The organism is Paenarthrobacter sp. YIM B13468 (assembly GCF_042788025.1).
Taxonomy (GTDB): Bacteria; Actinomycetota; Actinomycetes; order Actinomycetales; family Micrococcaceae; genus Arthrobacter; species Arthrobacter aromaticivorans.
The window spans coordinates 1-55,415 of record NZ_JBHZPI010000026.1 but is presented as its reverse complement, the minus strand read 5'-3'; the positions used below and the strand labels follow the sequence as shown (position 1 = coordinate 55,415).

General features: G+C 61.8%; 54 protein-coding genes (1 of these 54 running past the window's edge). 30 read left to right on the top strand and 24 right to left on the bottom strand.

The window, feature by feature from the left end; translation table 11 throughout:
* A protein-coding gene (locus tag ACFX4T_RS21355) for an alpha-N-arabinofuranosidase (protein ID WP_223947543.1) crosses the window boundary here: on the top strand, window positions 1–1,025 show its 3' portion. Its footprint begins 508 nt before the window's first position; only the last 1,025 of its 1,533 coding nucleotides appear in the window; its start codon lies off the left edge, out of view; it ends in the stop codon at window positions 1,023–1,025.
* Here the strand turns inward: ACFX4T_RS21355 and ACFX4T_RS21350 are convergent.
* From ACFX4T_RS21350 to ACFX4T_RS21330, 5 genes are all read right to left on the bottom strand, one after another.
* Complete coding sequence (locus ACFX4T_RS21350; RefSeq protein WP_223947544.1) at window positions 1,022–1,411, bottom strand: hypothetical protein; 390 nt, start codon at window positions 1,409–1,411, stop codon at window positions 1,022–1,024. The genes ACFX4T_RS21355 and ACFX4T_RS21350 overlap by 4 nt on opposite strands.
* 110 nt (window positions 1,412–1,521) lie before the next feature.
* The gene (locus ACFX4T_RS21345; protein ID WP_223947545.1) at window positions 1,522–1,857 is read right to left on the bottom strand and encodes a hypothetical protein; all 336 of its coding nucleotides are present in this window, start codon (window positions 1,855–1,857) and stop codon (window positions 1,522–1,524) included.
* An 11-nt stretch (window positions 1,858–1,868) separates the two neighbouring features.
* Window positions 1,869–2,591 (bottom strand): GAF domain-containing protein, encoded by a 723-nt coding sequence (locus tag ACFX4T_RS21340; RefSeq protein ID WP_377653974.1) that lies wholly within the window; start codon window positions 2,589–2,591, stop codon window positions 1,869–1,871.
* Window positions 2,592–2,719: 128 nt separating this feature from the next.
* Window positions 2,720–3,514 carry a GAF and ANTAR domain-containing protein gene (locus tag ACFX4T_RS21335; protein ID WP_223947547.1) on the bottom strand — a complete coding sequence of 265 codons (795 nt, stop codon included), beginning with the start codon at window positions 3,512–3,514 and terminating at the stop codon, window positions 2,720–2,722.
* Between the two features lie 25 nt (window positions 3,515–3,539).
* Window positions 3,540–4,292 (bottom strand): GAF and ANTAR domain-containing protein, encoded by a 753-nt coding sequence (locus ACFX4T_RS21330; protein WP_377653972.1) that lies wholly within the window; start codon window positions 4,290–4,292, stop codon window positions 3,540–3,542.
* 233 nt (window positions 4,293–4,525) lie between these two features.
* Between ACFX4T_RS21330 and ACFX4T_RS21325 the strand changes: the two genes are divergently transcribed.
* Both ACFX4T_RS21325 and ACFX4T_RS21320 read left to right on the top strand, forming a co-directional pair.
* Window positions 4,526–5,530 carry a LacI family DNA-binding transcriptional regulator gene (locus ACFX4T_RS21325; RefSeq protein ID WP_377653970.1) on the top strand — a complete coding sequence of 335 codons (1,005 nt, stop codon included), beginning with the start codon at window positions 4,526–4,528 and terminating at the stop codon, window positions 5,528–5,530.
* 18 nt (window positions 5,531–5,548) lie between these two features.
* A complete protein-coding gene (locus ACFX4T_RS21320; RefSeq protein ID WP_223947550.1) occupies window positions 5,549–6,652 on the top strand; it encodes a D-TA family PLP-dependent enzyme in 1,104 nt (367 codons plus the stop codon).
* A gap of 63 nt (window positions 6,653–6,715) precedes the next feature.
* Here the strand turns inward: ACFX4T_RS21320 and ACFX4T_RS21315 are convergent, their stop codons facing one another.
* Window positions 6,716–7,675 carry a 2-hydroxyacid dehydrogenase gene (locus ACFX4T_RS21315; protein WP_377653968.1) on the bottom strand — a complete coding sequence of 320 codons (960 nt, stop codon included), beginning with the start codon at window positions 7,673–7,675 and terminating at the stop codon, window positions 6,716–6,718.
* Window positions 7,672–8,871 carry a pyridoxal phosphate-dependent aminotransferase gene (locus tag ACFX4T_RS21310; RefSeq protein ID WP_223947552.1) on the bottom strand — a complete coding sequence of 400 codons (1,200 nt, stop codon included), beginning with the start codon at window positions 8,869–8,871 and terminating at the stop codon, window positions 7,672–7,674. Before ACFX4T_RS21310 ends, ACFX4T_RS21315 begins: the two co-directional genes overlap by 4 nt.
* Window positions 8,872–9,026: 155 nt before the next feature.
* On the opposite strand from ACFX4T_RS21310, the gene ACFX4T_RS21305 reads away from it, so the two are divergent.
* The 11 genes from ACFX4T_RS21305 to ACFX4T_RS21255 all read left to right on the top strand — a co-directional run bounded on the left by ACFX4T_RS21305 (window position 9,027) and on the right by ACFX4T_RS21255 (window position 17,775).
* Window positions 9,027–9,647 carry a DedA family protein gene (locus ACFX4T_RS21305; RefSeq protein ID WP_377653966.1) on the top strand — a complete coding sequence of 207 codons (621 nt, stop codon included), beginning with the start codon at window positions 9,027–9,029 and terminating at the stop codon, window positions 9,645–9,647.
* Between the two features lie 94 nt (window positions 9,648–9,741).
* Window positions 9,742–10,044 (top strand): urease subunit gamma, encoded by a 303-nt coding sequence (locus ACFX4T_RS21300; protein WP_377653964.1) that lies wholly within the window; start codon window positions 9,742–9,744, stop codon window positions 10,042–10,044.
* Between the two features lie 8 nt (window positions 10,045–10,052).
* The gene (locus ACFX4T_RS21295; protein ID WP_377653962.1) at window positions 10,053–10,421 is read left to right on the top strand and encodes an urease subunit beta; all 369 of its coding nucleotides are present in this window, start codon (window positions 10,053–10,055) and stop codon (window positions 10,419–10,421) included.
* A complete protein-coding gene (gene ureC, locus ACFX4T_RS21290) occupies window positions 10,418–12,148 on the top strand; it encodes an urease subunit alpha (RefSeq protein WP_377653960.1) in 1,731 nt (576 codons plus the stop codon). The genes ACFX4T_RS21295 and ureC overlap by 4 nt, the downstream gene beginning before the upstream one ends.
* 16 nt (window positions 12,149–12,164) lie before the next feature.
* Window positions 12,165–12,638: an urease accessory protein UreE gene (gene ureE / locus ACFX4T_RS21285; protein WP_377653958.1), complete on the top strand. Its 474-nt coding sequence runs from the start codon at window positions 12,165–12,167 to the stop codon at window positions 12,636–12,638.
* A 159-nt stretch (window positions 12,639–12,797) separates the two neighbouring features.
* Entirely contained in the window at window positions 12,798–13,469 is a 672-nt protein-coding gene (locus ACFX4T_RS21280; RefSeq protein WP_377653956.1) for an urease accessory protein UreF, read from the top strand.
* 11 nt (window positions 13,470–13,480) lie between these two features.
* Window positions 13,481–14,098 (top strand): urease accessory protein UreG, encoded by a 618-nt coding sequence (ureG, locus tag ACFX4T_RS21275; RefSeq protein WP_377653954.1) that lies wholly within the window; start codon window positions 13,481–13,483, stop codon window positions 14,096–14,098.
* Window positions 14,095–15,123, top strand: coding sequence for an urease accessory protein UreD (locus ACFX4T_RS21270; protein WP_377653952.1), 1,029 nt, complete (start codon window positions 14,095–14,097; stop codon window positions 15,121–15,123). The genes ureG and ACFX4T_RS21270 overlap by 4 nt, the downstream gene beginning before the upstream one ends.
* The gene (locus tag ACFX4T_RS21265) at window positions 15,123–16,163 is read left to right on the top strand and encodes a HoxN/HupN/NixA family nickel/cobalt transporter (RefSeq protein WP_377653950.1); all 1,041 of its coding nucleotides are present in this window, start codon (window positions 15,123–15,125) and stop codon (window positions 16,161–16,163) included. Before ACFX4T_RS21270 ends, ACFX4T_RS21265 begins: the two co-directional genes overlap by 1 nt.
* A gap of 69 nt (window positions 16,164–16,232) precedes the next feature.
* On the top strand, window positions 16,233–16,742 hold the full coding sequence (locus tag ACFX4T_RS21260; protein ID WP_377653948.1) for an RNA polymerase sigma factor: 510 nt from the start codon (window positions 16,233–16,235) through the stop codon (window positions 16,740–16,742).
* A 1-nt stretch (window position 16,743) separates the two neighbouring features.
* Complete coding sequence (locus ACFX4T_RS21255; RefSeq protein ID WP_377653946.1) at window positions 16,744–17,775, top strand: hypothetical protein; 1,032 nt, start codon at window positions 16,744–16,746, stop codon at window positions 17,773–17,775.
* 70 nt (window positions 17,776–17,845) lie between these two features.
* Here ACFX4T_RS21255 and ACFX4T_RS21250 read toward each other — a convergent pair whose 3' ends face one another.
* The gene (locus ACFX4T_RS21250) at window positions 17,846–20,611 is read right to left on the bottom strand and encodes an alpha-amylase family glycosyl hydrolase (protein ID WP_377653944.1); all 2,766 of its coding nucleotides are present in this window, start codon (window positions 20,609–20,611) and stop codon (window positions 17,846–17,848) included.
* 321 nt (window positions 20,612–20,932) lie between these two features.
* Between ACFX4T_RS21250 and ACFX4T_RS21245 the strand changes: the two genes are divergently transcribed.
* Complete coding sequence (locus tag ACFX4T_RS21245; protein WP_216922627.1) at window positions 20,933–21,130, top strand: hypothetical protein; 198 nt, start codon at window positions 20,933–20,935, stop codon at window positions 21,128–21,130.
* Window positions 21,127–21,357, top strand: a complete 231-nt coding sequence (locus ACFX4T_RS21240; protein ID WP_216922625.1) for a hypothetical protein — start codon at window positions 21,127–21,129, stop codon at window positions 21,355–21,357. Before ACFX4T_RS21245 ends, ACFX4T_RS21240 begins: the two co-directional genes overlap by 4 nt.
* On the opposite strand, the gene ACFX4T_RS21235 is transcribed toward ACFX4T_RS21240, so the two are convergent.
* The 5 genes from ACFX4T_RS21235 to ACFX4T_RS21215 all read right to left on the bottom strand — a co-directional run bounded on the left by ACFX4T_RS21235 (window position 21,354) and on the right by ACFX4T_RS21215 (window position 26,204).
* Window positions 21,354–22,403 carry a lactonase family protein gene (locus tag ACFX4T_RS21235; RefSeq protein WP_377653942.1) on the bottom strand — a complete coding sequence of 350 codons (1,050 nt, stop codon included), beginning with the start codon at window positions 22,401–22,403 and terminating at the stop codon, window positions 21,354–21,356. The two genes, ACFX4T_RS21240 and ACFX4T_RS21235, sit on opposite strands and share 4 nt — an antisense overlap.
* A 50-nt stretch (window positions 22,404–22,453) precedes the next feature.
* Window positions 22,454–23,284, bottom strand: a complete 831-nt coding sequence (locus ACFX4T_RS21230; protein WP_377654028.1) for an aldo/keto reductase — start codon at window positions 23,282–23,284, stop codon at window positions 22,454–22,456.
* Between the two features lie 83 nt (window positions 23,285–23,367).
* A complete protein-coding gene (locus ACFX4T_RS21225; RefSeq protein WP_377653940.1) occupies window positions 23,368–24,390 on the bottom strand; it encodes an NAD-dependent epimerase/dehydratase family protein in 1,023 nt (340 codons plus the stop codon).
* On the bottom strand, window positions 24,387–25,358 hold the full coding sequence (locus ACFX4T_RS21220) for an aldo/keto reductase (protein ID WP_377653938.1): 972 nt from the start codon (window positions 25,356–25,358) through the stop codon (window positions 24,387–24,389). The genes ACFX4T_RS21225 and ACFX4T_RS21220 overlap by 4 nt, the downstream gene beginning before the upstream one ends.
* A gap of 24 nt (window positions 25,359–25,382) precedes the next feature.
* Window positions 25,383–26,204 (bottom strand): aldo/keto reductase, encoded by an 822-nt coding sequence (locus tag ACFX4T_RS21215; RefSeq protein ID WP_377653936.1) that lies wholly within the window; start codon window positions 26,202–26,204, stop codon window positions 25,383–25,385.
* Window positions 26,205–26,437: 233 nt separating this feature from the next.
* Here ACFX4T_RS21215 and ACFX4T_RS21210 point away from each other — a divergent pair, with 233 nt between their 5' ends.
* A complete protein-coding gene (locus ACFX4T_RS21210; RefSeq protein ID WP_216922614.1) occupies window positions 26,438–27,319 on the top strand; it encodes a helix-turn-helix transcriptional regulator in 882 nt (293 codons plus the stop codon).
* A gap of 52 nt (window positions 27,320–27,371) precedes the next feature.
* Here ACFX4T_RS21210 and ACFX4T_RS21205 read toward each other — a convergent pair whose 3' ends face one another.
* Both ACFX4T_RS21205 and ACFX4T_RS21200 read right to left on the bottom strand, forming a co-directional pair.
* Window positions 27,372–27,581 carry a dodecin gene (locus ACFX4T_RS21205; protein ID WP_216922612.1) on the bottom strand — a complete coding sequence of 70 codons (210 nt, stop codon included), beginning with the start codon at window positions 27,579–27,581 and terminating at the stop codon, window positions 27,372–27,374.
* A 108-nt stretch (window positions 27,582–27,689) separates the two neighbouring features.
* Window positions 27,690–28,496, bottom strand: coding sequence for an SDR family oxidoreductase (locus tag ACFX4T_RS21200; protein WP_377653933.1), 807 nt, complete (start codon window positions 28,494–28,496; stop codon window positions 27,690–27,692).
* Window positions 28,497–28,670: 174 nt separating this feature from the next.
* Here ACFX4T_RS21200 and ACFX4T_RS21195 point away from each other — a divergent pair, with 174 nt between their 5' ends.
* Window positions 28,671–29,102 (top strand): universal stress protein, encoded by a 432-nt coding sequence (locus tag ACFX4T_RS21195; RefSeq protein ID WP_377653931.1) that lies wholly within the window; start codon window positions 28,671–28,673, stop codon window positions 29,100–29,102.
* A gap of 81 nt (window positions 29,103–29,183) precedes the next feature.
* Here the strand turns inward: ACFX4T_RS21195 and ACFX4T_RS21190 are convergent, their stop codons facing one another.
* The gene (locus ACFX4T_RS21190) at window positions 29,184–29,885 is read right to left on the bottom strand and encodes a FadR/GntR family transcriptional regulator (protein WP_377653929.1); all 702 of its coding nucleotides are present in this window, start codon (window positions 29,883–29,885) and stop codon (window positions 29,184–29,186) included.
* 78 nt (window positions 29,886–29,963) lie between these two features.
* Entirely contained in the window at window positions 29,964–30,767 is an 804-nt protein-coding gene (locus ACFX4T_RS21185; protein ID WP_377653927.1) for an alpha/beta fold hydrolase, read from the bottom strand.
* A 131-nt stretch (window positions 30,768–30,898) separates the two neighbouring features.
* On the opposite strand from ACFX4T_RS21185, the gene ACFX4T_RS21180 reads away from it, so the two are divergent.
* The 5 genes from ACFX4T_RS21180 to ACFX4T_RS21160 all read left to right on the top strand — a co-directional run bounded on the left by ACFX4T_RS21180 (window position 30,899) and on the right by ACFX4T_RS21160 (window position 36,225).
* Complete coding sequence (locus ACFX4T_RS21180; RefSeq protein WP_377653925.1) at window positions 30,899–32,398, top strand: four-carbon acid sugar kinase family protein; 1,500 nt, start codon at window positions 30,899–30,901, stop codon at window positions 32,396–32,398.
* 39 nt (window positions 32,399–32,437) lie between these two features.
* Window positions 32,438–33,340, top strand: coding sequence for an NAD(P)-dependent oxidoreductase (locus ACFX4T_RS21175; protein WP_216922600.1), 903 nt, complete (start codon window positions 32,438–32,440; stop codon window positions 33,338–33,340).
* 96 nt (window positions 33,341–33,436) lie between these two features.
* Window positions 33,437–34,906 carry a GntP family transporter gene (locus tag ACFX4T_RS21170; RefSeq protein WP_377653923.1) on the top strand — a complete coding sequence of 490 codons (1,470 nt, stop codon included), beginning with the start codon at window positions 33,437–33,439 and terminating at the stop codon, window positions 34,904–34,906.
* Window positions 34,906–35,781, top strand: coding sequence for a class II fructose-bisphosphate aldolase (locus tag ACFX4T_RS21165; protein WP_377653921.1), 876 nt, complete (start codon window positions 34,906–34,908; stop codon window positions 35,779–35,781). The genes ACFX4T_RS21170 and ACFX4T_RS21165 overlap by 1 nt, the downstream gene beginning before the upstream one ends.
* A 51-nt stretch (window positions 35,782–35,832) precedes the next feature.
* Complete coding sequence (locus tag ACFX4T_RS21160) at window positions 35,833–36,225, top strand: DUF1304 domain-containing protein (RefSeq protein WP_216922597.1); 393 nt, start codon at window positions 35,833–35,835, stop codon at window positions 36,223–36,225.
* A 167-nt stretch (window positions 36,226–36,392) separates the two neighbouring features.
* Here the strand turns inward: ACFX4T_RS21160 and ACFX4T_RS21155 are convergent, their stop codons facing one another.
* The gene (locus tag ACFX4T_RS21155) at window positions 36,393–37,412 is read right to left on the bottom strand and encodes an Lrp/AsnC family transcriptional regulator (protein ID WP_223947574.1); all 1,020 of its coding nucleotides are present in this window, start codon (window positions 37,410–37,412) and stop codon (window positions 36,393–36,395) included.
* Between the two features lie 123 nt (window positions 37,413–37,535).
* Between ACFX4T_RS21155 and ACFX4T_RS21150 the strand changes: the two genes are divergently transcribed.
* From ACFX4T_RS21150 to ACFX4T_RS21130, 5 genes are all read left to right on the top strand, one after another.
* Entirely contained in the window at window positions 37,536–38,954 is a 1,419-nt protein-coding gene (locus tag ACFX4T_RS21150; RefSeq protein WP_377653918.1) for an MFS transporter, read from the top strand.
* Window positions 38,951–40,162, top strand: coding sequence for a M20 family metallopeptidase (locus tag ACFX4T_RS21145; protein WP_377653916.1), 1,212 nt, complete (start codon window positions 38,951–38,953; stop codon window positions 40,160–40,162). Before ACFX4T_RS21150 ends, ACFX4T_RS21145 begins: the two co-directional genes overlap by 4 nt.
* 90 nt (window positions 40,163–40,252) lie before the next feature.
* Entirely contained in the window at window positions 40,253–41,668 is a 1,416-nt protein-coding gene (locus tag ACFX4T_RS21140) for an acyltransferase (protein ID WP_377653914.1), read from the top strand.
* Window positions 41,665–42,021, top strand: a complete 357-nt coding sequence (locus tag ACFX4T_RS21135; RefSeq protein WP_216922589.1) for a GNAT family N-acetyltransferase — start codon at window positions 41,665–41,667, stop codon at window positions 42,019–42,021. Before ACFX4T_RS21140 ends, ACFX4T_RS21135 begins: the two co-directional genes overlap by 4 nt.
* Window positions 42,022–42,140: 119 nt before the next feature.
* The gene (locus tag ACFX4T_RS21130; protein WP_377653912.1) at window positions 42,141–42,893 is read left to right on the top strand and encodes a hypothetical protein; all 753 of its coding nucleotides are present in this window, start codon (window positions 42,141–42,143) and stop codon (window positions 42,891–42,893) included.
* A 119-nt stretch (window positions 42,894–43,012) separates the two neighbouring features.
* On the opposite strand, the gene ACFX4T_RS21125 is transcribed toward ACFX4T_RS21130, so the two are convergent.
* From ACFX4T_RS21125 to ACFX4T_RS21110, 4 genes are read right to left on the bottom strand one after another with little or no spacing between them, the layout of a single operon-like run.
* Entirely contained in the window at window positions 43,013–44,854 is a 1,842-nt protein-coding gene (locus tag ACFX4T_RS21125) for an IucA/IucC family protein (RefSeq protein ID WP_377653910.1), read from the bottom strand.
* Window positions 44,851–45,441 carry a GNAT family N-acetyltransferase gene (locus ACFX4T_RS21120; protein WP_377653908.1) on the bottom strand — a complete coding sequence of 197 codons (591 nt, stop codon included), beginning with the start codon at window positions 45,439–45,441 and terminating at the stop codon, window positions 44,851–44,853. The genes ACFX4T_RS21125 and ACFX4T_RS21120 overlap by 4 nt, the downstream gene beginning before the upstream one ends.
* On the bottom strand, window positions 45,438–46,781 hold the full coding sequence (locus ACFX4T_RS21115) for a lysine N(6)-hydroxylase/L-ornithine N(5)-oxygenase family protein (protein WP_377653906.1): 1,344 nt from the start codon (window positions 46,779–46,781) through the stop codon (window positions 45,438–45,440). Before ACFX4T_RS21115 ends, ACFX4T_RS21120 begins: the two co-directional genes overlap by 4 nt.
* Window positions 46,778–48,340: a pyridoxal phosphate-dependent decarboxylase family protein gene (locus ACFX4T_RS21110; RefSeq protein WP_377653904.1), complete on the bottom strand. Its 1,563-nt coding sequence runs from the start codon at window positions 48,338–48,340 to the stop codon at window positions 46,778–46,780. The genes ACFX4T_RS21115 and ACFX4T_RS21110 overlap by 4 nt, the downstream gene beginning before the upstream one ends.
* A 232-nt stretch (window positions 48,341–48,572) precedes the next feature.
* On the opposite strand from ACFX4T_RS21110, the gene ACFX4T_RS21105 reads away from it, so the two are divergent.
* Window positions 48,573–48,929 (top strand): hypothetical protein, encoded by a 357-nt coding sequence (locus ACFX4T_RS21105; RefSeq protein WP_223947582.1) that lies wholly within the window; start codon window positions 48,573–48,575, stop codon window positions 48,927–48,929.
* Here ACFX4T_RS21105 and ACFX4T_RS21100 read toward each other — a convergent pair.
* Window positions 48,926–51,634, bottom strand: a complete 2,709-nt coding sequence (locus ACFX4T_RS21100) for a hypothetical protein (protein ID WP_377653902.1) — start codon at window positions 51,632–51,634, stop codon at window positions 48,926–48,928. The genes ACFX4T_RS21105 and ACFX4T_RS21100 overlap by 4 nt on opposite strands.
* A 221-nt stretch (window positions 51,635–51,855) precedes the next feature.
* A complete protein-coding gene (locus ACFX4T_RS21095) occupies window positions 51,856–53,421 on the bottom strand; it encodes an RNA polymerase sigma factor (protein ID WP_223947584.1) in 1,566 nt (521 codons plus the stop codon).
* 498 nt (window positions 53,422–53,919) lie between these two features.
* Between ACFX4T_RS21095 and ACFX4T_RS21090 the strand changes: the two genes are divergently transcribed.
* The coding region (locus ACFX4T_RS21090; RefSeq protein WP_377653900.1) for a GEVED domain-containing protein at window positions 53,920–55,415 on the top strand (1,496 nt) is incomplete at its 3' end.

The following is a 55,415-nucleotide window of genomic DNA, read 5'->3' as shown; positions in this document are numbered from 1 at the left end:
ACAACATCACTATGTGGTGCCTCGGGAACGAGATGGATGGCTTCTGGCAGATCGGCCACAAGGAGGCCGGCGAGTATGCTCGCCTCGCCGCCGAAACTGCCCGGGCCATGCGCATGGTCAACCCGGACCTGGAGCTGGTGGCATGCGGAAGTTCCGGCCCGACTATGCCCACCTTCGGAGAATGGGAGCGCGTTGTCCTCACCGAGACGTATGAGCTAGTGGACCTGATCTCCGCGCACCAGTACTTCGAGGACTTCGGTGACCTGCAGGAGCACCTGTCTGCCGGGCACCGGATGGAGGCCTTCATCAAGGACCTCGTCGCCCACATCGATCACGTGAAGTCCGCAACCAAATCGGAAAAGCAGATCAACATCTCCTTCGATGAATGGAATGTGTGGCACGGTTCCCGCGACGAGTCCAAAGTGCCCACGGGTGATGATTGGCCTGTTGCGCCGGTTCTGCTGGAGGATCGCTATACGGTGGCGGACGCCGTTGTGGTGGGGGACCTGCTCATCGCATTGCTTCGCAACACGGATCGCGTCCACTCCGCCAGCCTCGCGCAGCTGGTCAACGTCATTGCACCGATCATGACCGAGCCGGGCGGGCGCTCCTGGAAGCAGACCACGTTCCACCCGTTCGCGCTCACCTCCCAGCATGCCTCGGGCACGGTGCTGAATCTCGCTGTTGAGTCGCCGGAGCTGGACAGCGAAAAGACGGCAAGCTTCAACGCGCTGTCTGCCGTGGCTACCTACGACGCCGAAGCCAAGGAGGTTGTGGTTTTCGCCGTGAACCGTTCGGCGACGGACGCACTCACGCTCGACGCCGCCGTCGGGGGTTTGGGGACCACCAGCCTCATTGAGGCCGTCACCTACACGAACAAGGACCCGTACTGGCAGGCAACCGCGGATGATTCGACGTCCGTCCTGCCCTCAGAGAACGTTAGTGTAACGCTCGACGGCGGCCGACTCACCGCGGCGCTTCCGGCCGTGAGCTGGAGCATGATCCGGTTGTCGGTGGATTCCTAGGCGATCGCTTGCGATCCGTCCTGGAAGATCGGATACAGCGAAATCGGTGTGACCTTCGCTTCTGACGGAGCGTCCTGGAAGGGCTCCGGCGCCTGAGTTGCGGGCGTCGGAGCTGGTTGCCCGGCCGCGACGATTTCCAGGGATTCCATATCCAGCAGTCGTCGGCTCCCGGTTTCTGCATCCTGGAGCCAGAACAAATCGGTACCCGCGACTGTCTTGAGCACCGTGCCCCGGTGGTAAAGGCGGCCGTTGTGCCACGCCTCTATGTACTCGCCGGGGCTAAGGGCATGTGGCTCCTCCTGGCTGCCCGGCAACGTGCCAAAGGCCTGCGCCAAGCTGGCCTGCGTCTTCAGCGCCTGGAAAAGATCCCTGTTTGCCGCGCTCATGTTTGCTCCCCTCCGCCGGCTGCTGCCACCTTGGCCGATTGGCCTTGTGGCTCCAGCCTTCCGCATTCATGTTGCAGGGGCGTTGCAGGCGGATGAGCGCTGTGTGACAGCTAGGAGGGATCGGCTTCGTCGCTTGGAAGATCGGGTTCGGAATCAGCAGGACCGGCGTCGGAACCGTTGGAATCCGAGGAGGGAACCTCGTCAGCGTATGGAGCGTGGGGACCGGCTTGGTTGTTCAGGAGTTCGTTTGCCGCCATTGCCAGGAGGTCCCTTTCCAATTCCGGGACGGACAGCATTCCCTGCAGGTACGCCTCCACTTCGTACTCACCCACGGAACCGCCGATGCTGAAGTACTGCAGCCACAGTGTGCCCGTGCTGATCCGCGCCGCGGTGAGGGCTTCCAGCAGCCTTCGGCGTTGCTCGGGTTCTTTACGTTCGAAGCCCATATCCTGCGGCCTTAGTTTTGGTCTGCCGGGATCCCGGCTACAAGCTCGGCGCTGACTTCCTGCAGGGTTATGCTTTGGTCGCGGGCGTTCCCTATCAGTTGCTGCAGGGCCCGTTCATGGGTGATCTTGTGGCGTTCCATCAATATCCCGCAGGCCCGGTTGACCAGATCGCGGCTGTGCAGCGCGGCCTGCAGGCCCGCACTGATGCGCTTGGGGATTTCGCTGCTTTGAATGTGGGAAAGAAGAGTGGCGGCCGGGGAAGCGAAGAGCTCCATTAGCGTGACTGTGCCTGCGTCAAAGACCGAAGGTTCCGGCGCATAGACCTTAATAGCCCCGATGCTGTGCCCGTTCGCGATCAGGGGTGCGCTGACCGCCGATTTGATGGGAAGGGAGCTGACGGCTGTGCGCCATTCAGGCCACCGTGGGTCCGTGCTTAGGTCCTCGATAAGCACGGGTTCTTCCGAAGCCCAAGCCGTAAGGCAAGGCCCTTGGCCCAACTCGTATTGCAGGAAGTCTGTCTGTTCCACGATGCTGTCAGTGAAGCCGGTGCTGGTCCTCCGTGCCTGCGAATCGAGGATGGAGACTCCTGCGCCAAGGGTGCCGGGTACGGATTCCTTGATGGCCTGCGACAGGCTTTGAACGGCTTGGTCAACCTTTTCCTCGGTCAACAGGAGGCCCAGGATCCGGCCGATGGCGCCCGAGAGTTCGTCCAGAGGAAGCTGCTTCTTGGTCATGACCTTCTTCCCGGCCGTTCAGGTCGGCTGGCCGACTGAAACATTCTTTGAAATCGCTGGACTCCCGTGTTCCAAATCCAGCCTAATGGGTTTTTGACCAGAAAAACCGCATGTAGACAGGTTCCTTGCTATTCTTCGAAAGCTGCGGAGATCCTTCGGTCGCCGGCAATGTGGGCGATGATCCCCTGTGCCACTACCCGGAGTTTGATGTTGCGGTGGCTGGACGCGCTGACGAGGATTTGGAAGGCCGCGTCCCGGCTGCAGCGGTTCTGCGCCATGATGATTCCGACGGCGGTGTCGATGGTCGTGCGGGATTCGAGAGCGGCGGTGAGGTTCTCGCGTGCGTCCCGCAGCTGGGCGATCTTCAAGGCCAGGTGGAGAGCTTTTGCGCCTGTGGCCGTGACGCGCTCTGCCGACAAGAGGTCCTCGTGGGTGAAGCCATGGGGGCGAGTGGAGTAGAGATTCACCACAGCCTCCGCCGTGCTGTTCAATTCCATCGGGAGGGCCAGGACGGAGCCCACGTTGGAGGCCGCTGCGGCCCGCATGTACTCAGGCCAGCGATCTTCCTCGTAAACGTTCGGGACGTGGCTGATCGTTCGTGTACGAAGGGCAGAAAGGCAAGGGCCATCGCCGAAGCTGTTCTGGATTTCGTCCAACTTCCGGGCCAGTGGATCGCTATCGGCCACGGCCACGGGTTTCTTCTGCCGGATGACTGTTACTCCGCAGGCAATTGTATTTCCGTTTCTAGTGAGCTTCTGCGCAGTCAACTCAGCCAGGTCCTGCAGGAATTCACGGATATCGGCATTCTCCACCAAGAGATCCTGCAGATGCTCAACGAAGTCCGTCAGATCCAGTTTGTCCTCATAGGGACCAAGAAAACTGGGAGGGCTGGCGATGTGGCGCGACGCCTGTGTTTCAGTCATTATTTTTCCTTACTATTCCTGAGCCCTACTGCCCCGCCGGTTCTATCCGGCCCCTCTGATGTGAGTTCCCCTTATCTTCGCTACCTGCCCGCTGGAGGATGTCTTCTGCTATTTCATGCAGCCGCTTATCGCTGTTGCGGGATGCCAACTGGATGAGCCTGAGTGCGGAGTCCCTGCTGCAACGGTTCTGGATCATGATGAGGGAGATAGCCGCATCGACTATCGCCCGCGACTCAAAAGCTGAGCGCAAATGAACCGGATATGGATCCGGGGTGTGCAGGCGAAGGGCCAGCCGCAGGATCCTGGATAAGGATTCCGCGTGCTTCCCTATGGATGCCACCGTCTCAGGGTCGAACGTGCCTGCTTCGGTTGAGTAGCAATTCAATGCGGCGCGTGAGTCATCGTCGGTGGTGATCGGTACCGCCAACATGGTCTTGATACCTTCCTGTGAGACAGCGTCAGCGTAATGGTGCCAGCGGACGTCGGCCTGAAGATCATCAACCAAAATGGTCTGTTGCTGCCGGAGCGCGGTAAGGCACGGCCCGTCGTCGAACTCGTACTGTTTCTCGTCCAGGCGCTGGGCCGCCTCTGTGCTGCTCGCGACAGTGGCCGGGCCCCCGTTCCGCTCGACGGTGATGGCGCAGAGCATGGGGACATCCCCGCCCAACAAGGATGCCGAAATGGTGGTCAAGCCCAAGAGGAATTCCGTGAAGCCCGGGCTCTCCAGCAGCAGGTCCTGCAGTTGCTCCGCTGTGGGTACTGCATCGTTCTGGGCCATTTCGGCCTCATTCCAGGCAACGCCAGAGCGATTGACTCCAGCTGGCGGCAATGCGCTCGAGTTCGCGCACAGCCCGGATATTCAACTCCGGACCTATTTAGCCACACCCGAAATCTCCTACTACCGACACTACGCCTGAGCACTGCAACACAACAGAGCCACGTGATCTGCAACGATGTATCCCAGCAGCCCGGTGCTCGGATCCGGGGCAAAGGTATTGAAGGGGCAAATTGATGGCCGTCACCATGAACGACGTCGCGCGGGCCGCCGGGGTCTCCTTGAAGACGGTTTCCAACGTCATCAACGATTACGAGTTCATCCGGCCTGCTACCAAACAACGCGTCCTGGATGCGATCGAAGAACTCGGATACGAAACCAACCTGACGGCCCGCAGCCTTCGTTCCGGCAAGACCAGCATGCTCGGGCTGGTGCTGGCCGACCTCTCGGTTCCGTACTATGCCGAGCTCGCCTCGGACATCATGAAGGCGGCCTGGGCGCGCGGCTACCGGGTCCTCGTCGAGCAGTCCGGCAACGAGGCCGACCACGAAAAATCTGCACTGCAAGGCCAATTCCGCAGCCTCACCGACGGGCTCCTCTTCATCCCGCTGTCGCTGGACGCCGGGCAAATCATCCAGGCCGCCGGCAAGAAACCCTTGGTCCTGCTGGGCGAATTCGTGCAGGACCCGCGGCTGGACATGGTCCTCATTCAAAATCACGAGGCAGCAGCGGCTGTCACCGCACACCTGCTGGCGGGAGGTCGCCGTCGTATAGCCGTTTTGGGCGCGCGCGACGGCGACACAACCGGCAGCAACGGCCTACGCCTTAGCGGCTACAAAGCTGCGCTCGCTGCCGCTGCTGTGGAGTATGACCCGACCCTCGTGATCGACTGCGAGTGGCGGCGCGACGGCGGGGCGGACGCGATCGCCAGGCTGCTGGACAGCGGGGTTGGATTCGACGCCGTGTTCGGTTTGAACGACGTCGTTGCCTTGGGGGCGTTGCACGAGCTCCTTGTCCGCGGCAAGCGGGTTCCGGACGAAATAGCGGTTGCGGGGTTCGACGACATCGACGAAGCGCGCTTCGCATCGCCGTCGTTGACCACAGTGGAGCCTGGCCGCGCGGAAATTGCGGAGCGCGCCGTCGAACTCCTCATCAACAGGATCGAAGGCAAAGGTTCTGCTGACAAAGTGGAGCAGCCGGAAGCGGAGTTCTCGCTGCGCGTCAGGCAGTCCGCGCCGTAGGACGTTACTGTTCTAAGAATGAACCAAGCAGTCCCCGACGGAATTCTCACGCCAGCCATCATGATCGATGTCGATGTTCTCGACCGCAATATCCAACGCATGGCATCGAGCATGCTGAGCAGGGGACTGAGGCTCCGTCCCCATGTGAAGACACACAAGACGCTGGAGATCGCAGCCAAGCAGCTTGCGGCCGGAGCGGTTGGGCTCACGGTGGCGACGATCGGGGAGGCCGAGGTCTTTGCGGCCGGGGGCGCCACGGATATTTTCATTGCCTACCCGCTCTGGGTTGAAGCGCACCACGCGGAGCGGCTGCGGAAGCTTGCCAACACTTGTGCCATCACTGTGGGCACCGATTCAGCGGAAAGCGCGACGGCGATGGGCCGCCAGTTGGGCGCCGACGCCAGGAGTATTGATGTCCTGATCGAAGTGGACAGCGGACATCACCGCAGCGGGGTGCTGCCCGGAGAAGTGGTGGACGTTGCCCGCGCGGCCGCAGCAAGCGGCCTGAACATTGCCGGCGTCTTCACATTCCCCGGACACAGTTACAAGCCGGGAATGCCAAGGGATGCAGCGGGTAACGAGAACGACGCCCTCGGCCGTGCTTCGGCTGCACTGGAACGCGCCGGCTTTGAGGTCCGCACCATCAGCGGCGGCTCCACCCCGACCGCATTGCTCGACGCCGAAACCCTGGCCACGGAATTGCGCCCGGGCGTCTATGTTTTCGGTGATGCCCAACAGCTTGAACTGGAACGGTGCACATGGGATGACATCGCGCTGACTGTCGCTGCGACTGTTGTCAGCCGCCACGAGTCCGACGGCGGGAATGTCCGGAGGGTGGTTGTGGACGCGGGCAGCAAGATCCTGGGCAGCGACCGTCCGGACTGGGCCACCGGATATGGGCGCCTGCCCGAATACCGGGAGGCCCGGATTACAGCGCTTTCTGAACACCATGCCACCGTTGTTTGGCCGGACTCTGAGGAGCTGCCGGCACTGGGCACGCGGCTCAGGCTGATCCCGAACCACGTTTGCCTGGCCATGAACCTGGTGGACGAGGTCACTGTGGTTCGTGAGGGCGCAGTGGTGGACACCTGGAAGGTCGCCGCGCGCGGGCGGAACAATTAGTTCATCGGGGTTAAGGCTGTGGCGGCGGGTGGATTACCCGCCGCCACAGCAACTGCCGTTCCCCTAGCTGATGGGAGTAGGCGGTTGTTCACCTTTGAGTACAGCGAGTGTGTTGTCCGCCGCGAGTACTGCCATGGCAGTGCGTGTTTCCACCGTGGCGGAGCCGAGGTGAGGTACGAGCGTCACGTTTTCCAACTCCAGCAACCACGGATGCACCTTGGGCTCTTGTTCGAAGACATCGAGGCCTGCGCCCGCGATCTGTCCTTCGCGAAGCGCAAGGGCAAGTGCTGCTTCGTCGACGATTGGACCCCGCGCAGTGTTGACCAGGTAGGCGGTGTCCTTCATCGCTTCCAGTTGTTCGGCGCCGATCAGGTGATGCGTGGCCGGTCCGTACGGACAGTGCAGGGACACGACGTCGGAAATGGTCAGCAATTCGTCCAGTTCCACCCGGCGTGCACCGAGTTCCGCGGCGATGGCGGGGTCGATTTCACTGCGGGACTGGTAGACGATTTCCATACCGAAGGCCTTGGCCCGGCGTGCGGTGGCTTGGCCGATGCCACCCATGCCGACGATGCCCAAGGTCTTGCCCTGCAGGCTGCTGCCGAGCAGGAAGAACATTCCCCACTTCCAGGCCTGGCCGGAACGGATGAGCCGTTCCCCTTCGCCGAGCCGCCGCGTGGCCATGAGGATGAGGCCGAGGGCGATGTCGGCTGTGGCGTCGATGAGCACGCCAGGCGTGTTCGTGGCAACTACACCTCGTTCGGTGCAGGCGGGGACATCGATGTTGTCATAGCCAACAGCTACGTTCGCAACTACTTTGAGCTGCGGGCCGGCGGCGTCCAGCAGTTCAGGGTCAATGCGTTCAGTCAGCAGGCTCACTATGGCATCGGCTGCTGCCACCCGCCGCAGAAGTTCCTGGCGGCTGATGGAGTCCGAGCCCTCCCAAGCATCCACCTCGTGTTCGGCGCGGAGCTTCTGGAGCGCGGGTTCGGGTACACGTCCGGTGACGACTATGCGGCTCATGCCGTCTCGATCCATTCACGCAGGCGGCCCAGGCCATCGCGGATGTCTGGCACTTCGATGCCCGAGTACGCGAGCCGGATGTACTGCCGCTCCTCGCCGGGCAGGCGCCGGCCGAAGTGTTCACGCGTGCAGAACGAAACCCCGGTCTTGTACAGCGCGTCGCTGGCGAAGTCGCCCACTGCCGAGTACCCCAAACGAGCCATGGCTTCGGTGACGTCGGGGAACAGGTAGAACGTGGACTGCGGAACTGCCACGCTCATTCCCGGGATGGCATTGACGATCCCGCATGCGGTATCCCGGCGTTCCTTCAGGATGTCCAGCATCTGCTGCACTGGTTCCTGGGGGCCACGAAGGGCTTCGATGCCGGCCCACTGCACGTAGTGGGTGGTGCATGATTCATCGTTGGTGTTGAGCGTGCTGAGCACCTTCGCGATTTCAAGCGGGGCAACGGCACAGCCGAGCCGGGAGCCCGTCATGGCGAACTTCTTGCTGAACGTGTAGAGAATGACGGTGCGCTCGGCCATGCCCGGAAGGGAGGCAATCGAGCTCGAGACTCCTTCATAGCGCGTCTCGAAGTAGGCCTCATCGGAAAGCACCCAGAGATCGTGCTCCTGTGCGATCTGTGCGATGGCCTCGCGTTCGGACGCCGTCGATTCGGCGGAGATGGGGTTCTGCAGGTCGTTGTAGATGATCGCGGCCGTGTTCGGGGTGATTGATGCCCGCACCTGGTCGAGGTCGATTGCGAAACCGTCGCTTGTGGGGACGTAACGGTAAGGGACAGCGGTGCCGCCGAGGTATTCGATCTGGGATTCGTAGATCGGGAACCCGGGGTTGGGGTAGAGCACCTCCTGGCCGGGGTTCATGACGGCCTGCAGGAACTTGGTGATAACGGGCTTGCCGCCGGTCATCACCACCACGTTATCGGGGGAGAACTCCATCCCGCGGCGTGCGCCGAGGTCTTCGGCGAGGGCTTCCCGAAGCTGGGGGATACCGGGACCGGGGCAGTAGCCCGTGTAGCCATCGGTGATTGCCTTGTTCATGGCCTCAACGATGTGAGGGGCCGTTGGGATATTGATGTCGCCAAGGTGGAAGGGGTACACCAGGTTCCCTTTGGCCTTCCAAGCGGCAGCGGCCTGCGCCACGCTGAACGCAGTTTCGGTGCCCAGGCGTTCGAGCCGGTGTGCGAGTTTCTGCATGAGCTGTTTAACTCCTCATCGAGCTGATCACGGTGTAACGTGAAGTACTCAACTAGTATATTAATGATGTATTAGGCTTGTCTATGGATAAGCCGCACTAAAACACAGCCCGAAGCGACTCCCATCAGAACCGCTGATCTGCCACACTCAGCCCTATGCAGTCGTTGTTCGACGGACTCCTTCACGCCAGCCCACTGGTGGTGATCTGCATAGTCTTCGCGTTGGTCTTCGCCGAGGATGCCTTGTTTATCGGCTTCGTAATCCCAGGCGAAACCGCCGCGGTGGTAGGGGGAGTCTTCGCCAGCCGGGGCGATCTTCCCTTATGGGGAATGATCCTGGTGGTCATCTCCGCAGCCATCCTCGGTGACACAGTCGGCTACGAGATCGGCAAGCACCTCGGTCCACGGATCATGGCCCTGAAACTCTTGGACAAGAGAAGGGCGCAGCTCCAAAAGGCCGAAGATTTCCTTGCCCGCCGCGGCGGCCTCGCCGTGTTCCTTGGCCGCTTCACAGCCTTTTTCCGCGCGGTGATGCCCGCGCTCGCCGGGCTGAGCCGAATGCCATACCGCCGCTTCGCAATCTGGAACTTCACCGGCGGCATCATCTGGGGCGCCTTGTTCGTGACCCTGGGATTCGTCGCGGGCAACTCGTACGAGGAATTAGCCCATGCCGTGGGGCGGGGTGCCGCAGTGGTGGTGGGCGTCGTCGTGGTTGTCCTCCTGGGCGTGTGGCAGTTCCGAAAACATCGAGCGGCGGCCAAGCCCACAGCTGAGTGAGACCCTCTGGAAATGTGGCCGAAACTTCCAGTCCTTACGCTGATCACAAACTGTCCCTACGTGTGCACCCCTGTAGCAGCTTGAAGGAGAATCAATGCACCTTTTGCCCCGTGAGCAGGAAAAACTCATGATCGTGGTGGCTGCCGATCTGGCCAGGCGAAGGCAGGCTCGCGGATTGAAGCTGAACTATCCCGAAGCCATCGCAATCATCAGCTACGAGCTCATCGAGGGCGCGCGGGACGGCAAATCCGTTGCGGAACTCATGAGCTACGGAACCACGTTGCTGCGTCGCGAAGACGTCATGGAAAGCGTGCCCGAGATGATCCACGACGTCCAAATCGAGGCCACGTTTCCCGACGGCACCAAGCTCGTCACTGTCCACAACCCCATTCGATAGGAGCCCCCATGATCCCCGGTGAATACAGGCTCCGCCCCGAGCCCGTCGCCTGCAACAGCGGCCGTGAGGCGATTGCCGTCGAAGTTGTCAATCGAGGTGACCGGCCCGTCCAGATCGGCTCGCACTACCACTTCGCCGAGGCCAACCGTGCCCTGGAGTTTGACCGTGAAGCGGCTTATGGCCGGCGTCTGGACATCCCCGCCGGTACCGCGGCCCGTTTCGAACCCGGCGACAAGAAGACCATTAACCTGGTGGAGTTGGCAGGTTTCCGCGAAGTTTTCGGCTTGAGCAACGCTGTCAACGGAAAGCTCGACGGCGGAACACGCCTTGGCGGGACCGCTCGCCCGGGCGTGGCCATGGAAGGAGACGCCAAGTGAGCTTCGAACTTCCCCGCCGGCAATACGCCGAGCTGTACGGCCCAACGACAGGTGACGCCATCCGTCTGGCAGACACCGAACTCTTCCTCGAAATCGAGAAGGACTACACGGTCTACGGGGAAGAAGTAGTGTTCGGCGGCGGCAAAGTAATCCGCGATGGCATGGGCCAAAACGGCCAGGCGACGCGCTCGGAGGACATCCCGGACACCGTCATCACCAACGTCATCGTCCTGGACTACTCAGGAATCTATAAAGCCGATGTCGCCCTGAAGGACGGCCACATTTTCAAGATCGGCAAAGCGGGCAACCCCCAGATCATGGACGGCGTGGACATCGTGATCGGTGCCAGCACGGAGATCATCGCCGGCGAACGGAAAATCCTCACAGCTGGCGGCATCGACACCCACATCCACTTCATTTCCCCCGAACAGGTTCCCACCGCACTCTGCAGCGGCGTCACCACGATGGTGGGCGGCGGCACCGGGCCTGCGGAAGGAACCAAAGCCACCACCATCACGCCCGGATCCTGGCATATCTCGCGGATGCTCCAGGCCGCCGAAGGGCTCCCCATCAACATCGGCCTGTTAGGCAAAGGCCATGCATCCGCCGTCGAGCCCCTCGCAGAGCAGATCCGCGCTGGTGCCGTAGGCCTGAAAGTCCATGAGGATTGGGGCTCCACCACGTCCTCCATCGACATGTCCCTGCGCGTGGCCGACGAATATGACGTCCAGGTGGCGATTCACACGGACACCCTCAACGAGTGCGGGTTCGTGGAAGACACCTTCAATGCGATCGACGGCCGTGTGATCCACACCTTCCACACCGAGGGTGCCGGTGGCGGCCACGCGCCGGACATCATCAAGATTGCCGGGCTGCCCAACGTATTACCCGCGTCCACCAACCCCACGTTGCCGTACACCAAGAACACCATTGAAGAGCACCTGGACATGCTCATGGTCTGCCACCACCTCAACCCGGACATCCCGGAAGACGTGGCCTTCGCAGACTCCCGCATCCGCGCGGAAACCATCGCAGCCGAGGACGTCCTGCACGATCTTGGCGTCTTCGCCATCACATCCTCGGACTCCCAGGCAATGGGCCGCGTGGGAGAAGTGATCACCAGGACCTGGCAAGTGGCTGATGCCATGAAACGGCAACGCGGGGTACTTCAGGATCCGTCCGGCGCTGTGCATGGTGCTGCAGATTCGGACAACTTCCGCCTCAAGCGCTACGTCGCCAAATACACCATCAACCCCGCCATCGCACAGGGCATGGCCGACGTCATCGGCTCCGTGGAAGAAGGGAAATTCGCCGACCTGGTGTTGTGGGACCCCGCCTTCTTTGGAGTGAAACCCGAACTCGTCATCAAAGGCGGACAGATCGCCTACGCACTTATGGGCGACTCCAACGCCTCCATTCCGACGCCCCAGCCCCGCACCATGCGGCCCATGTTCGCCACCTACGGCAAGGCACTCCAGCAGACGTCCATCACCTTCCTCTCCAAAGCAGCGGTCGACGCCGGAGTACCGGCCGAACTTGGCCTCGAACGCATCATCCGGCCCGTCGCCGGCATCAGGAACCTGCGCAAAGCCGACCTGAAGTTCAACGGCGAAACCCCGGACATCGTCGTCGACCCCGAAACCTACAAGGTGACAGTGGACGGCGTCGAAGCCACCTGCGAACCCTCCGACGTGCTGCCCATGGCGCAGCGCTACCACCTCTTCTAAACCCATAGGCGACCCCGTGATCATCGAAAAAATCCTCGGCAACCTCCACGAGCACCCCGACGACTATGCCAGCCACCACAAAGAAAAAGTCGTCCTCCCCAGCGCACTGCTCGTCAAACGCATCCAACGCGTCACCACCGACCACGGCAAAGAACTCGGCATTCGCCTCCCCACCGGATCCGGCGACCTGCGCGACGGCGACATCCTCGCCGTCGACGACACCAACCTCATCGTCATCTCCGTGCTGCCCACCGACGTCCTCGTCATTGCCCCGCGGAGCATCCACGAAATGGGGGTCGTCGCGCACTCCCTCGGCAACCGGCATCTACAGGCACAGTTCTTCGACTCCCTGTCTGAGTACGGAACCGACGTCATGGTGTGCCAGTATGACCACACCGTCGAGGACTATCTGAAGAGCGTCGGCGTCCCCTACGACAGGCAAGAGCGGGTCATGCCGGTGCCATTCCGCCATGCTGAGCATTCGCACTAATCCTCACACCCAAAGTCCGGGCGCACCTGTCGTGGTTGGCGAACCTTCGGCGGGTGATAGGGGCCGTGCCCGCTTCGCGATGCCCGCCACGCCGCGGCCCCTATCACCCGCCTTCGCCTGTCGGGCCAGCGTCAGCCCTGCGGGCCAACGAGGTTGCCGATGAGTGCGACATATCAGCTGGCTCTTCAACAATTGACGGACTCTGCGTTGCCTACGGGGGCGTTTGCTCATTCTTTGGGGTTTGAGGGCTACATCGAGCGTGGGCTTGTGGGGGATGAGGTTACGTTCGGCACTTGGCTCCATGCCTTCCTTGCGCAGCAGTTGACCTATTCGGATGGGTTGGCTGTGCGGTTCTTGTATGAGGGGGTGGATGTTGGTTTGTTGGATTCTGTTCTTTCTTCGCAGTTGTTGGCTCGGGAGGTGCGGGAGGCTTCTTTGAAAATGGGGGGACGGCTGCTGGAGATTGGTGGGGAGGTGTTTCCGTCGGCGGAGTTGGATCATTATCGGGATCTGCTTCGTGAGGGGGATGCTGTGGGGCATCAGCCCTTGGCCTTTGGCGTGATTGCGCGGTCATTGGGTGTTCCCTTTGAAGAGGCGCTTGCTGCGTATCTGTTTGCCACCGTTACTTCCTTGACGCAGAACGCCGTGCGCGCCATTCCGCTCGGACAGAACGCCGGGCAACGGGTACTTCGGCACGCGCACGACGCCGTTGCTGCCGCCGTCGAGGTTGTAGCACAACTGTGCTGGGACGACTTTGGGGCCGTGAGTCCCGGACTTGAAATTTCACAAATGCGGCACGAGCGGCAACGCGCCCGCATTTTCATGAGCTAACAGGAGGACACATGTCTGAACCCATCAAAATCGGCGTCGGCGGACCGGTCGGAGCCGGCAAGACACAACTCGTCGAGCGGATCACCCGGCACATGAGCGGCGACATTTCCATGGCCGCCATCACCAACGACATCTACACCATCGAAGACGCCAAAATCCTCGCGGCCAACGGCATCCTCCCCGAAGACCGCATCATCGGCGTCGAAACCGGCGGCTGCCCGCACACCGCAATCCGCGAAGACACCTCCATGAACACCGCGGCTATCGAGGAGCTCAAAACCCGGCACCCCGACCTTCAAGTGATCTTCGTAGAATCCGGAGGAGACAACCTCTCAGCCACCTTCAGCCCCGAACTCGTCGACTTCTCCATCTACATCATCGACGTAGCCCAAGGCGAAAAAATCCCCCGCAAAGCCGGCCAAGGGATGATCAAATCCGACCTTTTCATCATCAACAAAACGGACCTTGCGCCCCATGTTGGAGCGGACCTCTCAGTGATGGAGCGGGACTCCAAGGAATTCCGCGGCAACAAGCCCTTCTGCTTCACGAACCTCAAAACGGACGAAGGGTTGGACGCCGTCCTGAACTGGATCCGCCGGGACGTCCTGATGCTCGACTTGGCATCATGAGCGTTCATAGTCCGGCGGCCTCACCGGATGTAGGGGGCCGTGCCCGCTTCGCGATGCCCGCCACGCCGCGGCCCCCTACACCCGGCTCCGCCCCTTCTGCGGTCGAGTCGCCCCGCAAAAAAGGCACGGAAGGCCCGGCCCCGATAAATGACTCAGGGCCCGAGTCCGCGTTGGGCCCTTCGGAGCGGGTTGTCCGGGGGCGGCTTGAGCTTTGCGTCAGTGTGCGTGGCGGGAGGTCTGTTGCTTCTCGGCAGTTTCATGAGGGCGCTTTGAGAGTGTTGCGGCCGCACTATCTCGATCAGAGTGGGCAGGTTTGCTACGTCATCGTGAATCCTGGCGGGGCGTTTTTGGGGGCGGATTTGTTTGTTGTTGACGTGGAGGTCGAGGCTGGGGCGGATTTGTTGTTGACTACGCAGTCGGCTACGAAGGTTTATCGGACTCCGGGGTCGTTTGCTGAACAACGGATGCATGTGCGGCTGGGGGAGGGGACGCGATTGGAGTTGTTGCCCGACCAGTTGATCGCCTACCGGGAGGCGAGTTATCGACAGAATTCGCGTATCAGTCTCCACCCGACGTCGAGCCTTGTCATGGCCGAGGTGGTCACGCCGGGGTGGTCGCCGGACGGCGGGGTGTTCCGGTATGAGGAGTTGCGGCTGCGTAATGAGATTCATGTGGAAACCGGGGAGGAATCCCGGCTATTGGCCCTCGATAACCTCCTGATACGGCCGCCGCTGGGTGATGTAACTGGCTTGGGGTTCATGGAGGGTTTCAGCCACCTGGGATCGTTGGTGGTTGTTGATCCGAGGGTGGACCAGCAGCTTGCGGACGAGCTGTACCACGTGACGCGGGAGCACGATGCTTACACGGGCGTATCGCTGACCAATAGTGTTGGAGGGACCACGGGGCTTGTGCTGAGATCGTTGTCCAACAGCACCGATGAACTCCAAAATTTGCTGGGCTCTCTCACTAGCGTTCTCCGTGAACGTTGGTATGGTCAGGGACCCGTGAACTTGAGGAAGTATTGATGCCTGCGCTGATGGAGTTCGCCGCCATGTACCGGGATCGGGAGAAGTTGCCACTGCGCACGCGGCTACTTTTCACGTTCGGGGCGGTCGGCGCCCTGCACGTTGCCGCCGTCGTGCTTTTGCTGCTGGGTTCGGCAGGGGCGGCGCAGCCTTTGGCGCTCGGCTTGGTGATCACCGCCTACGTGGCCGGAATCAAGCACAGCTACGACTGGGACCACATCGCTGCGATCGATAACTCCACGCGCAAGTTCGTCGCGCAGCGCAAGGATCCAGTGAGCGTCGGCTTCGCTTTCAGCCTGGGCCACAGTTCCGTGGTCATCCTGGCGGGGCTCCTCGTGGTGGCGGGCGCAACGTTGATAGGCCAATTCATGGAGGACGGCACGGCGGGCAACAAGGTGCTGGGCTTGATCGGTAGCGGAGTGTCGGGTTTGTTCCTGCTGGGAATGGGCCTCTTCAACGGCTCTGCATTCATGCGTGCCACGCAGGTGTACTGGCGCGTCCAGGCGGGTGCAGCGATCAGTGAAGAAGACCTTGAGGCCAAAGGATTCGTTGCCCGGTTGCTGGCCAAGCCGCTGTCAAAGGTGGAGCGGCCGCGGAACATCTATGTGATCGGTTTCCTCTTCGGGCTCGGCTTCGATACGGCCACCACCATCGGACTACTTGTTATCACCACGACGGCGTCAATCGCCGGAGTCTCGCCGTTTGCCTTGATGGCGCTCCCGTTCGCGTTCGCCGCGGCCATGACGTTGTGCGATTCCATCAACGGCGTGGCCATGATGAAAATGTACAGCTCGGCCATCAAGGACCCCCAGCGCAAGCTTGGCTTCAATGTGGTGATCACCGGCATTTCGGCTGTCTCGGCCCTGTTCATCTCCTTGATCACGCTCGGGGGATTCGTCAACGCGGCGTTTGAACTCGAGGACCCGCTGACTACGTGGCTGGGAGGGATCGAGCTTGGCGACGCAGGCCTGGTCCTGGTGTGCCTGTTCCTGATCGCGTGGGCGGTTTCTGGCTGGCGTAAATTCTCCCAGCGCATGTAACCACAAGACCCCGGCCGGAAACTAAAGAAGTATCCTGCAGTTCAGGACACTACTTTCAGGGGGAAAATCGTGCTTTCCGAGCGCGAACTGGCGTTTATCGCCATTCACAAAAACAGCTATCCGTCCGTTTTCAGATTTGTCCGCCGCAGGGTGGAATCGGCGGAAATTGCCGAAGAAATCGCGGCGGACGTTTTCCGGGTCATCTGGCAAAAATGGGACGACGACTCTCAACCCGACCTCCCGTATCTGCTCACTGTCGCCCGCAATCTCGTGGGGAATGCCTACCGGAGTCGTGATCGCCAACAGGCGCTGCAGGAAAAGCTACGCACGACGGCGGTGGAGCGTTTCGGGGACGACTCCGAGAACGTCGTGGTACAGGATGCCATGGCCCGGCTCCGCGAACAGGACCGGGACATCCTCCAGCTGGCGTATTGGGATGGCTTGGGCTGCGTCGAAATCGCGCGGGTTCTGAACTGCAGTGAATCCGCAGCGAAGGTCCGCTTGCACCGCGCACGTGGTGCTTTCCGGAAACAGATGCCTGCAGGTGTCGAAACGACTACACACAAGATGGGAGTCTGAGATGGACCAGATCAAGAGCCAGATTTCCTCGATCGACCCTCTTGCCCAGGAACCAGAGGCCGAAATCAACGGCGAAGAAGCCTTGGCCCGGATGCTGACAGGCCCTCGGGTGTTCAGTGACACTGTGCCGGCTGGCGTGAGCTCGCTCCAGGATCGCAGGAACCGAAAGGTCCGGATTGCCGGAGCGCTGTTGCTGGGAGCCGCCGCCGTCACTGCCGGTGTCCTCGTGGCGGCCAACTTTGGGCCAATCAGCTCGACGCCGGCTCCGGCAGTCACCGTCACCACACCTGAGCCAACGCCAACGCCGAGTGTGTCCGCCACTTCTTCGGCCAGCGCTTCAGCGACCCCTTCCGGTGCTCCGACGCCGGTCACGCCCACTCAGCCGGCGCCTGCGATCGTTCCTCCGGTGGCACCAACGCCTACGCCAACCGTGCCGCCAGTTGCAGCATTGCAAAAGTTCACCTTCCCGGATGGACACATCTCCTTCAACTACCCGAGCGGTTGGACTGTCCAGACGGAGCAGGGGCCCTACCTTTCGGAGGAAACGAAGGCCGCATCCCAAGGGGCCACCATCCTGGACAGCGCGGGCGCCGAGGTGGCCCGCATCAATAGCGGCTTCTACGGTGACGGCACGGCGGGCAGCGTGGACCGGACAGTGCTCGACCGGGCAGTGGTTCCTGGCGTCAGGGACACGTCTGGGGGGCAAGTGGAGTTTGGCTTCTTCTCGAACAAAGTCCAATACATCCCCTATGACGGGCCCGCCTACGAGGGCATGCCTTCACCGCGTACAGGCCCGACGGACGATCCTCCCTTCTACGCCATGGATATTCGGTTGTCGTCCGAGTTGGAGGCAGGAGTTACTTCTTCCGGCACCAACCTGATCCGGATGCCCAACGGGTTCATGAACGCATACGTCGTGTTCGATTTCGACAAGCAGCCCACCTTCGCCACCCCTGAAGCAGCGAAGGCCTGGATGGGCAGCACGCAGTACGCCCAGTTGAAGGCGATGCTCCTGAGCGTGAGCTACAACTAGGAACCCCATCTGAGTAGCAGCTGATGCCCTTTTGAGCGTTCAAAAGGGCATCAGCTGCTACGTAGTTGGGCTAGCGGGTGGTGAGTAGATGGCTGGCGGGGTCGTACCGGAAGGTGACCGCGCCGCCGTCGTGCTTAAGGGCTATGTTGCTGCCGTTCGCGGCGCCGCCCAGACCGTAGTTCTCAGCCCAGGAGCCGTTGATCGCGGCTTTGAACTCGTAGTTCCCTGCAGGGAGGTTCGGCACTGCCAGTTTCCAGGTGCCATCGGTAGGATCCAAGGCAAGCTGGGCCTGCGGGCAATCAGGCATCCAGTCGCCGGCACAACCGAGCTCGGAGTTCAGGCTGCCGGGAACGGATACGGCAGCAGGCTGCTGACCGGCAACCGCGGCGGTAATCAGGTTCGTTGCGTGGTCGTAGAGGAATGTGACAGCGCCGCCACTGTGCGTGAACACCACATTCGGTCCGTTCAGAACGCCACCCGCTCCGTAGTTCTCGTCCCACGAGCCGTTGATCGCGGCCTTGAACTCATACGTTCCTGCCGGGAGGTTCGGGACGTTCAGCTGCCACAGACGGTGCGTTGGTTCGTAAGTCATCGACGCCTGCTCACACGACGGCTGCCAATCCTCCGTGCAGCCAAGCTCGGTGTTGAGGCTGCCTGCAACGGTCACGGTTTCGGGCTGCACAGGCTCACCCACCACGCCACTCCGCGGCTCGCTCGCGGAGGTCTGTCCCCTGTTGTCCAGCACCACCGCGCGATACTCCACTGACGCGCCCGACTCCAGGGAAGATACGTCGTGGAACACCTGGTACGGCGCGTTGTCATCCGTGCCGATCGACTGCCATTCGCCGCCCGCCGTCCGCGCCTGGAAAGTGACTTCGTAGAACGATTTACCGTCGACGTCTGCCGCCACCTTCAGGCGGGAAGGGTCACCAGCAGCCGTCACCGGCTTCTTGAGTACGACGCCGGGTGCCGCCTTGGATTGCGCGAGTCGCCCCGCTGCTTGGTACACCACGGTGGAAAGCGGAGGCACTGTGACGGTCAGTTTCGCCTGCGTGTCAGTCTTTGCATCGGCTGCAGCGTCGCCATAAACGAGGTTGAACGGCTGCTTCGCCTCGTACGTCGGGATCTCGGCTGTCTGCGCGCTCTCGCTGTTGTTCACGGCAACCACGTACTCACGTTGCTCTTTGGCATCGATGCGCGAGAAGGCGTAAATCCCGGGGCCGTCGGCGGCGTACCGGTTCTGCTGTGCGCCGCTGCGGAGGGTGGGGTGCTCGGCGGTGAGTGCAGCAAGTTCGCTGATCTTCTTGTACAGCGGGTGCCCGGTATCGAAGTTGTCTGTTGCATGCGTAGCGCTGGTGCCCAGAAGGTCGTCGTCAAGATATTCCTGAACCTTGCTGGCAAACATCGATTGGCGCGAGTCCTGGTCCCCACCTGCCCCCGTGAATCCTTGCTCGTCTCCGTAGTAGACAACGGGGTTACCCCGGGAGAAATACATCAGCTCGTGGGCGAGTTCATCGCGCTCGACGAGTTCGGCGTCGGAGGCCCCGGCGTTGTCCTGGGCGATGAACGTGCCGATACGGCCCATGTCGTGGTTTCCCAGGAAGGTGGGCAGCTGGTAGGCGTTGGAATCCGCATCCGTGTACCAGTCATCTCCGTTGAAGAACTCGGCCAAACCACTGGCCTTGCTGCTCTGGGAAGCGAAGCTGCGGGCAGCTCCCTGAAAACCGAAGTCGAGCACGGCCTGCATTTTGTTCCTGGTGGTGAATTTGGACGTGACGCTCTTTGAGGTGTCGAAGACCTCGCCAAACATGAAGAATTCGTCCTTGCCCTGCTCCTTGGCGTAGCTCAGGACCTGGGGGCCGAACTGCTGCCAGAATTCATCGTTCACGTGCTTCATGGTGTCGATGCGGAAGCCGTCGATGCCGAAATCCCGGATCCAGCTCTTGTAGACATCAACGAAGCCGTTGACCACGCGGGGATTCTCCGTGAACAGATCGTCCAAGCCGAAGAAGTCGCCGTAGAGCGCGTCCTCGCCGGAAAAGGTCGTGTTTCCCCGGTTGTGATAGAGCGTGGGATCGTTGAGCCAGGCGGGAACTTTGACGTCCTTCTCGGTTTCGGGGACCACCGGCGTGTAGGGGAAGGAAGTGGCTGGATCCAGCGCTGGAAAGTCCTGCGTACCGGCGTAGTCGTGGTCATCGAAAGCCTCACCGGCCGCCGTGCGGTACGGTTCGCTTTCCTTGGAAACGTACGGCGCTGACTCAGACTCCTGATACTGGATCACGTCCGCAGTGTGGTTGGTGATGATGTCGAAGTAGACCTTTATGCCGCGGGCATGGGCCGCTTCGATGAGTGTCTTAAGTTCAGCGTTCGTGCCCAGGTGGGGGTCGATCTGCGTGAAGTCCGTAACCCAGTACCCGTGGTAGCCAGCTGAGCTGTTGTCCAACTCGCCACCGCCCTGGACTGCCTTGTTCTTGAAGCTTGGCGTGAGCCAGAGGGCGTTGGTTCCCAAACCCTGGATGTAGTCCAAACGGTCCTGGAGGCCCTTCAGGTCACCACCGTTGTAGAAGCCCTTGCCGGTGGGGTCGTAGCCGGAGACCATCGGATCCGGGCCCAGCCCGCCGTCGTCGTTGACTTTCGTGCCGTTGTTGAAGCGGTCAGCCATGACGAAGTAGAAGTTCTGATTGCTGACGCCGCCGCGGATCGAGTGTTGGGCGGCGGGATCGGGGCTTGGTTTCTTGGTGGTGGCGGCGCTCGCGGGGAGAACGGTGGAAGCCGTCACCACTGCGGTGGCGAGTACGACGGCGGGAACAATGGATCTATAGCTGCGAGATAGCAAGTGATGGAACCTTCCGCTAAACGACTCTGTTGTGTGGCAACTCACAACTGTAAGCGCTTGCGGTGTCCTGATCCAGAGAATTAGACGATTTTCCGCATGTGAAGAGCTATTACACGGCCAATACTGGAAGCGTTTGCAGTGCTCTTACCCGAGAACGAGCCTAAATCCTGTTGTTCGCCTGCATGACACCATGCGGAAATGCTATGCAATTGCCTATAACGAAGCGTCTATGACTTGCATAGGGTTGAGGAGATCTGCTTCACACTAGGCACTGCTTCACAGCATGCAGCGCCCTGAACTACCCAAGGATGAGTTTCAACGATGAAGAGCATCGCCCTCCTGCGCGAACGAGCCACCCGAGTCATGCCCACCGGTTCCCACTGCCCGGCCTCGGGTTTGTGGAGCCCGGACGCTGAGCCCGACGCCGTCCTGGTGTTTGCCGAAGGTCACGTCCTACCCGCGCATAACGGATTGCCCACAGTCTGGCGGCTTCGGACCGCCGGCGAAGTCCAAGCATGACCAGCTCCATTCTGAATAGGCCCGCCGACTACCGGCACGTGCCGGCCGCCCAGTGGACTGAACTGGGCGCCGGGGATCGCGTCTGGATCTACGATGTCGCCTGGGGTGCAGGTACGGGCCGTGTTGACGACGTTTCCCACCACCAGGAACTGCTGTGGGTGGTCCTTGAACCCACTGGCCGTAAGCTGTTCTGCGGAACGGACGACGTCCAGGTCTGGGCGGCCTAAGCCGCCGGAACCAGCACGCTCGGGGACCCCGTCTCCATCCTGCCCAGGGGCCCGTCGGGCAGGCCGGTTTCGGGGTCGAGCCTGAAACTCAGGACGTCGTTGGAACCTTCATGGGCCACCAAGAGCCAGCCGTTGTGGACCAGGTGGTGCCGTGGCCAGTCGCCCCCGCTTGGTATATCTGCAAGGGGTGTCACGTCCGTGCCTTGTGCGCCTACCTTCAGGACACAGATCCGGTTGGAGCCGCGGACTCCCACGTAGATGAACCGACCTTCAGTGGACATTGCAATCTCGGCGGCGGAGTCGCCGTCGAACGCTTTGTTGACGCTGGCGGGAACCACGGCCGTGAGTTCGTAGACTCCTTGGGGTTCGGCCCTGAGAGCTGCAACCTCAATCGAGTACTCCGTGTCGATGAAAACCGTACCGCTGGGATGCCGCACCATGTGACGCGGGCCGGAGCCCTTGGGCAGGATCACGTGGTGATCGGGCAACAGACCTTGGCCTGGCTCATACCGCCAAACCCTCGCAAGATCGTGCCCGAGGTCCGTGGTCATGACTCGACCATCGGGAAGCATGAGGCTTGAGTGTGCGCGGCTGGGCCGCGGCTCGTCGGTGGGTCCGGTCTGATGGGGGTCGACGGCGGCTTCCGCGCTGGTTCGCGAGGTGATGGCGCCGTCGTGGTCCAGTTCGTAAAGAATGACCTGGCCGTCGCCCCAGCAGGTAACCACAATGAACCGGCCCTGTGGATCCGTGGCGACGTGGCAAGCAGCCTCGCCCGCCGGCCACGGCTCGCCCATTGGCTCCAGTTCAGCGGTGCCGGTACGCCGGTAGGCCCGTACCATCTTGCCTTCCTCGGCCACGGCATAGAGCACAGGGAGGGTTGGGTGAATGGCGAGGAAGGACGGCGAGTTCGCTGGCACAGCCAGGCCAAGCGAAGTGAGTTTCCCGTCTGTATCCAGCGTGATGGCGCCGATTCCTTCGCCATTTCCATTCCGGTCCGCAGTGTAGGACCCGGTCCAGATGAGTCTTTCTGTGCCTGCTGTTTCCATGTTGAGTTCCCCCACGCTTAGTGTCCCGTCCCCTTAGTGTCCCCGTCCCCTTAGTGTCCCTGCACGTCCGAGTCGACGCCGGCATCAGGACCGGCGTCCAGGGTTTGTAGCCTTCTAAGGTCATCCTGGTCCAGCTCGAAGCCGAAGACGTCAAGGTTCTCCCGCATCCTCTGGGGATTGGCGGTCTTGGGGATGGCAACCAGGCCCTGCTGGACGTGCCAACGGAGAACCACCTGGCCCGGCGTCTTTCCATGCTTGTTGCCAATGCTTGCCAGAACCGGGGCATTCAGGAGGTCGCTGCTGGCGCCCAGTGGACTGTACGATTCCGTGACAATCCCGTGCTGCTCGTTGAACGCGATGGCAACAGGACGCGGGATGGCGGGATTGACCTGAATCTGGTTGACCGCTGGAACAACATCCGTTTCCCGGAACAGCCGGTCAAGGTGCGAGGGCTTGAAATTGGAAACACCGATGGAACGCACCTTGCCCGATGCCTGAAGTTCCTCGAAGGTCCTCCACGTGGAGACGAACTCGTCTCGGCGGGGGAGCGGCCAATGGATCAGCAGCAGGTCAACGTAGTCCAGACCCAGGCGTTCCAGCGAGCCATCGAGCCCAGCCACTGCCTTGCCCGCGCCTTGGAACCCACCGTCCAGTTTGGTGGTGACGAAGAGTGCGCCCCGGTCCACGCCGGAGGCGCGAATGCCGTTGCCCACTCCCGTCTCGTTGCCGTATTTAACCGCCGTATCAATGTGTCGATAGCCGCAGGAAACAGCTTCCACTACGGCGTCAGCAACCTGGGCATCATCCAAGGGCCATGTACCCAACCCCAACTGCGGGATCTTGTAGCCGTCGTTGAGTTCAATGAGCGGGGCAAGTGTCATGAGCATGATCTCCTCTACTGCTTGAATCTCCACCGGCGGGTCTCTTTGCTGTTCTACGCTGGCCAATGGCTGCTTGGCAACAGCTACCGCCGAGACCACTCATAGAGCCGATCGCTCAGCTCCATGAAGTCTTCCGCAACTACCTGCAGCCCGGGATGCTGATCGTGCCAGTCGATGATCTCCCTCGCACCATCCGCGAAAGGGATGGTTGCCTGGTAATCCGGCACGAGTGCTTTGATCTTGGAGTTATCGAACACCACCGAGTGCGAGCGGTCACCCAAGAGGTTGGGGCCAAGCTCTTTGCTATGCGCGGCGATGGTCTCGGAGGAAACATGAAACAGCTCGGGTTCTTCAACCCCGGCTGCCCGGGCGAAGAGACGATAGATCTGGTTCCACGGCAAGAACTCGTCGGAAGTAATGTTGTAGCTCTCGCTGACAGCCTGCGGCCTTCCCAAGAGCCCAACGAAGGCCTTGGCGAAATCACGGCTGTGGGTCAGCGTCCACAGGGAGGTCCCGTCCCCATGAACCAACACGGGCATTCCCGCGCGCATGCGGTGAATGTCAGTCCAACCGCCCACCAGTGCGATCTTGGTCCGGTCATAGGTGTGCGATGGCCGGACCACAGTGACAGGGAAGTCCTGCTCGCGGTAGGCCTCAAACAACAACTCCTCACACGCAATCTTGTCCTGCGAGTACTTCCAAAACGGGTTCTTCAGGGGAGTGGATTCCCTGATGGGCAGGGTGCTGGGCGGCTTTTGGTAAGCCGAGGCGGAACTGATGAAAACGTACTGACCAGTCTTCCCCCGGAACATCTCCAAGCCGGCCCGCGCATGAGCCGGTGTGAACGAGATGAAGTCGGCCACGGCGTCGTACTCCCTTCCGCGAAGAACCTCCCGCACAGCCTCGGTGTCCCGGATGTCCGCGTGGAGCACCTCGGCGCCTTCGGGAACCGGCCGCCCGGCTGACCGTCCCCTGTTGAGGATGGTCAGCCGGTGGCCCAGCGCGACGGCGCGGTCAGCCGCAGCCGCACTGATGACGCCGGTCCCGCCGATGAACAGGATGTTCCGCGGCCGGACGGTGTCCGCTTGTGGGAGGAGGCTGCTCACCAGGCGTAGTCCTCCGGGGCGGTGCGGTGGCCAGGGAAGATGTCATCGAGGCGCTTGAGCGCATCCTCGTTGAGGGTCACGTCCAGGGCGCGGACTGCGGCGTCCAGTTGCTCCTGGGTGCGCGGTCCCACGATCGGCGCCGTCACGGCAGGCTGATGAAGCAGCCAAGCCAGGGCGACATCGCCGGGCTTCTGGCCCAGCTCATCGGCAAAATCCTCGTACTGACGGATCTGGTCCTCATGCTTCTTGAGGGTTTCCAGTGCCCGGCCCTCAGCGCGGCGGACGCCCTGCTCTTCTTTCTTCAGCACCCCACCCAACAAGCCGCCCTGCAAAGGCGACCACGGGATCAGGCCAAGGCCATAATGCTGCGCGGCGGGGATGACCTCAAGCTCCAGCTCACGCCGGAAGAGGTTGTAGATGGACTGCTCGCTGACCAGGCCGGTGTAGTTCCGCCTGCGAGCGGCTTCCTGGGCCTGGGCAATGTGCCAGCCAGCAAAGTTGCTGCTGCCCGAATACAGGATCTTGCCCTGCTGGACGGCTACTTCGATTGCCTGCCAGATCTCATCCCACGGTGTTTGACGATCAATGTGATGGAACTGGTAGATATCGATGTAGTCCGTCTGCAAGCGCTTCAGGCTGGCATCGAGGGCGCGGCGGATGTTCAGTGCGGAGAGCTTTGATTCATTGGGACGATCCGTCATGGTGCCGTAAAGCTTGGTGGCCAGCACTGTCCGTTCCCGGCGCTCGCCGCCCTTCGCGAACCAGCGCCCGATGATTTCCTCGGTCCATCCCCGGTGGCCCGTACCACCGTAAACGTTGGCGGTATCGAAGAAGTTGATGCCGGAATCCAGTGCGGAATCCATGATGGAGTGCGCCGTTGCTTCGTCCGTCTGGGGGCCGAAGTTCATGGTGCCCAGGCAGAGGCGTGAAACTTTCAGGCCGGAACGGCCAAGGTGGGTGTACTGCATGCTGTTGTTTCCTTTTTGGTTTGTTTAGAGCTGGGTAAAAGCCGCGACGCCGGGATCGGAACCTATGCGGGCGCCGGCCTCCAGGGCGGTGATGGCAGCCAGTTCGGATTGGGTGAGGGTGAGATCGGCGGCGCCTAGGTTCTCGCGCATCCTGGCGGAGTCCGCGGACTTGGGGATCACGATGGTTCCCTGCGCGAGGTGCCAGGCCAGGATTACCTGTGCTGGCGTTGTTTCGTGTGCGGCAGCCACCAGGGCCACTACCTCGGCGTTCAGGTCCTTGCCTTGTCCCAAAGGGCTGTACGCTTCAACGGCGATGCTGAGGTCACGGCACTTGTTTGCAAGATCGGCCTGCTGGAACGTGGGGTGCAGTTCGATCTGGTTGACGGCCGGCACTACGTCTGCATCCCGCAACAGCGTATCCACGTGGTCCGAGAGGAAGTTGGAGATGCCGATGGACCGGATCTGCTTGTCCTGGTAGAGCTTCTCCATCTCCTTCCAAGCCTGGGTGTACAGGCCCTGCGAAGGGACGGGCCAGTGGATCAGGTAGAGGTCAACCACCTCCAGGCCGAGGGCGTCGCGGCTGCGTTGGAAGGCGTCGTACGCCTCACCCTGCTCGCCATTGCGGAGCTTGGTGGTGATGAAAAGGTCTTCCCTGGGAAGGCCTGAGGCTGCGATGGCGGCGCCAACGCCAGCCTCGTTGCGGTAGGCGGCGGCGGTGTCGATGTGTCGGTAGCCTGCCTCCAAGGCGTCTTCCACCACCTTCTGTGTTTCTTCCGGAGGCACCTGGAAAACACCGAATCCGAGCTGGGGAATGGTGACGCCGTTGTTTAGGGTCAGCTCTGGCATGAGGTCTCCTTCGAGGTAGATATTTCCAAGCCAGCCCGTTGGTTCCTGTGGGTGCGGCTGGGGAAGCCGGGATTCCAGAAAGCGTTTTCGGGAGGCTCTGTACTGAGCCTATTCAGTTTTCGTCGTCGAGTCAGCAATCCAGCCTGATCCTGTTTTTCCTAGGTCTGGCAGTCCTACCCAAATCGGTGGTCCTGCTCTGGTCTTGCCGGCCGCGATAACGGCAGAATGGACGGATGGGTCAAAGCGCCGAGTTCGGAAAATTCCTCAAAGTCATGCGTGCCCGCCTTTCGCCGGAGGACGCCGGGGCCCAGGAGTCCACCGGCTCACGAAGGGTGCCCGGGCTCCGCCGCGAAGAAGTGGCGAGGCTCTCCGGGGTGAGTACCGACTACTACACACGCCTGGAGCAGGGCCGGAACATCCACCCCTCCAAGGCAGTCCTCGACTCTGTTGCCAGGGCGCTCCGCCTGGACGCGGGGGAGCATGCGCACATGTTGGACCTGCTGGAGCATTGCGCCAGTTCAGCCGGCAATCCGGGCCCCGCCCAAAAGGTGCGCCCCGCGTTGCGGCAGCTGCTGGACGCCGTCGGGGATGTTCCCGCGATGGTCCTTGGGCGGCGTGCGGATGTACTGGCTGGAAACCGGATGGCGCATCTGCTGTTCACGGATTTCACAGCATTGCCCGCGGCTGAGCGGAACCTGACCCGCTGGATCATTCTGGATCCTGCGGCCAAGGAGCTGTTCAGGGACTGGAAAACCGTGGCCGCCGAGGCAGTGGGCGCTTTGCGGATGGACGTCGGCAGGCACCCCAACGATCCCCAAACCAACCAGCTCGTAGGCGAACTTGCGGTGCACAGCGAGCATTTCCGTCAATGGTGGGCGGGGCACCGGGTGGCCTCACGCTCTGCCGGCACGGTGAGATTGCACCACACCGTGGTTGGCGACCTTGAACTGAACTTTGAAACGCTAAGCCTCCCGGACGATCCCGACCAGCTCCTAAGGGTCCATTCCGCGAAGGTGGGCTCGCCGTCGTCGGACGCCCTGACGCTGCTCAGCAGCTTTGGCGAGGTGGGCGTTCAGGCGCCCCAACCCGAGCCAGCTCGCCGAGACGACAGTTAATGCCAATGTTCTTCTGAAACATTGGCATTAACTGTCATCTCGCGATGGCGGATCAGCGCTCCAAGCGGAAACCGAGCTTGATGGTTACCTGCCAATCGGCAATTGCGCCGTCCTCCAGATGACCGCGGATCTCTTTCACCTCGAACCAGTCCAGGTTACGCAGCGTCTGGGCGGCGGCGGCGATGCCATTCCTGACGGCCGCGTCGACGCCCTCGGAAGAAGTGCCAACAATTTCGGAAACGCTATATGTGTGGTCAGCCATGGTGCTCCTCATCATCGTCCCTGAATCTTTGAAAATGCTGGCCCGCTGGGCAGGCCGTTCCTGCAGACTAGCCCACGGACGTCCGTGCGGGCCAGAGGTCTGGCGGGCTCAGCCTTCGCGCCAGTCATTGCCCGTGATGTGCGATCCTGCGTGCGGTCCCATTTGGAGCATTCCGCCGTCCACGGGCCACGAGGCGCCAGTGACGTAGCTGGAATCCGGGGAGGCCAGGAAGGCGATGACGGCCGCAATTTCCCGTGCGTCGCCGGGGCGTCCCAGCGGTACCCCCGGCCGCTCCTTCTGCCGTGGGTCCTCGTCCGTTTGCCCGGTCATGGGTGTTGCGATCTCACCGGGAGCCACGTTGTTGGCGGTGATCCCGAACTCTGCGAGTTCCAGTGCCATGGTCTTGATGAGCCCGCCAAGGCCGTGCTTGGAGGCATCGTAGGCGGAGGCTCCCACCCGCGGCTGGAACTCGTGCACGCTGGTCACGGCGATGATGCGTCCGCCGCGGCCCGCATTGACCATGCGTTTGGCAGCTGCTTGCATGGCCACGAAAGCGCCGTTGAGGTTGGTGTCCAAGGTGGACATCCAGGTGTCGTAGTCCAGCTCCAGGAACTTGGTGCCATCTCCCGTTCCGGAGTTGTTCACGAACACGTCCACGCCGCCGAGTTCCTCGGCCAGGTTGTCAATGCTGGCAGCGGTTTCGGAGACGTTCGTGGTGTCCAGGTGGTGCACCACCGCTTTGCGGCCCAGGCCGCGGACCTCTTCTGCGGTGTCTTCGGCACCCTGCTGGTCCGTGTGCCAGGTGATGCCGACATCCATGCCTGCCTTGGCCAGCGCAACTGCCGTGGCACGTCCTATCCCTGAGTCAGATCCTGTGACGATGGCGGTTTGCGGGGAAAATGATGCCTCGCTCATGTCCTTGCCTTTCGGTCGCGTAATGGTTCCGATGACTTATCCCTACCCGGACAGGCAGGATCGTAAACACAGAGGCTGCAAGATGCCGGTTCTTCCCGGATCCCGGCGGCGGATGGTGATGGAGTGTAGATTTTTAGCAGCACCACCAGTGAATTCCCACAACCAGGAGTACTCATGTCTGAAGTTATTGTCGTCGGCGTTGACAGCAGCGAAACGGCCAAGCGCGCAGCAGTGGCAGCGGCGAAGCTTGCCACAGCCCTTGGCGCCGAGTTGCATGTCATCAGCGGGTTCTCCGATGACCGCATTGAAGAATTTGGCAGCGGCAGCGACAGGATCACGGTTTCTTCGGCCGACTCCGCAGAATACGTGGCCCGCAACGTCTCTGAGGAGCTTGAGGTCCCCAGTGGCAACGTCAAGTACTTTGCAGCACGCGGTACGCCGGCCAACGCGCTCATCAACTACGCCGAGACCAACAACGCCTCGCTGATCGTAGTGGGAAACAAGCGGATGAAGGGCCTTGGACGTGTCCTTGGCAGCATCGCCAACAGCGTGGCACACGGCGCTCCGTGCGACGTCTACATCGTGAACACGGAGGTGGACGCCTAGCCCTTACCAAGTAGGACAGCACTTGTCGCTCTGAGCATGTGCTGCGACAAGTGCTGTCCCTTGGTTATGGGTCTATAAGGCTTACGCCTCCAGGACGTACGTCTTCAGATCGTCCAACGTTTGCTGCATGTGGGCGTCCATGGCCAGCCGGGCCTCATGCGGATTCCGCGACTCCAGGGCCGCCGCAATTTTCCGGTGATGGCCGATCGCGTGCGCCTGGATGTCAGCGAAAGCTGAAGTCTGCGTCCGCCGTGCTTCGAGTACACGATGCAATGGCTCGAACAGAACAGCCACGAACACGTTGCCCGAGGCGTGGAGGATGACATCGTGGAACGCGAGATCGGCTTCCACGAAGGCGGCCACGTCATTGACCTCGTGTGCCGACTGCATTCTTTCAACGTGCTCTGTCAGGGTGGTCAGCTCGTCGTCGGAAATACGTTCCGCAGCGAGTTCGCAGGCGCCGGTCTCCAGCATCCGGCGTAGCTCAATGAGCTGGACGGCCGCGGCCGCGTCTTTGGTGCCTTCGGAAGCGGCGCGCAGGACGGCCTCCAAGGATGCCCACTGGTTCAGCGGATTGACGAACGTACCGCGGCCACGTTCCACGCTGAGGATCCGCTGCGCCTCGAGGGTCTTCATAGCTTCGCGCACGGTCATGCGGCTCACCTCGTGCCGGGCGCTGAGCTCCAGTTCGCCAGGGACAAGTGTCCCGGGCGGAAACTCGCCCGCGATGATCCGGTCCAGCAGCTCATCAGCAACGACGCCCACCAGCGACTTGCGTGCCATGTATCCCCATTTCCTGTAATTCAGACCGTCCGGCACCTCATGGATGTTTTCCTCCAGGCGCGGCGGTTGTCAGACATCTTACGCTGGCGGTGGCCAGCTCGTTTTCCAAAATTCACACAAAGTCCTGGCACATTCTTCCGGCTGCTCCCAATGGACGGTGTGGCCCGCGTCGGGAATTGCCTTCAGCGTGCGCGTCGGGCTTGCCGCCACGAACGCAGCCATCTGCTCGATTGACCGCACGCGGTCGCCCGTTCCAGCGATCACCAGCAACGGCGCCTGAACGCGGCTAGGCGCTGAAGGTTCGACGCCGGTCATGGCCGCCCAGGCACTGGCAGACAGAATACGGAACGGCGTATCGAATCCTTTGCTGAGCAGCTCCATGTCTTCTGCGGAGAGTTCCCCGTACCAGGCGTTCATGAGCTTCAGCTTGGTAGCGGCGTCGAAAAATCCCTGCTCCAGCTGTGATACCAAGAGGTTCTTGAACGCCTCGTTTTGAGGCGCCGGAACCATTCCTACCAAGGCGAGCGTTGCCACTAGTTCTGGATGCTTTGCCGCCAAGGTCAGTGAGACGCTGCCGCCCATCGAATGTCCCACAAGGTGAACGGGCCCATCTGTGCGGGCGCGGATCGCTGCTCCGACCGACGCGGCGGCGCTTTCCAACGTCCACGTGAAGTCGGCGGGCAGGTCCTGACCCCGGTGATAGCCCGGGAGGTCGAGGATCCAAACTTCGCGCCCGGCGTCGAGCAGTATTTTCGCGAGCGGCTCCCAGTAGACGGAGCCTGAAGCCCAGCCGTGGATCAGCACAACCGGGACCTGCCCGCCGGGGGAAGGCGAGGAGGTTCGAGCATCCACGAAGGGGAGTGGAACTGCGGTGCCGGCCATGTCTCCAGCCTAGTGATGTAGGGCATCTTGCGCGGTGAGGAGCGCTGTGTCACACTGGCTATGAAATGTTAGATGTCTGACATCTTACATTCACGAAACCGCTACAAAGATTTCCCACGATGGAGTGCACAGTGACCCTTGAATCCGACGTTCTGGCCGCTTTCCCGGCGGAAGTCCACATTCCTGCCCAGTTGGTTGCCGACGCTATTGCCGCGTCCTCGGCTGAGGCCCCACGCATCCTGGTTGTCCTTGACGACGACCCCACCGGAACCCAGTCCGTTTCGGATCTCGCCGTCCTCACCCGCTGGGAAGTCGCTGACTTTGCATGGGCTTTCGCCTACATCCGGGAGAACCAAACCAAGCCCGCCGTGTACGTCCTGACCAACACCCGCAGCCTGGATCCTGCCGAGGCTGCAGCGCGTAATGAGGAGATCGTCCGCAACGCACTAGCGGCGGCGGCAGGCTCCGCGGGTCCAAGGCTCCAGCTTGGTTTTGTTAGCCGCAGCGACTCCACCCTGCGTGGCCACTATCCGTTGGAGCCTGATGTCATCGCCGCCACGGTTGCCGCCGAGACCGGTGAAACCACCCACGGCGTAGTAATCGTCCCCGCATTCCCGGACGCTGGCAGGGTAACCATCGGCGGTGTCCACTACATGCGCGGTACCGGGGAAGAAGCCGGCAAGCTCACCCCCGTGGCAGAGACGGAATTCGCCAAGGACGCCAGCTTCGGATTCGCCAACTCCGAGATGGCCAAGTATGTGGAGGAGAAGTCGCAGGGCAGGTTCCCGGCCAGCGAGGTGATCGTCCTGGACCTGAACACTATCCGTGCAGGGGCCTCCGCCCAGGATCCCGCTATTTCCGCCAAAGCAATCGCCGATGCCCTTGAGCCAGCCTCGAACTCGACTCCGATCGTGGCCGATATCGTCACCGAGAACGATCTGCGTGCACTCGCCCTTGGCCTGGAAGAAGCCGAACGCCGCGGCAAGAAACTCCTTTACCGCGTAGGCCCCCCGTTCGTCCGCGGCCGGATCGGTCAGGAAATCCGCACAGCACTGACCTCCGAAGAGGCGTACGCGGGCAACACTCCCTCCACATCCGGTGGCCTGATCGTGGTCGGCTCCCACGTCGGTGTGACCACCCGGCAGCTCACCGCCCTTACGGCCGCACACAGCTCCGCGCGCATTATCGAGATCGATGTTGAGAAGCTGCTGGTTCCCCAAGCTGACGGTTATATCGCCACGGTGGTGTCCGACGTCGTCGAGGCCCTCCATCAAGGCGACGTGATCGTCCACACCAGCCGCCTGCTCATCAAGACCGACGACGCCACAGCGAGCCTGAAGATCGCCCGCACGGTCTCGGCCGCCGTCGTCAATGTTGTGAACCGGACGCTGAAAACATTCCCGCCGCGGTTCGTCATCGCCAAGGGTGGCATCACGTCCTCGGATGTCGCGGCGCACGGACTGGAAATCCGCCACGCGATCGTCCGCGGACCGATGCTGCCGGGCATCGTTTCGCTCTGGGAACCGGTGGATGGCCCCGCGAAAGGGATCCCGTACATCGTGTTCGCCGGCAATGTGGGCGATGACCAGTCCCTCGCCCAGGTCACCCGCAAGCTCAGCACCACTTTCTAGCAGACTCCACACCCAACCCCGCATTCAATGGAGAACACCATGACCAGCAGCAACTACACCGTCACCGTTCTGGGCCTCGGCGCCATGGGCCTGCCCATGGCCACGCGCCTCGCGTCAGAGTTGACGGTCCACGGTTTTGACATCGCCGAGCCCCGTTTGGAGCTCGCTGCCGCAGCCGGTATCAAGACTTTCGCATCTGCCCGTGAAGCCTCGCAGGATGCCGACGCGCTGCTCCTGGCCGTTCGCAATGGGGAGCAGCTCAACGAGGTCCTGTTCGGTGAGAACGGCGTTGCCTCGGTTCTGAAGCCGGGCGCCGTTGTCATCCTCGGCAGCACAGTTGGGACCGAGGCCATTCCGGCCACGGTCGAAAAGCTGGCCGGGTACGGCGTCGCGCTGGTGGATGCTCCGCTGTCAGGCGGACCTAAGCGCGCGGGTGAAGGCGACCTTCTCATTGTTGTTGGAGCCGAACCGAAGGCCCTTGAAAAGGCCCGTCCTGCCCTGGAGCTGTTGGCTTCCACCCTGAGCATTGTTGGCGACAAGCCCGGCGATGGCCAGGCGCTCAAGACCGTCAACCAGCTTTTGTGCGGTGTGCATATCGCCGCTGCTGCCGAGGCGATGGCCTTGGCTGATGCCCTGGGCCTGGATCAGGCGAAGACCCTCGCCGCCCTCGAAGCCGGTGCCGCAGGCTCCTTCATGCTCTCCAACCGGGGCCCGCGCATCCTGGAGGCCTATACCGAGGACGGGGCCGAGGTCCTCAGCCGCCTCGACATCTTCGTCAAGGACATGGGCATCGTCGGCAAAGCCACCCGCGCTGCCGGCCTTGCCGCGCCCGTTGCAGCTGCTGCAGAACAGCTTTACCTTCTCGGCCAGGCCCAGGGCCTCGCCGCAGCCGACGACTCCGCCGTCATCAAGGTTGTAGCGCCCACAAAGCGCACCGCCTAACCCACCAAAAACCCGCGACGGCGGCGGTCCCCCCTTCGTCGTCGTCGCCACCTCCCGCCAGTCTTTTAGACTGGTTTGTCAAAGGAGACACCCCCAATGAATCCCCTCATCAACTCCTTGGTGGTCCGGGCTGCCGATGCCCCCGCCATCAAACCGGCAGTGGAACTGGGAACACCCCTGTTGCTGACTATTGCTGCTGCGGGCATTGCCTTGCTGCTGGTACTGATCATCCGTTTCAAGATCCAGGCCTTCGTTGCCCTGTTGGCTGTCAGCATCCTGGTAGGTGTAGCGGCCCAGATTCCGCTCAAGGACATCTTCACCGTGGTGGCCAACGGCGTTGGCAGCACCATGGGCAAGGTTGCTTTGTTGATTGCCCTCGGTGCCATTCTTGGCCGCATGATCGAGGTATCCGGCGGCGTGCAGTCGTTGGCTACACACTTCACCGAGAAGCTTGGAGCGAAGCGCGTTGCCATCGCTTTGACGGCCGTGGGCTTCCTCGTGGCGATTCCGGTGTTCTTCGAGGTGGGCGTCATCGTCCTCGTCCCGATTGTCTACGCCTTCGCCAAGATCGCGAACGTTCACCCGATCAAGTTCGGCCTGCCCATGGCCGGCATCATGCTGTCCATCCACGTGGCTGTGCCGCCGCACCCGGGAATCGTTGCGGGCGCCGGTGTCTTTGGCGCCGATATTGGGCTCATCACCCTTATCTCGCTGATCATCTGCGTGCCGCTCGGCTTCCTGTCCTACTGGGTTGCCAGCATCATGAACCGCAAAAACTACGAGCTGCTCCCTGGCGTCAAGGCGCAGGTGGACGAGTTCGGTTCTGCGGACTCGCTCGTGCACGTTGGCCACGAGGGCCCCGGCGCCCGCGCCATCGCCCCTCCCCGTCCGGGCCTGATCATGTTCCTGATCGCTGCTCCGATCGTCCAGATCCTGGTGGGCACCCTGGGAACGCTGACCATTTCCAAGGACAACTACTGGTACGGCGTGGCCGCGTTCATCGGCAACCCGTTCTTCGCGCTCCTCGTGGCGGTAGCCCTCGCCTTCTTCCTGCTGGCGGTCCGCCGCAACTGGTCACTCAAGGAAACCGGTGAGATCTTCGAAGGCGCCCTTCCTCCCATTGCGTCCATCCTCATGGTTGTCGCAGCGGGCGGCGTGTTCGGTGAAGTTCTCCGCACCTCCGGCATCGGAGCCGCCCTTTCCCACACGCTGGACAACCTGGGCTTGCCGGTGATCGTGCTCGGCTTCATCATCTCCTTGGCACTCCGGGCGGCCCAGGGTTCGGCCACCGTTGCCATTGTCACGACGACGGGCCTGCTCACCTCCGCAGTGATGGAAGGCGGCTACACGCCGGCCCAGATCGCCGTGATCGTGATCGCCATCGGATTCGGCGCGTTGGGGTTGTCCCACGTAACGGACGCAGGCTTCTGGACCGTGATTCGGTACTACGGGCTCACTGTCACCGATGGTCTCAAGACCTGGACCGTCCTCACCACCATCCTCGGCCTGGCTGGCTTCGCGCTGACATACGTCGCCTGGATCCTGGTGGGAGGTTTGGCCCACTAATGCGCGCCAAACTCGATGGGCTCGTCTCCACCGCCCTCGCCCACGGCTCCGCTGTTCCGGCTTTCACCTGCTACGACTTCACCACTGCGCTGGCCGTTGTTTCGGCGGCGGAGGAAGCCCGGCTGGGTGTGATCCTGCTGGTAGCGCCCAAGACGGCATCAACGCCCAACGGGCTCCGGCTCATCGCAGCTCTTCGTGGCTTGGCCGACGACGCCAGCGTTCCGGTATCCGTCCAGCTGGATCACGCCTCGGACCTGCAGGTCATCAAGGATTCCGTGGCCGCCGGGGCTGATGCTGTGCTGGCCGACGGGTCATCGTTGTCCTACGAGGACAACATCGCCTTGGTCCGCGAAGTCCGAGCCGCATTGGATGCGCAAGGTGAGTTCGACGTCGTGATCGAAGCAGAACTTGGCGGCCTCGCTGGCGACGAGGACAAGGCCTTCGGTACTGAAGATCCAGCGCCCGACGCCGGGACTTCCGTCGCCGGACTGACTGACCCTGAGCAGGTGGCTGACTTCGTGGGACGCACCGGTGCGCAACTCCTGGCGATCGCCGTGGGCAACGTCCACGGAAAGTACAAGGGTGAGCCCAACATCCGCTGGGACGTACTCCAGGAAGTTGCTGCGCGGACGGACGTCCCTCTGGTGCTGCATGGCGCCTCAGGAATCCCGGCTGACCAACTCGCAAAAGCTCCTTCCCTGCAGGTTGGCAAGGTGAACTTCAACACGGAGCTGCGCACCGGAATCCTGGCCACCCTCGAAGCGGAGACCGCCGCGCACCGGGCCGATGGTGAGAACCTCCAAGGCCTGCTGGCCCGATGGAATGGTTCCGCATGGTCCTTCGCCGGGGCGACGCTGGCGATGCTCAGTGACTGACACAACCCCGCCCTCACAGGCTTCGTAACACGGGGAGGCTAGGATCAGACCATGATCCTGGCCTCCCTGATTTTTGCCTTGCTTGCGGCGTTGCTCCACGTGTACATCTTCACGATGGAGTCCATCACGTGGACCAAGCCAGCCACATGGAAGCGGTTCAGCGTCACATCGCAGGCTGACGCCGAAACCACCAAGCCGCTCGCCTACAACCAGGGCTTCTACAATCTGTTCCTGGCCATTGGTGCGCTGATAGGCATCATCGCAGTGGCCATGGGTGCACCCCAGGTTGGCTGGACCCTCGTATTCAGCTGCTGCGGTTCCATGCTCCTTGCGGCGCTGGTGCTCGCAGCGAGTGGCAAAAAGTACCTCCGCCCTGCGGTTCTCCAGGGGACAACGCCGCTGCTCGCCGTCGTGCTTGGCGTGCTGGCGTTGGCGCTGGGCTAGGGCCAGCGGCGCCGACGCGCCTTAGTGCTCCGGCGGGCCGCTCTGTGCCGCGGCTTGGTCCATCCACACAACTTCCCAGTGGTGGCCGTCGAGATCGCGGAACGCCCTGCTGTACATGAAACCGAGGTCATTCCGTCCAGAGCACAATAGGCCGCTGTGGATAACGTTCAGGAAGGTTCCCTCCAGAGAGGAAGGGGCACCACGCTGCGGCTGCAACCTGCTTGATCAAGGACATGGCCGAGCCGCTTGTATGTCCGGACTACCGCCTGCCTGGAGATGACTGCACTTCCCGGAGCCCGCTGGGCCAGTTCGCGTTCGTAGGCTTGGACTTCCAGATAGTCACGGACCCACAGGGTGACCAGTAGATTCTGTGCGCCAAGGACTTGGGCACTAAGCCGGCAGTTGGGCAAGGCGGCGAAGAAGCGTCCGACGCCGTCAACGTACTCGGCTGGAACGTTCAGGACAAGCGTCACTTCCCGCAGCCCCTGTTGCGTGGAGGTGGACGAATCGCATCTCAGCGTGATGTAACCGGTCGCAAGGAACCGTTCAACCCGCCGTCGTGCTGTTTGAGGAGAGACCCGGCAGGCGGCACCCAATTCGGCCCAACTTGCCCTGCCATCCTTGGCCAACTCTTCCAATAACGCAGCATCGAGCCTGTCCGGGGCGTAGCCGGGATGCTCGGGCAGGGGCTCCGCTGTCACTAGTCTGGCGCGTGCCGGTTCCAGTGTGCCGCTGCGCCACTCCGAGGCCTGTCGGTACAGCTTGGTGACGAAGACGACCTCACGGTGTGTGACGCCGGGCAGCTTGGGAAAGGCGCCGGTGACGATATCCATCAGCTCCTCGTGGCTGGAAGCAAAGCAGTCCATGAAGAGGTCGTGCCCGCCCGTCACCAAGGAAACGGTGCCGAACGCAGGCTCAGCGCACAGCCGTTCGATCAGGGCCTCGCTCTCGCTGGGCAGGGATGACAGATGGATGAACGCAGACCACCCTGCGCTGAGATAGCGCTGGCCAGGTGCGGGAGTGATCCAAGCCTGGCCCTGGCTGGCGAGGACGTTCCATCGCCTGGCAACGGTGGGCGCGGACAGGCCAAGAGCGTCGGCAATCCGGCTCCACTCGGCCCGTGGATTGATCTGGAGTGCATTCACAATTTCGAGGTCAAGCTCGGAAATCATGGCTGATTCGTTCATTTTTGCCCACCTGATGTGTATTTCAAACAATCCGAAGCTCAGTTTAGGTGACAGCCATATCGTCGTGACTCGCATCACTAATCGGCAGGGCGGCCCAACGGCCCCAAGACCACAAGGAAGCACATGGCAAGCAAGACAGCACCAGCGGCGGCGTCAGGAACCACTCGCCGGGCCATTGCGGGAATGATTCTCGCGATGGCATTGATTGAATCATTGAGCGGAGTCACGCAGGGGTACCTGAACCCCATCCTTCCCGCGCTCGGACCCGTCTTCGACATTGACGACCCCACCATCAACGGCATCTTCCTGATCTCCAACGTGAGCTTTGCAGTCCTCACTCCGATCATTTCAAGGCTCGGAGACAGCTACGGGTACAGGCTGGTGCTGCGCTGGTCCACAGGGGTGGTGACGCTGGGCGTGCTTCAGATGGCGTTGTGGCCCTCGCTGTGGACCGTGACGATTGGCGTGGTCATGCTGACCTGCGTGGTGGGCTTCATCCCCCTCATGATGGGCATCCTGCGTGTCAGCAGCCCTGGACACACGCGCACTGGCGTGAGCGTCATGATCGGGATGCTCATGATCATGGTGGGAGCAGGCGGACTCTTCGCCGGAATCGCCGGGGTCACCAATCCGACGCTCGGTTTCTGGGTAGCGGTGCCTTTCGCGGTGGTCGCCTTCATCTCTTCCTTCTTACTGCCCGACGCCGGTGTGCCCACACGTGAGGGCATCGCCCTTGCGCCGTTGCTAGCTTGCTCGCTCGGGCTGATTGGTTTCGTTGTGGCGCTCTCCATGGCCCCTGAATGGGGTTGGCTGGATGCCCGGACTTTGATTGCTGGCCTGCTGGGCGTATCCCTGCTGGCCTATTGGGCGAGGCGTGATTTCAGCGCAACGCAGCGTAGACGCTTCATGGACCTGCGGATGCTGGCCATTCCCCGGATCCGCTCCATCTCAGTGGCTACCTTCTTCTTCGGTTTCGCCTCCATCAGCTACTTCGGCACAAATGGGATATTCCTGCATTCCAATCCGGACAAGACGGGTTATGGGTTTGGCCTGAGCCCCCTGATGATCGCCATTGTCCTGGCCTTGGCTTCCGTACTCTCACTGGTTTCCTCGCTGTTGACGGCGCGGGTCCTGCGCCGATTCGGCGAACGCGCCACCTTGGTATTCGCTGGGCTGCTGCTCGCAGGCGGATTCCTGGTGATGATCCTGGCCCACGGGACTTTGTCCGGTTACTGCGTGGGCTTCGCCATGTTCAACCTGAGCCTGGGGATGTACCAGGCGGGGACACGGTCGCTGTCCGTGGAAGGTGTTCCCCTGCAAGAAACGTCGACGGCGGCCGGGCTGAATGAGCTCGCGTTGTCCGTTGGGATCGCCGTGGGTGCGGCCGTGGTGAAGCTGCTGTCCTCAGCCTCCGTTGAGTCCGGCCGCATCACCGAGGCCGGGCTCCTGTCTATTTGGGGAGCTCTGGCTGTGGCCGCACTGATCGCGGCCGCCGCAAGCGCCCGCTACCCCAAGCGCGAGAACGCCGAGGTATCCGCATGATCGCCACTGGCCTTAACAGCATGAGCCGCGGGCCCGACGTCGTACGCGTATCCCAACGCGACATCGAAGCCGCGCTGAAGGCCGCCACCGAGCGGTGGAAACCGGACCTGTTGGACCTCAGCCACGCCATCCACGCGGACCCGGAGCTCGGCGGCCAGGAGTTTCGCGCCGCCAAGCGCATCAGGCGGCTGCTCCATACGGCTGGCTTCCGCTTCGCTGATCGCCAACCACTGCAGGCCACCGCGTTGAGTGCGAGCTACGGAAGCGGCGACCTGGTGGTGGCTCTCTGCGTTGAGTATGACGCCCTGCCGGACATCGGCCACGCCTGCGGGCATAACGTCAATGCTGCTAGCGCCGTGGGGGCGGCGCTGGCCCTTGCGGCCGTGGCCGACGAACTCGGCATCACTGTCAAGGTGCTCGGAACTCCGGCGGAGGAGACCACCGGCGGCAAAGCGGACCTGATCGCAGAAGGCTTTTTCGAGGATGTCTCGCTGGCAATGATGGCGCACGCCGCGGCAAAGGACGTAGTAGGAGGTTCGTCGTTGGCGATGTCCATGTGGGACGTATTGTTCGAGGGCAGGCCGGCACACGCCGCTGCTGCCCCGATGGAAGGAGTAAACGCCCTGGACGCCCTTGTGGTGGCGCAGACCGCGATTGCGCTTGCCAGGCAACAGCTCCCTGTCGGATCGATCATCTCGCTGATCGTCACCGAAGGGGGAAGTGCCGTCAACGTCATCCCGGAGCGTGCACGGGCGAGCGTTGAGATGCGGGCTCCGAGCATCGAGAAGCTGCGAATCATCCAGGACAAGGTCCGGCGCTGCCTCGAAGCAGGCGCCCACGCCAGCGGTTGCACCCTGGATGTCACGCCAACCGGCAATGACTACGCCGAACTCCGACAAGACCCGTTCCTGTCGGATGCCTACCGGGCAGCCATGACGGCCATCGGACGGGACGTTGTCTTCAACGCCGAGCCAGTGGCCTCAACGGACATGGGCAACGTCTCCCAACTGGTGCCAAGCATCCACCCGATGGTTGGCTACGACGTTCGTGGCGCCGCCCATCACACAGCCGAGTTCGCGGCCTTTGGCGCTTCGGCGGGCGCTGACAAAGCAATCATTGACGGATCGTTTGGCCTGGCCGCCGCCGCGTGCGCTGCGGCTTTGGACCCTGCCGAACGGAGGCGGTTACTGGGCAAGACACGCCAATAGCAGCTGCCAGCGCCAGCCCTGCTGGTCCGCACGGCACCCGGGGCGGAGAATGGAGTCAGCACGCAGGCGCGTGTAGTCGTAGGGAGTGCCATGCAGCGGGCAAAGCCGGTTCATCCTCCCGCCAGCCGGAGCACGGCTGTGCCGGGAGCTTTGAATGCGCAGCCGGAACCGGCTGTGCAGGGCGTTTCGGCTGTGCGGCGCGATCCAGCAATCGACCTTGTCCGCTTCATATGCCTGCTCCTGGTGGTCGCGGCCCACTGCATGATGGTCAGTCCCGTTCTTCACAGGGACGGGAAAGTCACCACGCAAAACACGCTCATGGAGCAAAGCTGGTTCACGCCGGTGGTTTGGGTGCTCATGATCGTCCCGTTGTTCTTCGTCCTGGGCGGCGTCACAGGATTGCAGTCGTGGCGACGCCTGAAAGAGCGCGGCGGCAGCGGCTTCGACTTCGCCCAGTTGCGACTTCTGCGCCTGGTCCGTCCGGCCATGGCCCTGCTCGCCATCATGTGGGCGGGGCTCTGGCTGGCCTTGCTCAGCGGCGTAGATCCACAAGTGATCCAGTTGATGACTACCGGTGCCGCGATGCCCCTCTGGTTCCTGGCCGCGTACCTCACAGCACAGGTCAGCATCCCGCTCATGGCCAGGCTTCACCAACGTGCCCCGCTGCCAACGTTGGGCGTCCTCGTGGCGCTGATCATCACCGTGGACTCCCTCCGCGGCGCTGTCCCGGTTCTTGCCTTCGTCAACATGGTGTTTGTCTGGTGCGCAGTCCAGCAGCTGGGCTTCCTCATGGCCGACGGCTTTTTTGAGCATCGCAGCAGAACCTGGCTGGTAGGGGCGATCATAGTCAGCAACGTGTTGCTCGGGCTGGTGACCGGCGTGGGCGTATATCCGGGCAACATGGTGGTGAACATCAACCCACCCAACCTTTGCCTGCTTCTGCTTGCTATCTCACAGAGTGCCACGCTCCAACTTCTGGGCAAAGGCATACGCTGGATCGCCTCTGTCCGCTGGGTCCAGACGATTATCGCGGTGGCGGGCCGCCGGTCCATGACCGTTTACCTCTGGCATCTTCCTCTCCTTGTGGGCATGTCCGGACTCCTCTTGCTCACCGACTTCCCCAAACCGACCGACGGCACAGCGGAATGGTGGTGGGCACGCATCCCCGTCTTCTTCGCCGTCGTAGCCCTGCTCGTGCCGGTCGTGCTGCTCCTTGGCCGCCTTGAAAACCGTCCGACGGCGGCCAGCCACGCGCGGGGTCCCTCGCGCACCGCTGTGACGACCGCCGCCGTCGTGGTCCTTATCCCCGTCGCGGATGCCGCGCTAAATGGCCTGACCCTGGCGCTCCTGGGCGGGGGAGCTGCATGCTTCGCGCTCGCCGTCCTGCTGCTTGGCAGGGTCCCGACGCCGGTGCTGCCGCCGTCCAGGCCGGACGGGACGCCAAGCCGCGGGGGAAAAAGGCCCACATTGCCAGCGCAGGGTTTACGTGCCAATCTCGAATCATGACCGAGCACACTGAATCATTGGCAGACTCGTTCCGAGCTGGCGTCACCACAGTTCGAAACGACAAATTCCATCGCTATGAACTCCGCGTAGACGGGGAGTTGGCGGTGATTTCCCAATTCATCGATAGGCCCGGTCACATCGATTTCACCCACACCGAGACAAGGTCACAGTTCAAAGGCCAGGGGCTGGCCAAGGTGCTGGCGCATTTTGCCTTGGACGATGTGGTGGCATCCGGCAAGCGCATCATTCCGCATTGCCCTTACATCGCGGCTTACCTGCAGAAGCATGAGGGCTACGGGCAGGACGTTGACTGGCCCGCCGAGAAACCCGTGGGCGAACCGGACAACGAGTAGGGTTTCACGCCATCCCGGAACACTTATCTCAGCGTCCTTAGTGCGAGCAAGGCTTCCCACTTGTCCATTATTTGGACGAAATTGCGTCATGACTGGGCGCTCAATGGCACTCATTGGACATGAAAGATCAACGCGCTCATCTGAAAATCGAAAGCAGGTCCTTACAGCTACGTGGGCGCTGGCGACAACGTAGTGAGCAGGCCGGATGGCTGTTTCCGGGTGACTGGCTGGTTCCAGAAGTCGAGGACATGCTCAAGGCCCAAGCGGAGGGCGGTGAGCTGCAAATGTCCGCCAAGAACTTGGGGGCGTCCCGCGCATATCACGGCGTTGGAGTCCGCGAAACAATGCAGGATCTCAGTGCCTTTTTCGAAGCGGCAGGCGTACCTGCTGATGATGGCTCTATGCGGGATCTCGTCGAGGGATGGGCGCAGGAAAACGAACGTGTTGAGCCGTTCTCCTGCACCGACGTCTATACAGGGCTAGCAACTATGGCGCACTTTGAACGACTCATCCATGAGATGTCGCTCCGCCCCAGCGCCCGGCGTAGAAGCCACACGATAGCGAGCCTTCACCTGGGATGGTCTGATGGCGGCAAGCTGCTTGGCTGGGAAATGTTGGCCGAAATGGGACAGATATGCCGAGGGCAACTTGCGGCAGTGGAAGCCACTGGGGCATATCATCGCGGAAGTATTCATACCATGCTGACCCGCAAGCGCGAGAGCTACGAGGCGTTGTTCCGCTGTCTACAACTCATCGACGGGCTACATCAGGGCGTCGGACGGCGAACCCTCGTGGAATTTTTGGATTTTCCCACCTCGCCAGCGGAGTGCGATCGGGTCATCAGTGGCCTCCGATTTTCGCAACACGATTAAGCAGCAACTCGTACTACTTAGGCGTGGCAGCTGCCTGGGGTCGGATCAGGCAGCCAGTCACGAGGGGGCGCCACCGGATGAAGTAACTTTTCCCGGCGGCGCCTCCGCCATTTTTCCGCTTAAGCGAACTTTGCCAGGGGGTTGGTCAGCCGTCCGGCCATCTGCAAACCACCGGACGGATCCGAGATATCGAGCATCTGTTGGTTGTTCCGCAGTTGCAGCCGGTTGAGGCAGGACAATTCGAAGTCCGGAGCGAAGAGGTCGTGCATCGCGAACTGATCGGCGAGTTCGGGGTGCCGTGCCTGGTACTCCCGCAGCACCGATGCGGCAGTCCCCCAGAACTCGTCCTCGCGCACCGTCCCGTCCTCAATAAGGATGGCGCTGAGGAAACGGAAGATGCAGTCGAACACGTCAGTAAAGATCGCGAGGACCATCTCTTCGGCCGGAATCTCCGCCTTGACGCGGGAAACCTCTTCCGGCAGCTTGAGCCGGTCACCCATGACCACAATTTCCTCGGCGATGTCCTTCATGATGGCCCGCACCGGCACGCCGTCTTCGAGGATCAGGATGACGTTTTCGCCGTGGGGCATGAACGCGAGCTCGTATTCGTAGAGGCAGTGCACCAGCGGCACGAGGTACGCCTCGAAGTAGCGGCGCAGCCATCGCATTGGAGCCAGGCCGGAGCGCGCAATCAGTGAAGAAACCATGGAGGTGCCGGAGGCATCGACGTGCAGCAGCGATGCCATGGTTGCCAGCTGCTGGCCGTCCTCAAGCAAAGGCAGGGGACTTTCCCTCCACAGGGCAGACAGCATTTTCCTGTACGGCGAACCCTTGGCCGAAGCAGCCTCGTAGTAGTGGTTGTGATAGCCGATAGCCGCAGTTTCACGGATCATGGCCAGGCCCCGGTTCTGGAGCTCCTGGTCGTTGTCGATCAGTTCTTGCAGCCAGTCGTTGATGGCCGGTGTTGCCTTCATGTATTGCGGCGACAGCCCCCGCATGAAGCCCATGTTCAACACGGACATCGCCGTCTTCACGTAGGCCTTCTCCGGCGAGGTGGTGTTGAAGAACGTTCGGATGGATTGCTGGGCCTGATAGGCGTCTTCACCTGTGCCCAGGTTCACGATATGACGCTGGGCGATTTCTGCCGCGAACGTCACGGTGAGCTTGTTATCCCACTGCCACGGATGTACCGGCATGAGCAGGTAGTCCTCAGGATCAAGGCCTGAAGCGGACAGTTCCGCGTTGAACCATGACAGAGTTGCCGGTCCCAGCTCGGCCTCAAAGTGCGTCCTGTAATCCAAACCTGCGCTGGAGGTAAAGACGGCCTTGCTGCGATGCACAGCGATCCACTGAAGCTTCACCACGGCACCTGTTTCCGGCGCGAATGCGTGATAGTCCGCGATCCCGAACCCCAACCGTCCGTTGTTGGCAACGAAGCACGGGTGACCCTCGGTCATGCTGTGCTCTATGGCCTGGAAGTCGGCAGCCCGATCAGCCCCGCCGGTGATGCCTGCAGCCAACTGGGCTGAGCTGAACGGCTTGCCCTGCTTGTAGGCGTGGCTGGCCAGTGTGCTGCTGATTTCCTCAAGGTAGACCGGCAGCATCTCCTCGCGGATGGCCAGTGCCTCGTGGAACTCGGTGATGAAGTCCAAGGCATCCAGCGGCAGCTCCGCACCATCGCGGATTCGAGCAATGGATTCCGGGAAGACGGACCAGTGTTCAAGCACCAAGAGGCGCGCACGGAAGCGATACTCAACGGTGGCGTCGTCGCTGACAACCTTGTACAGTCCGACGCCGGCGCCCTCCTCCCGGATCAGCTCCGGCACCAGGATCCGCTCGTGCGAGAACTCGGCAATGGCTTTCCGTATCAAGTGCCTGTTGGCAACGGCCCAGCGCTCCGGGGTCAAGTGGGATACAGGTTCGGCTGCCTCGTGGAGGGCGGCTTCGGCAGTAGTGGTCACAGGAAATCTCCTCTGATCGCCGCGGCAGGCGCGGCCAGAATCGGGGTCAGGGTGGCGAAGAAGTCCTCGCGGGTGCAGAAGCTCAGCAGGCCTTGCTTGTGGTCTTCGGAGGGGTCGACGGCGGGAAGAGTCACCGCGCCGTGCGGGCGGAAGCCCACCTTCTGGTTCAGCACGTGGATCTTGTGGTTTCGTGCGTCAGGCTCGACGACGACCCGTTGGGTTGCAGGGTCAGCGAACAGTTCCGTCATCACCGACTGCATGACGGCCGTGGTGTAGCCGGGCTGCGGGTTGCCGGAAGGCGGGGACACCAGGAGGTGCATTCCAACATCGCCGGCTTGGACCTCGTAGACGTCCGCCAACGGCGATGACCTGGGACGGTACCGCTCCATCAGGAAGGCGGGGACGCCGTCGTCGAGCCCCAGGAACGCCTGGTGGTGGCCGGACTGAGCGATCCTAGAGTATTCCTCCACAACGTCCTCCTCGGTGGCCGAGACCATCCCCCAGAACCGTGCGTACTCCTGAGTTACCCAGCTGTGGAGGATAGGTGCGTCCGCTATGGGGTCGACTGGCCGGAATGTGAAGCTCATACTGCGGCCCCCACGGTGTTCGGAGCTGTTGAAGCAACTGCGGCTGGCGCGCCGAACTGCTGGAACGCGATGCTGCGCTCGATCGGATAGACCTCGTGTCCGGTGATTTCGCGCAGGATGCAGGAGTTGCGGTAGGCGGCCATGCCGAGGTCCGGCGTGACGAAACCGTGGGTGTGAAGCTCGGCGTTCTGGACGAAGATTTCGCCAGGTTCCACACCCGTCCCGTAATTGCGTTCGACGTCGAAGCGGCCCTGGGCGTCGCGGCGGATCCGGTCCTGGATGCCGGCCAGGAAGGCGGGCTCCTTGTAGGAGTAGCCGGTGGCGAGAACCACGGCTTCGGACTCCAGGCTGTAATCGCGTCCGTGCTCTTCATGGTGCAACTGGAGCGTGTGGATCCCGGTGGCCGCATCCCATTCAGCAGCAGTCAGCGATGAGTGCGTGTGGAGCTGGGTATCCACCATGCCGGAAAGACTCTTGGTGTACAGGAGATCGTAGATGTCGTCGATCAAGTCCGAGTTGATGCCCTTGTAGAGGTTCTTCTGGCTCTTGATGAGGGAATCGCGCTGCTCCCCCGGCAGCGAGTGGAAGTAGTCCACGTACTCGGGCGAAGTCATCTCCAGTGTCAGCTTGGTGTACTCCAAGGGGAAGAACCGGCCCGAACGGGTCACCCAGTTGAGCTGGTAGCCGTATACGTCGATTTCCTGAAGGAGTTCGTAATAGAGCTCCGCGGCGCTCTGGCCGCTGCCCACAATGGTGATGCTGCGCTTGGACTGCAGCTCACTCTTCCTCGACAGGTAGTCGGCGTTGTGGAGGACAAGTCCGCCGCTCTCCACGATCCCTGCACAGGAGGCCGGAACGTGCGGCGAGGTGCCGGTTCCCAGAACCAGCTTGCGGGCGTGAAGCACTGCAGCGCCATCCGGACCCTGCACCGAAAGGCGGTACACGCCGTCGTCGTACGCCACATCCAGCACATCTGTGCTAAAACGGACCGACTCCAGTTGGCCGGCCACCCACTGGCAGTACTGGTTGTATTCGGCGCGCAGCGGGTAGAAGTTTTCCCGGATGTAGAAGCGGTACAACCGTCCGGTCTGCTTGAGGAAGTTTAAAAACGAGTACGGCGACGTCGGATCGGCCAGGGTGACAAGGTCCGCCATGAACGGCACCTGCAGGTGCGCGGGCTCCAGCATCATGCCGGGGTGCCAGTCGAAGGACTCTCGACGGTCAAGGAAGACGCAATCCAGGTCTTCCACGGGCGCGCTCAGCGCGGCCAGGCCTAGGTTGAAGGGCCCGACGCCGATTCCCGCGACGTCGTAGATCTTGCCGCTATCAGGGGTGCTCATGCGGCGGCCTCCGTGGTGGTCGCGAGCAGGCTGGCGCCCGTCCGTCGGATAAGTTCGATGATTTCCTGAATATCCCTCAGGGAGGCCTCGGCATTGAGGAGGGTGAATTTGAGGTAGTGGCGGCCAGCCACCTTGGTGCCGGCAACCACGGCTTCGCCTGAAGCAAAGATCGCTGCGCGGATGGCCGGGTTGAGGACGTCTGAGGCGTCCTCATCGAGGGCCACTCCCGCCACTTGTGGCCGATAGCGGAAGACCAGAGTGCTCAGCTGGGGCTCGGCGGCGAGTTCAAATTCCGCATCGTCTGCCAGCACCGCCCCCACGCGGCCCGTCAGGTCGATCGCTTCGTCGAACAGTGCACCAACCGCGTCGGCGCCCATGATGCGCAGAGTGAGCCAAAGCTTGAGAGCGTCGAAGCGGCGGGTGGTCTGGATGCTCTTGTCCACCTGGTTGGGAATTTCGGCTTTCGCGGCGCTCTCCGGGTTCAGGTAGTCCGCGTAGTAGGTGACGTGGCACATCATGTCGCCGTTGCGGACCAGGACTGCGCTGGAGCTGACAGGCTGGAAGAAGGTCTTATGGAAGTCGATGGTGACGGAGTCGGCCAGGTGGATCCCGTTCAGGAGGTGGCGGTAACGGCCAGAGACGATGAGGCCTCCGCCGTATGCTGCGTCGACGTGCAGCCAGGAATCATAGGCCCGCACCAAGGCCGCCAGCTCGGAGAGAGGATCCACCGAGCCGAAGTCGGTGGTCCCAGCGGTGGCCACGACCGCCATTGGTACCAGGCCGGCGTCGTGCGCTTCCGCCAGGGCAGCCGCAAGTGCGGTGGGATCCATGCGGTGATCAGCAGCGGTGGGCACGGCGATGACGGCATCGAAGCCGAGTCCGAGCATGGAAGCGGACTTCTGGATACTGAAGTGGCTGTCTACGGACGTGAAAATCCGGAGGCGGTCCAGGAGGTGCGGCAGGCGCGCGTCGCCATTCGTGGCACGGAGCTTGGCCACAGCGTGGTTGCGGGCTATCAGCAGCGCCTGGAAGTTGGACTGGCTCCCACCCGAAGTGAAGACACCGTCGGCTTCTTCCATGAAGCCGATGCGTTCCGCAGTCCAATCGATGAGGCGGCGTTCAATCATGGTGGCACCGGCGCTCTGGTCCCACGTGTCCATAGAGGAATTCACGGCCGAGAGCACGGCTTCACCAACCAGGGCGGGAATGACCACCGGGCAGTTCAGGTGTGCCGCGTAACGGGCATCGTGGAAGTAGATCGCGTCCTTGAGGTAGAGCCCGTCCAGCTCCTCAAGGGCTGCAGCCGTATCCGGCAACGGACGTTCGAGATCGACGGCACCAACGCGGGCCTTCAATTCTGCGTGCGCGACGCCGGTGAACGGCTGGGCGGTTCTCTGGACTTTGGTGGAGACCGCGTTGACTCCCTGAAGAACCTGCGCCACATAGCTGGGCGAATTTCGTGCGTTGAACAGCTGGTTTGTGGCAGCGAGGGCCAGTTCCACCTTGGAGCCAAAGTCCTGCTCCTGAGCAATCCGCTCTTCGACACTTGGTGACGTCACGTCAGCTTCCTTCCATCATTGGGCGCTAGTTAGCAAAGGCAAGCCTTACTTAGGCTTGCCTTTTCGTCAAACTTTTGTGACCTATTTCCCCTGAGGCGCGTATTCTCGCCGTTTTTCGAGGAGAGGAAGCGTCATTGACTTTTATTCGAAGCTGACGCCGTGGAAAATACCCCGGGCCTTAGCAGGGGGCTGTAGAGTCAACGGCACAGAAAACTCTACGGTTGGGGGACCAGTGGCTGACGAGACACACGAACGGATCGGTTTCCGCGAGATCGATGAACACGGGAATGCGGTGCGGGCAGTGAATCCGCATGCCCCTGAAGACCCTGAACGGGGACGGAGGCGAGTACTCGTGAACCCGTTCGTCGTGGCCCTCTGGGTGCTGGACGCTGGGTTGGTGTGGTTTTGCTTCTGGGCGTTCGACGCCGTAGCGGCAATGGCCGGTCCCACGGCGCAAAGTCCCTCGGCCCAAGTGAATTTCATGGTCCTGCAGTCCGTGCCTTACGTCCTTCCAGGCACCATTCTGGTCACAGCCGCCCTGCTGTTCTGGCACGCCTTCCAGTGGCAGAAGAAGCGGGCCACGACCTAGGCCTGCCGCTGGCTCCGGACACCTTTGCGGCGTCCCATCAGGAACAGGACGAGGCCGGAAAGGATGATGACAGCAACCGGCAGGATGGAAAACGCGACTCCCGTGTTGGCCAATGCTCCGGCTGACGAATTTGTAGCGGTTACGGACTTGCTGGGCTGATCGGGAGCTGGCCGATTCGGAACGGACCGCGAGGAGGCCTCTTGTCCAGATTGCGGTGCTATCCGCAGGAATGCCTCTTCCGCCTCCTTCTGCCCTGTCCGCGGGAATGCCACTGCGGTTGTGGCAGGATGCGTTTTTACCAGCCCACCTGCCGATGACGCCCCCCGGGCTGTTGCCGCGTTAGTGATGTTGCCGGCTTTGACATCCCACCACGTGAGTTCGTAGCTTGCCGAAGCCGTCACACTTTCACCGGGCAGCAACTCACCCGGGACGCCGGGCCACACGTAGACCACTGGTCCGAGTCCCGGCGCGGGATCCTCAATGGCGACGTCCTTGAGGGCGGCGTTTCCGGCGTTCTTCGCAGTGAAGAGATAGGTGATGACCTCGCCCACCTGAGCAGGATCACCCACTGCAGACGCGTCTACAGTGGTGGAGAACTCAAGGCGCGCATCCGGCGACAACGGCGTATCCGTAGCCACCGGCAACGATGCCACCAGGCGCCCCATTCCCGGACTGCCAGCGAGCGTAGCGGAGTTGGCCACATGGCCGGCGTCGAGGTCTGCTCGGGTGACTGTGTACGCCGCAGTCGCGGTTAGCACTTGACCCGGGAGTAGCTGGCCGGCGATTCCGGGCCACGAATATGCCAACTCGGGGAGCCCGGTAAGCGTGTTGTTGATGAGCACATCCGTCAGTGGCACGTTTCCACTGTTCGTTGCCCTAAAGCTGTAGCGAATCACATCCCCGACCTGCGCTGGCGAGTGGGCGGCGGAGGCATCAGCGCTGTGGGTAAACCCGAGGCCGGGCAGGGGCGCAGCGGTGCCAGTCAGAATGCACTTGATGTCTGCGCCGGCTACGGGCGTCAGTGCAAACGGCCGGTCAACCGCCGCTCCTACGGGCAAATTCGGCTGGAGGCCAGCGGCGTCCGTACAGGTGATGTTCCGGTGGTAATTGGACGGGATGCCGCCGGATTCCGTGAGGTAGTAGGTAGTGCCTGCGTCGGCAGTAGTCTGACCTGTGTCACCAGTACCCGCAGCGATGGCTGCCACAGATCCTGCGGTAGTGGAGTGATTAATGGCGTTTACCACGGCACCGGTAGGAGACCCCGCACGGATCTCCATAGTGAATTGGTCGGAGACCGCAGCGCGGGCCGTGGTCAGCGCCTTGCCCAGCGTAATCCGGGGAGCCCGGACCACAAGGGAAGCCGCTGCAGGAGGGTTCAAGTTGGTTGCAATGTCCGTGGATGCGCTTGAATACGTGCCCTCGGCCGAAACCGTCACATCCACCACGATGGTGCATGAGGCCTGACCCGGACGGAGGTCGCCGCCGGAAATCGAAAGAGTTCCGCTGCCGGCATCTGCCGAGCGAAGGAAGGGGCCGGTTCCGGGAACCTGAACGCATGTTCCCCCAATGTTCGGATCCCGGGCGATCCTCAGTCCGGAGGGAAGCACCTGGTTGATGGACCAGTCATGCTTCGCGTTGAGCTCACTGGTATTAGTGACAGTGAGGGTGAGGGTGGAAATCCCGCCGGGGCCCACCACCGCGGGCGTGAAGGATTGCCTCAATCCTGGAGTGACGTCAACCAGGCGCACGTCGTCAAAGGCGCCATCGTTCCCGTTGGTTGCGCCGTTGTTGTTCCACATTTCCAAGCCCAAGGAATTGCCGGTGGCTTGGATTGCCGTGTTTGACGTCATCGAGTTGATGTTGACGGTCCTGGTGACGGTTCCCGGGGTTCCGCCGACGTCGCTGGTGACTTGTTGCTGGAATGAGTCCACGTTGGGGTCGTCCGAGGTTTGGCACCCGTTGAGTGGGTTCCCGATGCGAGTGACCGCCCCGGCACTGTCAACCGTTGCGAACTGATAGGACGGATCGCCCGAGGCCACGCCGCAATTCATGTACGCCGTGTTGACGCCGAAGGTGTAGTAGTGGCCTGCAGTCACGGGGATCGGTTTTGCCGTCTTGAACATCACTCCGTCAGTGGGCCCTGAAGGAATGAAATCACACCCCGATCCGCTGGAAGTGGTGGAAGGGCATTCAGTGTAGGAGCTGTTCACGTGATTCGTGCTGGGGGATCCTGGAGTGAACTGCTGACCCATGCCCAAGGCCAACATGCGCATGTACTGATAGCTGCGAATACCCGCGACCTCGGCACACCTGTTGTTTTTGCCTTCGGCCGCAGTTCCGGACTGCGCCCATGTGGGGGTATTCGAATTCCGGTAGCTCAGGATGACGCCATTGCACCTGGCGGCGTCGACCCAACCTGAAGAACCTGTGTACGTCTGACCACCCTTGCCAACGTATTGCTTTGACCCGGGAGCGGAGTAAGACTGCGCGCCAAGGGCGGAGTTGGGGCTGCCGTGCTCGAAATTCTCCGAGAACACCACAGTGCCAGGCTGGGTAGCGTCGGGCGTCCAGGATGTTGAAGGCGTAGGTGGCATTGACGGCGTTGTCGCCTGCGCAGGAGAAAGCTGAAGGCCGCCCAGCGCCGAGGCAGCGGTAAGGGTGGACAGAAGTATCACGAAAGTTCTGGCCAGGAGAGAATTCTTCACGGCTGTTGCTTATCTTTCCATCGTCCCCAAGCGCCCCTGACTCAAGTCCCAGGCAGTTGCGCTTGGTGCTTCCGCTTCCAAGGAAGCCGATGCGCACAGATATTGTCAGCCTCTTAGTGTTGGCTAAAGCCGAATCGTGACGGAGAAAACGGAAAAAGATTCAGGCTCTTTCCGAGCAGGCTCGGCGCTCGGACCGGCGTGCGAATGGCCAGCGGCTCGCGCTAGTGAAAACTGTTGGCGAAGGACTTGCTAACGACATGCTGGCCGCCGAACTGATAGTTCAGTGTGCTGCCTACTTCAGGATTGCGAAGGGAAACGCCCAGCTTGAATGCCAGGCTGGCTGGCTCGAAGGATGCCGTGCTGCACCGGATCAACCGACCGTCCTCAGCGGGATCCGAGCACGACCATCCGGACGGTGCCGAGAATTTTCCGGGGATGAACGTGGCATTCTCCGGCAGGCTGAAGATTGTTTCACCGGAGCTTGATACCGGGCCTCCAAGCAGTGAAAAGCCCACACTGATATCGCGCTCGAGTAGCCCGCTGCCAGCTTCCATGCCAAAAACAGCGTCGACCATCTGTAACGGGGCAGCCGTTGAAGGCATGGCCTCGGTGGTTGAGGATACCGTCCCGGAGTTCGTGACAACGGCTGCCCGCTGCCTGTCAATTTCCTCGGATACAGGATGGGGCCGAACCTCTACCGGTGCAAAAGGTTGCTGCAACTGCGCCGCAGTCGGAGCTGGGGAGGAGACGGCGGGCACGTCCGGCACGGCACTGGACGTCGAGGGTGAGGCCGAAGACGGAGCATCGCCGGCCTTACTGACCTCGGCACCGGGCTGCCCGAACCAGGTGACCAGTCCAAAAATCGCCACGCCTGCAGCAACAGTCGCAGCAGCAGCAACCTTCCACACGTTGCCGGCGGATCGGACGATCGCAGGATCTTGCCCGGCGTGGCCGGACGGGTTCGATGCTGAAAGCAGTCCCGCAGCTGCGCCAGGGGTCAACACGATGCCGGTCACCAAAGGGAAGAGAGCGGCCCTCATGGCACCTTGGATGTGGTTGAGTTCAAACAGCAGTGCAGTGCATTTTGAGCACGTCTCCAGATGCGCGCTGATCTTTTCGCGTGAGGTCCGTTTCAGCGCATTCCGCGCATATTTACCCAGCTGGCCGGAATACTCCGAACACTCATCGCCAGGAGCCAGCACCACGTGGTTTTGCAAATACGCCTGACGGAGTCCCTCCCGTGCCCGGATGAGCAAAGATGACACTCCATTGGGGCTGATACCTATGAACGGCGCAGCAGCAGCCGGCTTCATGCCCTCAATGTCCACATGCCAGAGCACCGCTTGCCAGCGCTCGGGAAGGGAATTGAACGCGGCCGCCACGGCCGAGGATTCGAATTCCCTCAAGACGGGGTCGGCGTCGACGACGGCGGTATCCAGGATGGCCTCGTCAGGAGCAGACTGGGTGAGTCTTGCTTTTCGGTTCCGCGCATGCGCTGTTCGCTGCACGACTGTCAGCAGGTAGGCGCGAAAGAACTCCCGTGGTCCCTTGCCGCTGCTAAGTGCTTGGAACACTGATGCGAATGCCTCGGCAACGATGTCGTCGGCGTCACTCGGGTTATCAGTATTCGCCCGCGCAACGTATTGCGCAGCAGCTAGATGCCGTCGGTACAACGCGTCAAAGGCGTCGGTGTCGCCTCCCCGGACCGCCCCAATGATTTCCTGATCGCTGATTGGTCCAGCGGTGATGGTTCCGCCGCTGGAACCCGTATCAAAATCGCTCCCCATAGGCCCAGTGTGACAGCAAATTCGGGGATGACTTGAATCGCAGGGTCCTTAGGACTACAGGGGCAATTTCTCGGAATTTTCGCGACACGATCTGCCAGGAGCGTGCACTAATCACTTATGGGCTTAAACGTGGACCTTCCAGTAGATGGAGGCAAAACCAGCTACTAACGACTGCCTGCAACCAACTTCTCGAAGCCCTACCGGAACCAGCTGAGAGCCGGCTCTCAAGAATCTTTTGATTTTCGCAACACGATCCTTGGACCTTCCCTACTTGATGTGTGGAGGTCTTCCCTGCAGAGCGCGGATTGGACGGGCCTCTGCTTGTCCCAATGTTTGCGCGTCGGCCTGCGGTCGGCCGATCTCTCTGTGTTCGTGGAAGGAAGCTCCTTGAAGTATCCACTTAGGAAAGCGGGGGCCTTTTGGGTTGCGTTGATGGTGCTCCTTGGGACGCTGTCGGTCGGTGCGCTAGGCTTTGGATCCCCAGCTCAGGCCTATCAAGTGGCAACCGCAGGCGCAAGCGTATCCAACACCACCGCTACCCTCACAATGCCTGGTTCCGGGCTGGTGACCACCTATGACCGGTCCGGGCTGACATACATGGTAGGCGGGACCACCATGGACAGCCGCGGCCTAGCTGTCGGCGACTACACTCCGGCCATAGCCGGATCGGCCACAGGTGTTGAATTCGCCACCCATGCGACCAACAACTGCGCCGCTACCGGCCCGTGCTCCGGGCTGGGCACTGTCAGCATTGCTTTCAGCCAGCCCGTCCGGAACCCGGTTCTCAATATCTCCGGGCTTGGAGGGTTTGTCTACCATTCCGCGGACAAGAAATCCCCTGTAGACGCACAGTCCCAGGTGCACGCGGTGCTCAACCTTGCAACCGCGGGGTTGAGCATGACCAAACTTTCCGGCAACAACTTGGCTGTGTCAGGTAACGCCATCACCACCAGCAATCCCAACGCCGGAACGTCTTGCACAACGAACGTCCAGAACGATTCTCCGGATCCGGTAGATGCGCAGACAACGGCTGGCTGTGGTTCAGTGCGGATCAACGGCATCGTCACTACGCTGACCTTCGACATCAGTGCAGTCTTCGTGCAGACCACCAACTCGCTGCCACCGTACACCATCAACGATATCCAAGAACCGTTGCACAACCAGGACAACTATGTCATCACCATGACCGTGCCGCAGGACTTCGGGGATCCGCCGGCCTCGTACGATCAAAGCAACGCAGCCCGGTCTGTACTCTCAGATGTCACCCTCGGCCCGAACGTAACCGAGGACAACGCCACGGTGGCAAATGGCACTGCCTCACCTAATGCCAGCCCAACGGCCGCTCTTGACCTATTGGACGATGGAGTACTGCTCACCCCCCTCAACGCGGGCGCAACAAGCTATTCGACGAACGTTTCCATCAACGGGGCCAGTAAGGCAGGGACAGTTTGCGGATGGATTGACGTCGATAAGGACGGAATCTTCGACAACCCGGCCGAACGCGCTTGCTCAACATTTGCGGCCGGAGCCACAACGGCCACCCTCATGTGGGCCAGCCTGCCCGCCGGGATAACTGCAGGGACAACTTACTCCCGGTTCCGGATCGGTTACACCGCGACCCAGATCCAGTCGCCCGTGGGTGCATCGGACTCGGGCGAAGTGGAAGATTACCTTTTCACTGTTGCTCCACCGGCTGCTCCGGCCATCACGCTGGTAAAGACGGTGGACAAGACCACCCTAGTCGCCGGTGAAACGGCCACGTACACGTTCGTGGCGAAGAACACGGGAAACGTGACCTTGTCCGGCGTGGCCATCACCGAGACGCAGTTCTCCGGCAGCGGCACCATGTCGGCGCTCTCGTACAGCTGGCCCGGCCTTCCCGGCATCCTTTTGCCGGGCCAGTCCGTGACAGCCACCGCCACGTATGTGGTCACCCAAACCGACGTCACTACCGGCCTGCTGACAAATACGGCAAAAGTAACGGGAAACCCACC

What these genes read in the sequence shown, in the direction of transcription:
- ACFX4T_RS21120 (WP_377653908.1), bottom strand. Translation starts at nt 45,441, where the DNA reads ATGAGCTTCACATTCCGGCCAGTCGACCCCATAGCGGACGCACCTATC.
- ACFX4T_RS21350 (WP_223947544.1), bottom strand. Translation starts at nt 1,411, where the DNA reads ATGAGCGCGGCAAACAGGGATCTTTTCCAGGCGCTGAAGACGCAGGCC.
- ACFX4T_RS21245 (WP_216922627.1), top strand. Translation starts at nt 20,933, where the DNA reads ATGAAGAGCATCGCCCTCCTGCGCGAACGAGCCACCCGAGTCATGCCC.
- ACFX4T_RS21295 (WP_377653962.1), top strand. Translation starts at nt 10,053, where the DNA reads ATGATCCCCGGTGAATACAGGCTCCGCCCCGAGCCCGTCGCCTGCAAC.
- ACFX4T_RS21270 (WP_377653952.1), top strand. Translation starts at nt 14,095, where the DNA reads ATGAGCGTTCATAGTCCGGCGGCCTCACCGGATGTAGGGGGCCGTGCC.
- ACFX4T_RS21315 (WP_377653968.1), bottom strand. Translation starts at nt 7,675, where the DNA reads ATGAGCCGCATAGTCGTCACCGGACGTGTACCCGAACCCGCGCTCCAG.
- ACFX4T_RS21330 (WP_377653972.1), bottom strand. Translation starts at nt 4,292, where the DNA reads ATGGCCCAGAACGATGCAGTACCCACAGCGGAGCAACTGCAGGACCTG.
- ACFX4T_RS21205 (WP_216922612.1), bottom strand. Translation starts at nt 27,581, where the DNA reads ATGGCTGACCACACATATAGCGTTTCCGAAATTGTTGGCACTTCTTCC.
- ACFX4T_RS21215 (WP_377653936.1), bottom strand. Translation starts at nt 26,204, where the DNA reads ATGCCAGAGCTGACCCTAAACAACGGCGTCACCATTCCCCAGCTCGGA.
- ACFX4T_RS21175 (WP_216922600.1), top strand. Translation starts at nt 32,438, where the DNA reads ATGACCAGCAGCAACTACACCGTCACCGTTCTGGGCCTCGGCGCCATG.
- ACFX4T_RS21155 (WP_223947574.1), bottom strand. Translation starts at nt 37,412, where the DNA reads ATGAACGAATCAGCCATGATTTCCGAGCTTGACCTCGAAATTGTGAAT.
- ACFX4T_RS21185 (WP_377653927.1), bottom strand. Translation starts at nt 30,767, where the DNA reads ATGGCCGGCACCGCAGTTCCACTCCCCTTCGTGGATGCTCGAACCTCC.
- ACFX4T_RS21230 (WP_377654028.1), bottom strand. Translation starts at nt 23,284, where the DNA reads ATGACACTTGCCCCGCTCATTGAACTCAACGACGGCTACAAGATCCCG.
- ACFX4T_RS21140 (WP_377653914.1), top strand. Translation starts at nt 40,253, where the DNA reads ATGCAGCGGGCAAAGCCGGTTCATCCTCCCGCCAGCCGGAGCACGGCT.
- ACFX4T_RS21280 (WP_377653956.1), top strand. Translation starts at nt 12,798, where the DNA reads ATGAGTGCGACATATCAGCTGGCTCTTCAACAATTGACGGACTCTGCG.
- ACFX4T_RS21265 (WP_377653950.1), top strand. Translation starts at nt 15,123, where the DNA reads ATGCCTGCGCTGATGGAGTTCGCCGCCATGTACCGGGATCGGGAGAAG.
- ACFX4T_RS21235 (WP_377653942.1), bottom strand. Translation starts at nt 22,403, where the DNA reads ATGGAAACAGCAGGCACAGAAAGACTCATCTGGACCGGGTCCTACACT.
- ACFX4T_RS21200 (WP_377653933.1), bottom strand. Translation starts at nt 28,496, where the DNA reads ATGAGCGAGGCATCATTTTCCCCGCAAACCGCCATCGTCACAGGATCT.
- ACFX4T_RS21220 (WP_377653938.1), bottom strand. Translation starts at nt 25,358, where the DNA reads ATGCAGTACACCCACCTTGGCCGTTCCGGCCTGAAAGTTTCACGCCTC.
- ACFX4T_RS21190 (WP_377653929.1), bottom strand. Translation starts at nt 29,885, where the DNA reads ATGGCACGCAAGTCGCTGGTGGGCGTCGTTGCTGATGAGCTGCTGGAC.
- ACFX4T_RS21320 (WP_223947550.1), top strand. Translation starts at nt 5,549, where the DNA reads ATGAACCAAGCAGTCCCCGACGGAATTCTCACGCCAGCCATCATGATC.
- ACFX4T_RS21300 (WP_377653964.1), top strand. Translation starts at nt 9,742, where the DNA reads ATGCACCTTTTGCCCCGTGAGCAGGAAAAACTCATGATCGTGGTGGCT.
- ACFX4T_RS21240 (WP_216922625.1), top strand. Translation starts at nt 21,127, where the DNA reads ATGACCAGCTCCATTCTGAATAGGCCCGCCGACTACCGGCACGTGCCG.
- ACFX4T_RS21145 (WP_377653916.1), top strand. Translation starts at nt 38,951, where the DNA reads ATGATCGCCACTGGCCTTAACAGCATGAGCCGCGGGCCCGACGTCGTA.
- ureG (WP_377653954.1), top strand. Translation starts at nt 13,481, where the DNA reads ATGTCTGAACCCATCAAAATCGGCGTCGGCGGACCGGTCGGAGCCGGC.
- ACFX4T_RS21310 (WP_223947552.1), bottom strand. Translation starts at nt 8,871, where the DNA reads ATGCAGAAACTCGCACACCGGCTCGAACGCCTGGGCACCGAAACTGCG.
- ACFX4T_RS21130 (WP_377653912.1), top strand. Translation starts at nt 42,141, where the DNA reads ATGAAAGATCAACGCGCTCATCTGAAAATCGAAAGCAGGTCCTTACAG.
- ACFX4T_RS21165 (WP_377653921.1), top strand. Translation starts at nt 34,906, where the DNA reads ATGCGCGCCAAACTCGATGGGCTCGTCTCCACCGCCCTCGCCCACGGC.
- ACFX4T_RS21135 (WP_216922589.1), top strand. Translation starts at nt 41,665, where the DNA reads ATGACCGAGCACACTGAATCATTGGCAGACTCGTTCCGAGCTGGCGTC.
- ACFX4T_RS21095 (WP_223947584.1), bottom strand. Translation starts at nt 53,421, where the DNA reads ATGGGGAGCGATTTTGATACGGGTTCCAGCGGCGGAACCATCACCGCT.
- ACFX4T_RS21340 (WP_377653974.1), bottom strand. Translation starts at nt 2,591, where the DNA reads ATGACCAAGAAGCAGCTTCCTCTGGACGAACTCTCGGGCGCCATCGGC.
- ACFX4T_RS21150 (WP_377653918.1), top strand. Translation starts at nt 37,536, where the DNA reads ATGGCAAGCAAGACAGCACCAGCGGCGGCGTCAGGAACCACTCGCCGG.
- ACFX4T_RS21345 (WP_223947545.1), bottom strand. Translation starts at nt 1,857, where the DNA reads ATGGGCTTCGAACGTAAAGAACCCGAGCAACGCCGAAGGCTGCTGGAA.
- ACFX4T_RS21160 (WP_216922597.1), top strand. Translation starts at nt 35,833, where the DNA reads ATGATCCTGGCCTCCCTGATTTTTGCCTTGCTTGCGGCGTTGCTCCAC.
- ACFX4T_RS21255 (WP_377653946.1), top strand. Translation starts at nt 16,744, where the DNA reads ATGGACCAGATCAAGAGCCAGATTTCCTCGATCGACCCTCTTGCCCAG.
- ACFX4T_RS21195 (WP_377653931.1), top strand. Translation starts at nt 28,671, where the DNA reads ATGTCTGAAGTTATTGTCGTCGGCGTTGACAGCAGCGAAACGGCCAAG.
- ACFX4T_RS21115 (WP_377653906.1), bottom strand. Translation starts at nt 46,781, where the DNA reads ATGAGCACCCCTGATAGCGGCAAGATCTACGACGTCGCGGGAATCGGC.
- ACFX4T_RS21210 (WP_216922614.1), top strand. Translation starts at nt 26,438, where the DNA reads ATGGGTCAAAGCGCCGAGTTCGGAAAATTCCTCAAAGTCATGCGTGCC.
- ACFX4T_RS21305 (WP_377653966.1), top strand. Translation starts at nt 9,027, where the DNA reads ATGCAGTCGTTGTTCGACGGACTCCTTCACGCCAGCCCACTGGTGGTG.
- ACFX4T_RS21325 (WP_377653970.1), top strand. Translation starts at nt 4,526, where the DNA reads ATGGCCGTCACCATGAACGACGTCGCGCGGGCCGCCGGGGTCTCCTTG.
- ACFX4T_RS21335 (WP_223947547.1), bottom strand. Translation starts at nt 3,514, where the DNA reads ATGACTGAAACACAGGCGTCGCGCCACATCGCCAGCCCTCCCAGTTTT.
- ACFX4T_RS21170 (WP_377653923.1), top strand. Translation starts at nt 33,437, where the DNA reads ATGAATCCCCTCATCAACTCCTTGGTGGTCCGGGCTGCCGATGCCCCC.